General features: G+C 43.0%; 34 protein-coding genes and 6 pseudogenes. 33 read left to right on the top strand and 7 right to left on the bottom strand.

Annotated elements, in window-relative coordinates; all coding sequences use genetic code 11:
• From AC075J_RS15425 to AC075J_RS15415, 3 genes and pseudogenes are all read right to left on the bottom strand, one after another.
• Positions 1-685 (bottom strand): annotated as a pseudogene (locus AC075J_RS15425) (hypothetical protein); the annotation flags it as partial.
• Between the two features lie 75 nt (positions 686-760).
• Entirely contained in the window at positions 761-2,731 is a 1,971-nt protein-coding gene (locus tag AC075J_RS15420; protein WP_118569563.1) for an ABC transporter permease, read from the bottom strand.
• A gap of 14 nt (positions 2,732-2,745) precedes the next feature.
• Positions 2,746-3,495 (bottom strand): ABC transporter ATP-binding protein, encoded by a 750-nt coding sequence (locus AC075J_RS15415; RefSeq protein ID WP_118569562.1) that lies wholly within the window; start codon positions 3,493-3,495, stop codon positions 2,746-2,748.
• A 566-nt stretch (positions 3,496-4,061) separates the two neighbouring features.
• Here AC075J_RS15415 and AC075J_RS15410 point away from each other — a divergent pair.
• The 9 genes and pseudogenes from AC075J_RS15410 to tnpA form a co-directional block, all read left to right on the top strand.
• Positions 4,062-4,475 carry a sigma-70 family RNA polymerase sigma factor gene (locus AC075J_RS15410; protein WP_015540976.1) on the top strand — a complete coding sequence of 138 codons (414 nt, stop codon included), beginning with the start codon at positions 4,062-4,064 and terminating at the stop codon, positions 4,473-4,475.
• A 286-nt stretch (positions 4,476-4,761) separates the two neighbouring features.
• Positions 4,762-5,454, top strand: coding sequence for a response regulator transcription factor (locus AC075J_RS15405; RefSeq protein WP_118569896.1), 693 nt, complete (start codon positions 4,762-4,764; stop codon positions 5,452-5,454).
• Positions 5,451-6,482, top strand: a complete 1,032-nt coding sequence (locus AC075J_RS15400; protein ID WP_118569895.1) for a sensor histidine kinase — start codon at positions 5,451-5,453, stop codon at positions 6,480-6,482. Before AC075J_RS15405 ends, AC075J_RS15400 begins: the two co-directional genes overlap by 4 nt.
• A gap of 165 nt (positions 6,483-6,647) precedes the next feature.
• A complete protein-coding gene (locus AC075J_RS15395; RefSeq protein ID WP_055201191.1) occupies positions 6,648-8,681 on the top strand; it encodes an ABC transporter permease in 2,034 nt (677 codons plus the stop codon).
• Positions 8,682-8,810: 129 nt separating this feature from the next.
• Positions 8,811-9,071 (top strand): hypothetical protein, encoded by a 261-nt coding sequence (locus tag AC075J_RS15390; RefSeq protein WP_117943401.1) that lies wholly within the window; start codon positions 8,811-8,813, stop codon positions 9,069-9,071.
• A gap of 5 nt (positions 9,072-9,076) precedes the next feature.
• Positions 9,077-9,742, top strand: coding sequence for an ABC transporter ATP-binding protein (locus AC075J_RS15385; protein ID WP_118569894.1), 666 nt, complete (start codon positions 9,077-9,079; stop codon positions 9,740-9,742).
• A 14-nt stretch (positions 9,743-9,756) separates the two neighbouring features.
• Positions 9,757-12,135: an ABC transporter permease gene (locus AC075J_RS15380; RefSeq protein ID WP_118569893.1), complete on the top strand. Its 2,379-nt coding sequence runs from the start codon at positions 9,757-9,759 to the stop codon at positions 12,133-12,135.
• A 1,117-nt stretch (positions 12,136-13,252) separates the two neighbouring features.
• Positions 13,253-14,797, top strand: a complete 1,545-nt coding sequence (gene ltrA, locus AC075J_RS15375; RefSeq protein ID WP_412455990.1) for a group II intron reverse transcriptase/maturase — start codon at positions 13,253-13,255, stop codon at positions 14,795-14,797.
• 80 nt (positions 14,798-14,877) lie between these two features.
• Positions 14,878-15,297: pseudogene (gene tnpA, locus AC075J_RS15370) on the top strand (IS200/IS605 family transposase); the annotation flags it as partial.
• 492 nt (positions 15,298-15,789) lie between these two features.
• On the opposite strand, the pseudogene AC075J_RS15365 reads toward tnpA, so the two are convergent.
• Positions 15,790-16,146, bottom strand: a pseudogene (locus AC075J_RS15365) (helix-turn-helix domain-containing protein); the annotation flags it as partial.
• 464 nt (positions 16,147-16,610) lie between these two features.
• Between AC075J_RS15365 and AC075J_RS15360 the strand changes: the two are divergent.
• The 10 genes and pseudogenes from AC075J_RS15360 to AC075J_RS15315 all read left to right on the top strand — a co-directional run bounded on the left by AC075J_RS15360 (position 16,611) and on the right by AC075J_RS15315 (position 24,191).
• Complete coding sequence (locus tag AC075J_RS15360; protein ID WP_118569897.1) at positions 16,611-18,140, top strand: ABC-F family ATP-binding cassette domain-containing protein; 1,530 nt, start codon at positions 16,611-16,613, stop codon at positions 18,138-18,140.
• Positions 18,141-18,615: 475 nt separating this feature from the next.
• Positions 18,616-19,029: pseudogene (locus tag AC075J_RS15355) on the top strand (sigma-70 family RNA polymerase sigma factor).
• Positions 19,030-19,124: 95 nt separating this feature from the next.
• Positions 19,125-19,251: pseudogene (locus AC075J_RS15350) on the top strand (tyrosine-type recombinase/integrase); the annotation flags it as partial.
• Between the two features lie 52 nt (positions 19,252-19,303).
• The gene (locus AC075J_RS15345; protein ID WP_002596317.1) at positions 19,304-19,492 is read left to right on the top strand and encodes a helix-turn-helix domain-containing protein; all 189 of its coding nucleotides are present in this window, start codon (positions 19,304-19,306) and stop codon (positions 19,490-19,492) included.
• A complete protein-coding gene (locus AC075J_RS15340) occupies positions 19,485-20,177 on the top strand; it encodes a response regulator transcription factor (protein WP_069423988.1) in 693 nt (230 codons plus the stop codon). Before AC075J_RS15345 ends, AC075J_RS15340 begins: the two co-directional genes overlap by 8 nt.
• Before the next feature lie 5 nt (positions 20,178-20,182).
• A complete protein-coding gene (locus AC075J_RS15335) occupies positions 20,183-21,100 on the top strand; it encodes a sensor histidine kinase (RefSeq protein WP_118521801.1) in 918 nt (305 codons plus the stop codon).
• Between the two features lie 135 nt (positions 21,101-21,235).
• Positions 21,236-22,162, top strand: coding sequence for an ABC transporter ATP-binding protein (locus AC075J_RS15330; RefSeq protein WP_118569909.1), 927 nt, complete (start codon positions 21,236-21,238; stop codon positions 22,160-22,162).
• Entirely contained in the window at positions 22,155-22,940 is a 786-nt protein-coding gene (locus tag AC075J_RS15325) for an ABC transporter permease (protein WP_118569910.1), read from the top strand. Before AC075J_RS15330 ends, AC075J_RS15325 begins: the two co-directional genes overlap by 8 nt.
• Positions 22,941-22,942: 2 nt before the next feature.
• On the top strand, positions 22,943-23,722 hold the full coding sequence (locus tag AC075J_RS15320; RefSeq protein WP_002594767.1) for an ABC transporter permease: 780 nt from the start codon (positions 22,943-22,945) through the stop codon (positions 23,720-23,722).
• A 7-nt stretch (positions 23,723-23,729) separates the two neighbouring features.
• On the top strand, positions 23,730-24,191 hold the full coding sequence (locus tag AC075J_RS15315; RefSeq protein ID WP_055054358.1) for a membrane lipoprotein lipid attachment site-containing protein: 462 nt from the start codon (positions 23,730-23,732) through the stop codon (positions 24,189-24,191).
• Between the two features lie 358 nt (positions 24,192-24,549).
• Here AC075J_RS15315 and AC075J_RS15310 read toward each other — a convergent pair whose 3' ends face one another.
• Together AC075J_RS15310 and AC075J_RS15305 are read right to left on the bottom strand one after the other, a co-directional pair.
• Entirely contained in the window at positions 24,550-25,914 is a 1,365-nt protein-coding gene (locus AC075J_RS15310; RefSeq protein WP_118588201.1) for a sensor histidine kinase, read from the bottom strand.
• A 4-nt stretch (positions 25,915-25,918) separates the two neighbouring features.
• Positions 25,919-26,620, bottom strand: coding sequence for a response regulator transcription factor (locus AC075J_RS15305; RefSeq protein WP_025581231.1), 702 nt, complete (start codon positions 26,618-26,620; stop codon positions 25,919-25,921).
• 142 nt (positions 26,621-26,762) lie between these two features.
• Between AC075J_RS15305 and AC075J_RS15300 the strand changes: the two genes are divergently transcribed.
• The 14 genes and pseudogenes from AC075J_RS15300 (at position 26,763) to AC075J_RS15235 (ending at position 40,691) form a co-directional block, all read left to right on the top strand.
• Positions 26,763-27,527 carry an ABC transporter ATP-binding protein gene (locus AC075J_RS15300; RefSeq protein ID WP_118588203.1) on the top strand — a complete coding sequence of 255 codons (765 nt, stop codon included), beginning with the start codon at positions 26,763-26,765 and terminating at the stop codon, positions 27,525-27,527.
• A complete protein-coding gene (locus AC075J_RS15295) occupies positions 27,524-28,249 on the top strand; it encodes an ABC transporter permease (protein WP_118588205.1) in 726 nt (241 codons plus the stop codon). The genes AC075J_RS15300 and AC075J_RS15295 overlap by 4 nt, the downstream gene beginning before the upstream one ends.
• 16 nt (positions 28,250-28,265) lie before the next feature.
• On the top strand, positions 28,266-29,030 hold the full coding sequence (locus AC075J_RS15290) for an ABC transporter permease (RefSeq protein ID WP_025581228.1): 765 nt from the start codon (positions 28,266-28,268) through the stop codon (positions 29,028-29,030).
• Between the two features lie 4 nt (positions 29,031-29,034).
• Entirely contained in the window at positions 29,035-29,331 is a 297-nt protein-coding gene (locus AC075J_RS15285) for a hypothetical protein (RefSeq protein WP_118588207.1), read from the top strand.
• A 394-nt stretch (positions 29,332-29,725) separates the two neighbouring features.
• Positions 29,726-30,138: pseudogene (locus tag AC075J_RS15280) on the top strand (sigma-70 family RNA polymerase sigma factor).
• Between the two features lie 813 nt (positions 30,139-30,951).
• Entirely contained in the window at positions 30,952-32,337 is a 1,386-nt protein-coding gene (locus AC075J_RS15275) for a sodium-dependent transporter (protein WP_118588149.1), read from the top strand.
• 33 nt (positions 32,338-32,370) lie between these two features.
• The gene (locus AC075J_RS15270; RefSeq protein WP_044951901.1) at positions 32,371-32,556 is read left to right on the top strand and encodes a hypothetical protein; all 186 of its coding nucleotides are present in this window, start codon (positions 32,371-32,373) and stop codon (positions 32,554-32,556) included.
• A 36-nt stretch (positions 32,557-32,592) separates the two neighbouring features.
• On the top strand, positions 32,593-33,231 hold the full coding sequence (thiE, locus tag AC075J_RS15265) for a thiamine phosphate synthase (protein WP_118331154.1): 639 nt from the start codon (positions 32,593-32,595) through the stop codon (positions 33,229-33,231).
• Between the two features lie 22 nt (positions 33,232-33,253).
• Positions 33,254-34,063 carry a bifunctional hydroxymethylpyrimidine kinase/phosphomethylpyrimidine kinase gene (gene thiD, locus AC075J_RS15260; protein WP_008705936.1) on the top strand — a complete coding sequence of 270 codons (810 nt, stop codon included), beginning with the start codon at positions 33,254-33,256 and terminating at the stop codon, positions 34,061-34,063.
• An 8-nt stretch (positions 34,064-34,071) separates the two neighbouring features.
• Positions 34,072-34,938, top strand: a complete 867-nt coding sequence (locus AC075J_RS15255; protein ID WP_022380059.1) for a patatin-like phospholipase family protein — start codon at positions 34,072-34,074, stop codon at positions 34,936-34,938.
• Between the two features lie 393 nt (positions 34,939-35,331).
• Positions 35,332-36,687, top strand: coding sequence for an ABC transporter substrate-binding protein (locus AC075J_RS15250; RefSeq protein ID WP_476390478.1), 1,356 nt, complete (start codon positions 35,332-35,334; stop codon positions 36,685-36,687).
• 73 nt (positions 36,688-36,760) lie between these two features.
• Complete coding sequence (locus AC075J_RS15245; protein ID WP_008705933.1) at positions 36,761-37,672, top strand: carbohydrate ABC transporter permease; 912 nt, start codon at positions 36,761-36,763, stop codon at positions 37,670-37,672.
• A 2-nt stretch (positions 37,673-37,674) separates the two neighbouring features.
• Positions 37,675-38,511 carry a carbohydrate ABC transporter permease gene (locus tag AC075J_RS15240; protein ID WP_020993461.1) on the top strand — a complete coding sequence of 279 codons (837 nt, stop codon included), beginning with the start codon at positions 37,675-37,677 and terminating at the stop codon, positions 38,509-38,511.
• Positions 38,512-38,528: 17 nt separating this feature from the next.
• Positions 38,529-40,691 (top strand): hypothetical protein, encoded by a 2,163-nt coding sequence (locus AC075J_RS15235; RefSeq protein ID WP_476390477.1) that lies wholly within the window; start codon positions 38,529-38,531, stop codon positions 40,689-40,691.
• A 149-nt stretch (positions 40,692-40,840) separates the two neighbouring features.
• Here AC075J_RS15235 and AC075J_RS15230 read toward each other — a convergent pair whose 3' ends face one another.
• Entirely contained in the window at positions 40,841-42,313 is a 1,473-nt protein-coding gene (locus AC075J_RS15230) for an ISNCY family transposase (RefSeq protein ID WP_055200932.1), read from the bottom strand.
• Positions 42,314-42,445: the final 132 nt, after the last annotated feature.

Raw genomic sequence — 42,445 nt, 5'->3', positions numbered from 1 at the left:
CCATGCTTGCCATATATTCCGCTTCCCTGTGAAAAACGAAAAGGTATATTACAAATGGAATTACTACAAGAGCCAGTGGAAAAAGCAGACGTTTCCTTTGACTTTTCAGCACAAAGACAATTCGTTTTCTCTGTATGATACCAACGACAGCAAGAGCCAGTGTCGAGATAAAAAATTGCAGTTGGTAGGCTGTGAAAAAAGCCCTATCTGAAAAGAAGAAGCAAATAATTGCTGTTACGCAGGAAATTTTCAAAAAAACAAGCAGTGCTTTTTGCCCCCGATAGGCGGAACCCTGAAATAAAAATGTCTGTATGAAATATGCTGACTGATAAAAACAGACAGGCAACAACAGCATGGAAACCGCTTTGGATATTGGTTGAAAGTCAAACAGGTACAACAAGAATTGCCAGCCCAGCAACAATAACAATAGGGAAAAGTGGTTCAGAACCTTATTACATTTTACATTCTTATATGAGATATACGCCGCGTCAAAAAACAAGAGCGACAAAGATAGAAAATGAACAAGGTAATTGCTTTCTATATAATGTCCGTTGTACGCCATATAACTGAGATAAATAATCACGGCAAATTGGTTCAACGCACAAAAAATCTGTCTTGAGAAATATGTGTTTTTCGTATTTTCCACCTCCATTCCTTTTCTAATATTGTACTGTTCTTTCCCCATGAGTTCAAGATTGCTATTCTGAAATATTTTTGAATAAACCAACGGCTGACACCAATGAAAGTGCCAGCCGCCGCATTATTTCAAGGCAATTATATAGCAGGAGCGTTTCGTTAACTGGTAATAGATAACATAGATAATGGAGAAGATCGCCACCGCCAGAAGAATCGGTGCAACAACGGCGCTGTTCCGTCCGAGCAGATCGTCCATCAGTGCAGACTTATAACAAATCATCGCAAAAATGCTGTGCAGCAATCCTATGACATAGGGAATACCGTAATAAATCTGTATCTGCCGACGCACACATTTTTTAATCATTGTGTGACTATATCCCATTTTCAGCATGATTTCATAGTCCGGTTTGTCATAGGTTACGGACGAAATATTTTGAAAGTAAAGAATACTGCCCGTAGCAATTAAGAAAATAATCGTAGTAAAACAAATTAGCAAAAAAGTGGAACTTGCATCGCGGACAAAGGTACTTTCTCTTTGCCATGCGCTTGCCAGATAAATGTTGTCCGGCATAGACGCATTCAAAGCTGTGTAGGCAGTTTCATTAGAGCGCATTTTTTCACCATTAATACTGATAACCGTAACTCTATCTATGGTACTGTCACGCATTTTTTGATAAAGGTTATCCGACAAAATCAGAGTTCCAACACTGTTTGAAAAGCCAATAGGATTATCAATGCTTGTCTGTTTTACTGTTACATCGGTTATTCCTGTTCCAAAGTCCAGACGATACGAGGCTCCCATGTCAGAATGTTCATGGTCTGGATGGTATTTGATTAAAATGCAATCAGTATCTGATAATTCTGGAATATCCGTTTTCTTCCCCTGCTGGGAGAGCAAGGAGACATAGTCTGTCCGGCTGATACATTCAAATCCGGGAATACGCCCCTTATCTTCACTGATACTGTATTCTGTCGGCAGACGATCAGAAGTTGCTTTTACTTTCAAAATAATCGTTTCATAAACTTCGTATTCCTGTTCGTCGCAAGCCTCCTGTAAAGCCTGCAAAGAGATTTCCTTTTCCTGCTCATTTGTCACTCGGTATTCAATGGCAGAGGGGATAATGCGCCGGAAAGATTGGTATGGATACCACATAGAAAGAACCGTCGAGCCAAAGACCGCCAGCGTCTCCGCTGTCAGCAGGATCAGCAAAATCAGTGATTTCGCATTAGAACGGATGCGGTGCATAAACTTTGGCACTACAATAATGGTATTTTCATGGTAAAGTCTGCTTTTTTTCTGCCGGATTTTCTGACAGACATAGGGTAGGAATGAGTACATAAACAGAATCGTTCCTGCCACAACACAAAGAAGTGTCAGCATGGCAATAGGAGAAAATCCAATGGTATTCCATAATGACTGCTTTCCCCGCATAATGTCCAATGCAAGGCCGTATCCTGCGCTGAGAAATCCGACACCCAATATCGCTGTTATTGCATGGGGATGGATCGGTTTTTCCGTTTTCTTTTCCAGTCGCACCAAATCAAGCAGGGTAGATTTTCGGAGCAGCCTTGCGTTAGAAAGTGTAAGTGTAATCAGCACGACGATTACAAAGGAAAGGATTGCCTTTACTGCTGCCGGGTAAATTAAAGGGATTGCGCTTTGATCTACGGATATTCCCAAAAGGGTCACAATCCCGGCGATTACGATTTTGTGGAGAATACTGCCAGTCAGAATCCCAAGAATCATACCGCCAAAGCAGATCATTACATTTTCAAAGATCAGTAATTTCAATATAGTTGATTTTCGATACCCAAGTAGCGAATAAATCCCTAATTCTCTCATACGCCGCCGCATAAAAAAACTATTGGAATAGAACATATAAAAAATGACAAATACCATGATGAATACTGCTACTGTCCGGCACATGGTTTCCACTCTGCCATCCGAAGATATTTTTTCCATGATTATCTGGTTCATGGAAAATGAAGTAAAGCAGAAGTAAATCATCAAGACAAAAGAAACGGAAAAAAGGTACAGGAAATAAAACGAAAAGTTCCGTTTCAGATTTTTTAAGGCGATTGCGGATAATTTCATGTTGTCACCCCCCCTTAACGCTTTTCGTCCTGTCTGGCGGCTTCTTGCATGATTTCCTCATAGAATTCACGGCGTTCCCTGTTACACCGTTTCAATTCGGAAATGATATGCCCGTCCTTAAAGTACAAAATGCGATCTGTATAGCTTGCCGCATACGGGTCATGTGTTACCATTAAAATTGTTGTTCCTAAAGCCTGATTGACTTCTGAGAGGGCAAAGAGCAGTTCCGTTGCTGAACTGCTGTCCAATGCCCCGGTGGGTTCATCTGCAAAAATCAACGGCGGGCGTTTTACCATAGCACGAGCCGCCGCTACACGCTGTCGCTGACCGCCAGACAATTCACTGGGATATTTTTTCAGTTGTGAAGCAATTCTGAACAGTTCCGCAAGCTCCATCACTTTTTTATCAATCGTCTTTGCACTTTCATGGAGCAAAGTCAAGGGAACTGCAATATTTTCCTGCACAGTCAGACTGTCCAACAAAAAATACTCTTGAAAGATAAAGCCGAGATTATTCTTACGAAAATCGGCTGCCTGTGTTTGACTAAGCTCTTGAATTTTTTTCCCTCCCATGCGGATGCTGCCGCTTGTAGGAATATCAATAGTGGATAGCACATTCAAAAGCGTTGTTTTGCCGGAGCCGGAAGCTCCCATAATACCGAGAAATTCACCCTGCATTACTTCAAAAGAAACATGATCCAGTCCTGGTTTCGGCTGGTTTGGATAGATTTTGGTGATGTCTTTTACTTCTAATAGTGTACTCATTATTGATCGCTCCTTTCGATATACACAAGCAGTATATCGAACACAGTAAAAAAGTGCATGAGTAAATCACGCAGAAAACATGCATGATTTGTCGTTCCTTGATATGATATTCATAAAATAGAAAAAGTCATATCTGTCGGACAGCGACAAAAGAAAAAGCCGTCGCAGAGCAGACACATTTTCACGCGCCTATGAAACGGCGGTTTTGATTTTCAGAGCCGCCGTTTCTTTGCGTTTACACAAACCTATGACGACTTGCAGGGACACGGTAGCCGATTGGAGGTTATTTTGCCGTGTCTCGTTTGCTTTTTCAAAGCTCACATGATCTACATCAGTTAAAAAAAGCATTGCTCCTCCTCCGGGCAAGTATAACATTGCATCGGCATTATCGTTCCATGTAATTCAGTATAATAATGGCTGTTCTTGGCGCGCCAGTTTTCCCTCACGGAAATCTGGCGTTTTTTGTTGCCATTTTTTCGGAGATGACCCGGTTGTCTGCCGGTGTCGGTCTCCGCCTCCATTCGATTCACCCGTCAATCACCCGTGAATCGAAATGGAGGTACATAATGAAGAAAATTAACCTTCGGGAACTTTATCCTGATGTTTATACAACAGACTTTTTTGTAGATGTGACAGAGGAAGTAATGGAGACTATTCGGGCAGCTGAACGTGCGGAGGCTGCGTATGAGCGAAAGATGTATCGTTATAAAGCACAGTATTCTCTGGATTGCGAGAATGGCATTGAAAATGCGGTGCTGTTGAAGCCGCAGACACCGGAGATGGTTCTGGAGGAAAAACAGTTTCAGGAGCAGGTCTATGCCGCTGTGATGAAGCTGCCGGAGAAACAGGCAAAGAGGATTTATGCCCGATACTATCTGGGAATGACGGTAAATGAAATTGCCGAAGTAGAAGGTGTAGACCCAAGCCGTGTCCGAGACAGTATCCGGCGTGGTCTGAAGCAGCTGGCAAAGTATTTTTAGGGTAGAATAACAGAGGGCGCAAGGTCTCAAAGTGCTTCTGCATAAGACCTTGCGCCCTACCTATTGTAGTAGCCTTAGAGGTGTATTTTGTAAAGCTATCTTTGAGTGAAAAAAGCAGGAGTTTTTTTCTATTTAATTAGCTGTAAATATTGAATGCCATCCTTGTAGCACTAACTGGATCAAATTATAATATAGATGGAAAGTTTTTTGAAAAAATCCGTCCGCTGTAACATTTCGCGGACATTTGCCTGTTATACTATCTATAAAAAGCAAAGGAAGTGAGGATATGAAGCAGATTTTAATTGTCGAGGACGACAGTTTTTTGAATAAGATGTTAGACTATAACCTGACCGCAGACGGCTACGGCGTGACTTCTGTCCTAAATGCCAGAACCGCAGCCGACGCCATCCGCCAGCGGGAATTTGATTTAGTGCTGCTGGACATCAACCTGCCGGATGGAAATGGTTTTGAGCTGTGCAAGCTGATAAAGCCCCAGCGCCCGGACACCATCGTAATTTTCCTGACCGCCAACGATCAGGAGAGCGACCAGATACGGGGCTATGAGGTGGGCGCGGTGGACTACATCACAAAGCCCTTTGTGATCGGGGCCTTGCAGCGAAAAATCAAAGCCATGTTCGCCATGCTGGAACACCACAAACCGGCCAAGGACATTTACGACGACGGGCGGCTGTTTCTGGACTTCTCGGAGCAGACGGCCTCCTTAAACGGCAAGCCCCTGACCCTATCCCCGATGGAGTATAAAATGCTGAACCTGTTCCGTAAAAATCCCCGGCAAGTGCTGACCCGTGGGCAGCTTTTGGAAAAGCTGTGGGATATAGACGAGAGGTTTGTGGACGAACATACCCTGACAACTTCCATCAGCCGGATTCGCAGCAAGATTGAATCCGACGGCGGCGCACCCTACATCAAGACCGTTTACGGCATGGGCTATCAATGGACGGGAGGCGAGGCAAAATGAAGTTTCAAAACCTCTCGGTAAAGCGGCTGTTTGGCCGGGTGGCAATAGGGCTTGCCCTCTCCATGTCCGGGATCACCATAGCCCTGTTTTTTGTGACAAAACAGACGGCGGTGCTGCTGACGGGCGGGGTGCTGCTGCTGTGCGCCCTTGTGGGGATTTTTGTACTGACGCAGGCGTTTGGAAAGCGGCTGTCGCAGTTTACCGCTGACCTGTGCCAGACCTTAGACCACATGATCGCCGGGAATGAAGCGCCCCAGCGGCCAGAGGACAGCGAAACCCAGCTTGCCAGAATCGGACACCGGCTGGCAAGGCTTTACCAGATCATGCAGGAGAACCGCCGCCGGGTGGACGAGGAACGGCAGGAGTTACAGACCCTTGTATCGGATATTTCCCATCAGGTGAAAACGCCGGTAAGCAATCTGAAAATGGCGACGGACACCCTGCTGGAAAAGCCCATGACCGAGGCGGAGCGCACCGACTTTATCCGGGGAATCCGCAGCCAGACGGATAAGCTGGACTTTCTCTTTCAGGCCCTTGTGAAAACCTCACGGCTGGAAACGGGCGTGATCCAGTTGGATAAGAAACCGGGTCGCCTCTTTGATACCGTGGCGCAGGCCATGAGTGGGATTGTGTATGCAGCGGAGAAAAAGGAAATCGCTGTGTCCGTGGACTGCCCGGAGGATTTGACCGTTTTCCATGACAGCAAGTGGACATCCGAAGCCCTCTTTAACCTGCTGGACAATGCGGTGAAGTACACCCCGGCAGGCGGGAAAATCGCCGTGTCAGTGGTGCTGTGGGAAATGTATGTGGAGGTCAAAGTGACCGACACCGGCAAGGGCATTTCCGAAAGCAATCAGGCTGCCATCTTCCGGCGCTTCTATCGTGAGGAAGAAGTACACGAACAGCAGGGCGTGGGCATTGGCCTGTATCTGGCCCGCGAGATCGTAACGCGGCAAGGCGGCTATATCAAAGTGGTTTCGGAGCCGGGCAAGGGTTCAGAATTTTCCATTATGCTGCCGACAAAATAGAACGCGGCGGACGGCCATTTCCGGCTGCCCGCCGTAAATTTTTTTGAAATGTCCGAGCGTTGTAACATTTCACCTCGATTTTCAATGAAATTTTTTGGCCGCTGTAACATTTCGCGGACATTTAGGTTTTACAATACCCTTATCAAATATGGAGGTGATACAACTATGACATGGCCTTTTGAAAATGACACCAGCGCCATTACAAAGAAGCTGGCGCAAAGAAGCTTCAAAGCCAACAAATTACGAAATATTGTTGCTGTAATAGCAATCGTTTTAACATCAATGCTTTTTACTTCTGTAACGACTTTATGTGTTGGAGCGATCCAGTCTATACAGACAACTATTTTGCAAATTAGGGGAACCAGCCCGTCCACTGGTACATCTGTAAATTGGATTGCCATAATAGCAGCCCTGTTTTTTATTATGATTTTTGTAATAACGGGCTATTTGCTCATTCGCAATATTTTTGAGATTTCTGTTGTTCAAGAAATAAAGAAATATGGCTTATTAAGAACAATCGGAACAACGGAGAAGCAAATCAAGCGAATTGTTTATAAGCAAGCATTTTGGCTGTCTATAATTGGTATATCTATTGGGTTGATTTTAGGATATATAGTAGGAATACTTATGCTTCCGTGGATTCTTAATTTTATGAAAGGCGAGTATCACAATCTTTCTGTGAACTTGAGTTTTAATCCTATTATTTTTGTCGTTGCCGGGATATTTAGTGCGATTACTGTTTGGGTGAGCATAAAGAAACCATTCAAAATTGCAGCTACGATTTCGCCCATTGAGGCAACCAGATACTATGAAAAAGACAATTATCATAGTGCCAACAAGAATCGTCTTTCGTTTAAGAATAGAATAACAGAAATGGCATGGAGAAATTTAAGAAGAAATTCAAAGCGTACCATATTTATCGTCTTATCCATGATACTCTGCATTATTCTCCTAAACAGTGCAATCGCAATCGGAAATAGTGTTGATGTTAAAAAATATGTATCTTCTGTTACCTCATTTGATTTTGTTGTGGCAAGCCCAAACACATTTTCTAATGTGCAAGGTTTTCGATTTAAAGATGATTCTGTTAGTAATGAAATCATATCTGATATTGAAAATAATATTCCTGTGCTGAACGGAAGTCGAATTTATAAAAACACTTTGGATGATGTCAGTGTTACTTATGATTATGGTAGTTTGGTCACGGAAGTATTAGACGAATACACAGAAGATAATCACCTTATACGAAGTGGTATGGTTGATGGCAGAACTTATCCAGTAAAACTCGGTGTTGATTATCGACCTCTTTGCAATATTTACGGGGTAGAAAAATCAATACTTCCTAAATTGAATTTCATTGAGGGAGAAACAGATATACAGCAACTAACCTCATATTTGGAAAGTGGAAACTATGTTATAGAAATTTCAGCGATCAACCCAAATGAATCTCCTGAATTTCTTTGTCCGCTCAATCAGGAAGTTACCATTTACAAAGATGGATTGCCTTATAAAACGGTTTCGGTAATTGCGCGTGCAGTGGTTGATTTTTCATTGGTAGAATCTCCGGGTAAGAATGTTGGCTACACTGATGTTGGCGGCGATTGTCCTATTTTCTATATGAGTAATGAGATGTTTGTGGAATTGTATAACAATCCAGCCATAATGAGTTATGTGTTTGATGTGGAAAAAGAACACTTTTTGCCAGCGACCGAGTACATCAATTCTTTGCCTACCGTTGAATACGCATCGTCTGAAACATTGGCACAAACTATGAATGGATTAAAACAAACTATTTTTATCATAGGTGGCCTTATTGGGTTTCTATTAGGAAGTATCGGGCTTGTGAATTTTTCCAACATCATTATAACGGGCATTATAAACCGGCAACGGGAATTTGCTACATTAGAGAGCATCGGAATGACGAAAAAACAAATTAACAAATTGACCGTATTGGAGGGATTGTTTTACGCATTTCTGATTTGTGTAATGGGTTTACCTCTCTCTCTTATTGTTGCAAATACAATTCTTCCTACTTTCTTTAATCAACCTGACTTATGGCTGTTTACAATACAGCCTACGATTTTCCCGTTGATATTAGAGGGAATTGTTATTTGCGTTGTGGCGATTATAGTTCCTCATGTTTCGTTTCGCTATTTTAGAAAAACAAGTATTGTAGCTCGATTAAGGGTAGTTGAATAATAATTTTGAAATGTCCGAGCGTTGTAACATTTCACCCCGATTTTCGATGAAATTTTTTGGCCGCTGTAACATTTCGCGGACATTTGGGTTTTGCAATGACCTTATCAACAAAAGTGAGGAGGCGTTGCAATGGAACTGACCCCGACCATGATTTTGAATCTGGCGCTGCTGATCGTCCCGCCCGTTGCCCTTGTGCTGGCGTTCTGGCAAAGGCTGGCCCAGCACATCCGCTGGACGGTTGCCTTGACTGCCCTCTGTGATGTTCTCCTGTTTTGGGATGAACTGTTCTACTATGAGAGCTTCGGACTGTTCGCTGTGCTGATTCTGGTACAGTTGGCGGCCACCGGCGCAGCAGCGTTCCGCATTTACAACAAACAAAGAGAGGATTGAATTTTATGAGAATTTTACAGACTATCGACCTGAAAAAGTATTACGGTACAGAGCCGAATATCACCCGCGCCCTTGACGGCGTGAACTTCTCTGTAAATGACGGCGAATTTGTGGCCGTTGTGGGAACCTCCGGCAGCGGCAAGTCCACCCTGCTTCACATGATGGGCGGGCTGGACACCCCTACTTCCGGCAATGTGATTGTCCGGGACAAAGAACTGTCGAAAATGAACGACGAACAGCTTACCATCTTCCGCCGCCGCAACATCGGCTTTATCTTCCAGAACTATAACCTTGTTCCGATCCTGAATGTGTATGAGAACATCGTCCTGCCGGTGGAGCTGGACGGGGACACGGTGGATCAGAAGTTTTTGGACGAGATCGTTCACCTGCTGGGGCTGGAAAATAAACTGAAAAATATGCCGAACAATCTTTCCGGCGGCCAGCAGCAGCGTGTGGCTATCGCCCGCGCCTTGATTACCAAACCGGCTATTGTTCTGGCCGACGAGCCAACCGGCAACCTTGATAGCAAGACCAGCGCCGAGGTGCTGGGGCTTATCAAGCGCACCAGTGCAGAGTTCCGGCAAACTGTTGTGATGATTACCCACAACAACGACATTGCCCGCCTTGCAGATCGGATTGTCCGCATTGAGGACGGCAAGATTGTGGAGTAAGGAGGTGGCAGGCTATGACATGGCCTTTTGAGAATGATACCAGCGCCATTACAAAGAAGCTGGCAAAGAAAAGTTTGCAAAGCGAGAAGCGCCGGAATCTGATGGTGGTGATTGCCGTTGCACTGGCGGCGTTTCTAATCTGCTTTACGGGAATTGTGTCTACTTCCCTGACACAAATGCAACGCAATCAGGTTGTCGATACTTATGAGGCGGTCTGGCTGGGCGTGGAGGAAAACGACATTGAAACCCTGAAAGGACTGCCGGAGTTTGAGCGCGTAGGCGGCTACTATATGCTGGGTGAGGAACTTTCGGAACAGGGCTATCATGCGTCTTATGTGTATTGCGACGCGCAAATGATGGAGATTACCAAGGCGCAGATGGAGTTGTTAGAGGGGAGGGTTCCTGAAAAAGCAAATGAAGTTGTCGTAAGCGAATACTTTCTTTCCACCTATGGAAACAATGCCAAAATTGGGGACACTGTGACCTTAGATACAGAGAGTTTTCATGGTGATTATGTCGTTACCGGCATTATGGACAGCGTAAATGAAAAAGAAGCGAATACCTGCGCTATCATTCTTTCCAACGCTGCCCTGACAGAATGGAAAGGGTTTGACCCGACTGGCTATCGCGCCTATGTCCATTTCAAAAACAGCGACCAGTTGGGCGAAGAACTGATGACCTCTTATTGCAGGGAGATTGCGGAGGAATATCAGCTTCCTATGCCCAAAATGAACAGTAAGTATTTTGCCTATGCTTCTAAATCCTTTGATTTTGCACTGATGGCAGGTGTGATTGCCCTTGTTCTGATTGGCGGCTATATTGTGATCCAGAGTATCTTCCGTATCTCCATCAATGACAAAATCCAAAGCTACGGGCAGCTTCGGACGATTGGTGCAACGCCAAAGCAAATCAAGCGGATTGTAAAGCGGGAGGGGCGTAAACTCGGCAGTATCGGGATTTTGATTGGTACAGTGCTGGGTGTATGCGGCGGTTTTCTCCTGTTTTCTAAGGGTTTTAACGCTGTTTCCTATGTGGCAACGGTTATTTTGACACTCATAAGCAGTTGGATCATGGTATCTGTTTCCATCCGTAAGCCGGTAAAAATTGCGGCAGGGATTTCCCCGATTGAAGCCGTCCGTTTTACCCCGGCGCAAAAGGACATCCGCAGCCGGAAAAAGAATATCAAGCTCAATCCTGTTTCAATGGGAATTGCAAATTTTAAGCGTGACCGAAAAAAGACCGTTGCTATTGTAGCCTCATTGAGTTTGGGCGGAATTATCCTGCTTGTGGTATCCTCCATTGTTTTGCTGCGCTCACCAGAGGCACTTGCAAGACAGTTTTTCCCGGACGGCGACTATAAAATTTATTTGGATTCTGAAATGACAGAAGAAAAGGTTATGGCAGCGGGAAATCCATTGAATGAGGAATTGAAGCAGGAAATCTTATCTATTGATGGCGTTACAGATATAATTCCAAGCAGGCAATCTCTCCATGCAACTTATAAAACAAAGATTCATCAAGCTGGTGGTATGTGCGATATGCTGACCGACCAGAATTATGTGGCAGTTGAAGCGGCTTTGACAGAGGGAACCATGCCAACAGATTCCCGTAGTATTGTAATTGACTATAATGTGCTAAAGCAGAATGAGGATATGGGTGTTGGTTCAACGGTTGAGATTTCTTTGGGAGAAGAACAGCCATCCGTTTCTGTTACCATATCGGGGTTATACGCTCCTGCAAAGGTATATTCAGGACATGGCAGGATGCACTTAGATGGGGCAACTCTTTTTGCACCAGAAGCATTGTTCCACGAACTGCACCCGGAAATCACCTCTTTTGACTATTCATGGAGCATTGTAAATGACCCGCAAAAAGCGGACTATGTGGGAGCTGAATTGAAAAATATTGTTGCCAGCCATAGTAATATTGCCTTAGATGAAATCAATACAGTGATTGGATATGAAGAAATGACAAATTCTTTTGCGTTTGGCAGTATGGAGGTACTTTCATGGCTGGTATTTCTCTTTGGCGTTATCAACCTGATTAACATGACACTCTCTAACCAGATAGCCCGAAAGCAGGAAAACAGTATTTTGCGTTCCATAGGCCTAACACAAAAACAGCTATGTAAAATGAACATTTGTGAGGGGCTGTGCTATGCGCTCTTTGCAACATTGGTGACGCTGATCGTTGGGCTTCCGGCTTCCATCTTTGCTTGCAGAAAAATGAGTGTAGGTGCTTTTGCCGGAAATGTAGTGCCTTACAAATTCCCGGTTTTGGAAATGGGGCTGTTCATTCTGGTATTGTTCGGAATGGAGCTGATCTTGTCTGTTTGGACAATCCGCAGGCAGAAAAAACAATCCCTGATTGAACAAATGCGGGCAATAGAATAGCCGTATGGGATCGGCGGGGCGACGTGTGCTACCCCGCCTTTTTCGCCATTTCTCAAAGAAATTTTTGAAATGTCCGAGCGTTGTAACAATTCAGCCTGTTTTTCTGTCGAAATCAAAGGTACCTCGGACATTTGTGTAACATTTGTAGTTTATGCTTGTGGTAAATCAATAAGAAACATCTGTCTCCACAGCGGGGAAAAGAAAAAAACCGCTGACGGGCAGAGGATTTCGTGCGCTTTCCTGTATCACTGACGATACGGCGGTTTTGAGAAATCAGAGCCGCCGTTTCTTTTCGCCTATCCTAAACCAACGACGATCTAACACCGTGTAAATCCACGGCGGCATATAGGAGGATTGCCGCCGTGTCTATTTGTTAGGGCAAAGCCCTGTTTGCCATTGTGGAGTTTTTCGCTGATCCGAAAAACGGAGCTTTGGAAAACAAATAAACCACCTGCTATGCAGGTGAGTCAGCATTGCTTCAGCTTACAGAAAAAACCTCCGGTGGTATAATTAATGTAGGTTCGCCAACCGCACTAATATACACAGGAGGTATCCATATGGATAATAATAGTTTATCACATACAAAGTGGAATTGTAAGTATCATATTGGTGCGACCTGCGGTCGTTGCTTGAAGTGCGCGCATGCGCTATCACCTCCATTCGTGATATTCCTACCACGAAATGCCTAGTAAGTGATGAAAGGTGTGAAGCAGTGGGACAATGCGGGTAAATGGAAGTCACATCCACCCAACCGCTAGGAATTGATGCACACGGCTAACATATGTGAACCATTGTAAGGGTCGTGATACTTGAAATGGTGAAAGTGACTGATACACCATTACCAAAATGGTTAGAGGGCGCGGGCTGGCGGTTTCGATATGCGCTGAGCCGAATGGACGAAGCACCTCCGGCCTAAAAGATGGAGCCTAAATGCATCGCAATAATTCAAGCAATGGAACTGGGAAACCCTTTTGTGCTCCTTTCACAGGTAGGTTAATCGTAAGAAAAATACAATGCACAGGAGGAATGGATGCCAGAAGAAGCGAATGCTGCTGTGTAATGCAACAGATAGGGATTCAAACTTTGTCCCATCCGAAAGGAGGCAGACGTCTGGCGCGTGTCTAATCATATGAAAGACTGGGAATCTATGAATGCACAAAGTTCAATGACGCCACCTGCGAGGACAATGCAGACATATAGAAAACCGAAATGGAAAGAGATTAACTGGAAACAGGCAGAACTGTATGTTAATAGACTACAAGTACGGATTGTGAAGGCAGTACAGGCTGATAAGTGGAGACTTGTAAAGAGACTCCAAAAGTTAATCACAAATTCATTTTATGCAAAAGTCCTGGCAGTTAAGAGAGTGATAACAAACAAAGGTAAAAATACACCTGGAATTGATGGAGACATCTGGTCGACAGACGAAGACAAAATCCAGGCAGTTTACAACCTTACAACTTCTTCATACAAAGCAAAGCCATTGAAGAGAACTTATATCGAAAAGTATGGAAAAAAGGAAAAACGTCCACTAGGGATACCAACTATGACCGACAGAGCCATGCAGGGTTTACAACTGCTGGCTCTTGCCCCGATAGCAGAAACAACAGCAGACAAGGTTTCCTTTGGATTCCGGCAAAACAGATGTGCACAAGATGCAATGGAATATATGTTCAAACTCCTGTCAAGAAAAACTTCTCCGGAATGGATTTTGGAAGGTGACATTAAAGGATGCTTTGATAACATCAGTCATGACTGGATGTTGGAAAATATTCCAAGTGATAAAAGAATAATGAGGCAATTCTTGAGATGCGGCTATGTAGAGAATAAGAGATTATTCCCCACAACAGAAGGTAGCCCCCAGGGAGGGCTGATCAGTCCGACCTATGCAAATATGACATTGGATGGACTTGAAAGACTATTACTTGAAAGATACAGTACGAGCAGTACAGGGCACTATCACCCGAATTACAACAAGCATAAAGTACACCTATGCCGCTACGCTGATGATTTCATTATAACAGCAGACTGCAAGGAAGTTCTTGAAGATGTTAAACGAGTGGTTGAAGAGTTCATGAAAGAGCGGGGGTTGAAACTATCAGAAGAAAAAACGGCTACTACAAATATAAATGACGGCTTCGACTTTCTGGGATGGAATTTCAGGAAATTCAAAGGCAAACTTCTGATTCAACCGTCGACTAAATCTAAGAAGAAAATCACGAAAAAGCTTAGCCAGACAGTGAGGTATTATCGTGAGTCAAAACAAGAGCTTTTGATTGTAAAACTAAATCAGATAACAAAAGGATGGGCAGAATACCACCATTGCGTCTGCGCAAAAAGCACATTCGCTCTCATAGACCATAGACTCTGGGAGATGCTATGGAAATGGGCCAAACGAAGACATCCGCAGAAATGTAATAAATGGGTGAAGAACAGGTATTGGCATCCAAAATGTGGAAGACAATGGTCATTCAGAACAGACACGATTGTTCTCTATCAAATGATGGACATGCCGATAGTAAGGGTAAAATCACTGGATTTGAATAAAAATCCTTTTTTGAACAGAGATTACTTCATAAAGCGGAAAAAGGAGCATGAAATGAAGCGAAAATTAGCATATCAGAAGAGTACAGCCGCACGTAGTGAATACTATGTGTCATAGATGCGTGAGCGGAATGCGGTGAAAGTTGCACGTTCCGTTCTTAGGGGAGGGACGGCCAGTAATGTCCGTCTCTTACCCGACTTTTTGCACCAAAATATAGAAGAAAAGTAGCATATGGAAAAATTAAACAGGATATAGCAGATATTTTGAGTATGTTATGCAAAAGAAAAGGTGTAAAAATTGTTGAAGCAGAGATATGTCCAGATCATGTACACATGTTAGTAGAAATTCCGCCAAGCATAAGTGTATCGTATTTTGTAGGGTACTTAAAAGGAAAGAGTACATTAATGATATTCGAAAGACATGCAAATCTGAAGTACAAATATGGAAACAGACATTTCTGGTGTCGCGGATATTATGTAGATACGGTAGGGAAAAATGCAAAGAAAATACAGGAATATATAGCAAATCAGTTACAGGATGATCTGGAATATGATCAAATGACACTGAAAGAGTATATTGACCCGTTTACGGGTGAGCCAGTAAAACGTAACAAATAAAGATAAGCCCGAAAGGGCTTTGTAGGTAAATGATGTTGCGCTTGGCGAACCTATTTCGATGAGTCTTTAGACTTCAGTGCCGGTAATAGACCCTTATAGGGTCAAAGCAAACCACCGGCTAAGCCGGTGGTCGTGATTTTGCCTATTTTCACAGCATCCATGACCTGCACCAGCTAAAAAAAGCCTTGCCCTTCCTCCGGGAAGGTATGACTTCCTATCGGTATTATCGTTCCGCCTAAATCAGCAGAATGGTAGGTGTTTTTGTCGCGCCAGTTTCCCATTGCGGGGAGCTGGCGTTTTTTATTGTCGATGCCCGTGGAATGTTACCATATGCAGGTTAGTTGAAGTTTATAATTCATATATAAAAGACCAGCGCCACTCAAAGTTGCTGGTCTTTCCGAATAATGATTTATTGTTGATTCTTTTTTAATGAAGCAATCCATGCTTGGATTGCTTCCACCAGTACATACTGCTGACGCAAAACAGCCATACCTCTTGAACCTCTGTTTCTCTGGCTTTCTTGAGCCCTTCGGCTGTGGCCTCCATGACAACAAGCTCTTTCTCATTCATCGAGCTTAAAAGCACATCAATGTGCTTTCTGCAACTGTTCTCTCCACGCTGACCTTCTGTATAGAAAAACTGATCTACGGAAATGTCGAACAGAGTGACGAGTTTGAAAAACAGGTTGAAGCTGGGGCGCTGGCCTTTGTTCTCGATGTTCATAATGGTGCGGTCAGTCTTGCCGACCAGCTCCGCCACATAGGCTTGCGTCCAGCCCTTTTCCTCTCTGGCCTGTTTCAAAGCGAGCCCGAGCCCATGAAAGTCAAACCTTCTTTCATCTTGGTTCATTCTCATATCACTCTATATCATTGTACATTTCGGGTTGGATTATGAGAATGTAATATGATTTGATATTACATGATATATTATTTCATAAAATTGACAAAGAAGAATGTTTGTGCTATTCTATATAAAAATATATCTCCAAAGGGGAGCAAGATATGAACTTTCATTTAACAGATCAGCGTAAAAAGAAAATCAGCTCTGTACAATCCATTCCGATGAAACATTGTGCAGAGTATAGCGTATAAAAAGCGCATTTAGATTTCATCGGGAAGCCAAGGGAGTAGTGTACCCGTTTTAGGGTGTTGGCTTTCCGTGCAATTATAATGTGTACGAGGCTATGGGCAATGTTTTGTCCATAGCCTTTTGTTTTTGCGTTACTATGTCAAAGGCAGAAGGCAGATACCGTTGTGTATCTTTGCTTTCTGCCTTTTTCTTTTTTCAGAATACATAAGAAAGGGTTTTTGAAAATGAGTTTATTAGAAATTACAGGATTAACACATTCTTTTGGTGAAAACTTGCTTTACAAAAATGCAGGATTCACACTGAATAAAATGGAACACATCGGAATTGTGGGACAAAACGGAACCGGCAAAAGTACCCTGATTAAAATTTGTACAGAGCAGATCATACCTGATAGCGGACGGGTTATCTGGCAGCCAAATATTACGATTGGCTATTTGGATCAGTATGCAGAAATCGACCATACGCTTACCGTGAAAGAGTTTTTGAAATCAGCCTTTGCAAAGCTGTTTGAAATAGAAACACAAGTTATGCAGCTATATGAAAAGGCCGCCGATGGAGATATGAAAAATCTGGAACTTGCTGCCTACTATCAAGAGCAGCTTGAAACACATGACTTCTATTCCATTGATACTGCGATCGAGCGCGTTGCAAATGGGCTGGGGCTGCTTGCGATTGGTCTTGACCGCCCTATCATTGAAATGAGTGGCGGCCAGCGAGCAAAAGTGATTTTGGCAAAGCTACTGCTTGAAAAACCAGATGTATTGCTATTAGATGAGCCGACAAATTTTCTTGATAAAGATCATGTTGCATGGCTGGCGGAATACCTATCCTCTTTGGAAAATGCTTTTTTAGTTGTTTCCCATGATTTTGACTTTTTGGATAAAATCGCAAATCGTATCTGCGATATAGATAATGACACAATAACAAAGTATTATGGCACTTATTCTGAATTTCTGCGAAAAAAGACACTGTTGCGGGAAGATTACATTCGTCAATACTCAGCGCAACAAAAGGAGATCAAAAAAACAGAGGAGTTTATTAGGAAAAATATTGCTGGACGAAAAGCAAAAATGGCGAGAGGGCGACAAAAACAGCTTGATCGAATGGACAAAATGGAGGCTTTGGAACAGAAAGAGATTATTCCTCATTTTCATTTTCCTGTTTTACCGCTGACAAATACGGAGCATCTGCTGGTCAAACATCTGGCAGTTGGTTATCACTATCCAGTTCTATCAGATATTGATTTTAGCATAAAAGGCGGGCAAAAAGTTGTTATCACTGGCTTTAATGGAATTGGGAAATCTACTTTGCTCAAGACATTAATTGGACAAATCCCGTCCATGCAAGGTCATTTCAAATTTTCCGATCAAGTTACCCTTGGATATTTTGAGCAGGACTTAATATGGGACGAACCTGAACAGACACCAATTCAAATTGTTTCCAATGTCCATCCTGATATGGTCATAAAAGATGTTCGCAAACATTTAGCCCGGTGTGGAATTTCCAGTAAGCACGCAATGCAAGCGATTGGAACATTAAGTGGAGGTGAGCAGGCGAAAGTAAAAATGTGTTTGCTAACACTGATTCCCTGCAATTTTCTAATTATGGACGAACCCACAAATCATCTGGATGTTCAGGCAAAGGAAGCATTGAAATCAGCTCTTATGGATTTTGCGGGTACTGTATTGCTCGTATCACATGAAGAAGCATTTTATCGTGAGTGGGCACAGAGAGTTATTAGTGTCGAGAAATAGAAAATAGAATTAAGTATAGTATATGTGCCTACCCCCGACGGGGAAGGAAAAAAACCGTTGCCGGTTAGGTTGGTTTTGTGCGCTTATTCCACATGTTCTGCGGCGGTTTTGAGAAATCAAGACCGCCGCTTCATTGCGTTTAAGACACAAAAATGATTCTATACATTGAAATCTGGTACGGCGGTAACAGGAGGATGCCGCCATGTCAATTTTCGTCATTCACAATAGCCATGAGTTACACCAGCTAAAAAAAGCATTGCTCCTCCTCCGGGCAAGTATAACATTGCATCGGCATTATCGTTCCATGTAATTCAGTATAATAATGGCTGTTCTTGGCGCGCCAGTTTTCCCTCACGGAAATCTGGCGTTTTTTGTTGCCATTTTTTCGGAGATGACCCGGTTGTCTGCCGGTGTCGGTCTCCGCCTCCATTCGATTCACCCGTCAATCACCCGTGAATCGAAATGGAGGTACATAATGAAGAAAATTAACCTTCGGGAACTTTATCCTGATGTTTATACAACAGACTTTTTTGTAGATGTGACAGAGGAAGTAATGGAGACTATTCGGGCAGCTGAACGTGCGGAGGCTGCGTATGAGCGAAAGATGTATCGTTATAAAGCACAGTATTCTCTGGATTGCGAGAATGGCATTGAAAATGCGGTGCTGTTGAAGCCGCAGACACCGGAGATGGTTCTGGAGGAAAAACAGTTTTAGGAGCAGGTCTATGCCGCTGTGATGAAGCTGCCGGAGAAACAGGCAAAGCGAATTTATGCCCGATACTATCTGGGAATGACGGTAAATGAAATTGCCGAAGTAGAAGGTGTAGACCCAAGCCGTGTCCGAGACAGTATCCGCCGTGGATTAAAGCAGCTTGTAAAATATTTTTGATAAAATTTCATTTGATGCGCCTGTTTTTTGCCTTTTTTGTCAGTGTTAATAAGAAGGACAAGTTTTCCTCCTTCATCAGTACATATGGCACAGTTATGAAAAGAGGTGTCCTATATTATAGGACCAGAATCAAAGACGCGAATGGTAAGCTCGTAGCTATCTATCTACGCAAAAACACCTGAAGAACTATACAACAAAGAAACGCTTGCGTTGGAACAGATAAACTTGTATTGTTCGAGGCAAAGAACTATAATGTACTCTGTGGAGGTGCAGAATGGATTATATGACACTAAAAGAGGCCGCCGAAAAATGGGGCGTGACACCTCGTAGAGTAAATTACTATTGCGCTGCTGGGCGTATCCCCGGCGCTGTAAAGATGGCTGGTGTTTGGCTGATCCCAAAGAACGCAGAAAAGCCGATTGACGGAAGGACAAAACAAGGGAAGGGGTTGCATCATGAATAAAATCCTGATTATAGATGATGACAGAGAACTGTGCGCTTTGATTAAACGTAGCGTACAAGCAGAAAACATAGAAGCTGATTTTTGTAATACCGGAAAAGAGGGCTTACAAAAATTAAGAGAGCAGGAATATCAGCTTGTGGTGCTGGATGTGATGATGCCTGGTATGGATGGCTTTGAAACGCTGGAAGAAATCCGCAAAGAGAACAGTCTGCCGATTTTGATGTTCACATCTAAAAATGACAGCATTTCTAAAGTACGGGGCTTACGAGCCGGGGCGGACGATTATCTGACAAAACCGTTTGATATGGACGAACTGATTGCCCGTATTGCGTCCCTCATTCGCCGCTACACCCGTTTTAATCATCAAGCCGGAGCTGTGCAAAAACTGGATTTTGATGGATTGCAAATTGACCTTGAAAATCGTTCTGTTACGACGGAAAATGGCACTTTTGAACTTCCACCAAAGGAATTTGATTTGCTCCTGTACTGTGCAAAACATCAAGGGAAAATTTTGACCAAACAGCAGATTTATGAGGAAGTATGGGGCGAAGAATATTTCTATGATGACAGTAACATTATGGCGATTATCAGCCGACTTCGTAAAAAATTAGAAGTCAATCCTTCAAGCCCAAAGTATATACAAACGGTCAAAGGGATTGGCTACCGGTTTAATAAGGAGGTGTAGTCAGCATGGAAATTATCGTATTCTTGTCCATTGTGATTGCTGTTGGGGCTGTATTGACTTCCATCGTTCTCGTTCGGCGTGTAAAAAAACAAATAGCAGAAATGACCGATGTGCTGGTTGATGTGAAAAACGGAAATGGCAACCGGCGTATTCTATCTGCAACAAATGAACTGACAGCACCTCTTGCCTATGAAATTAATGAGATCGTTGTGGCCTATGAAAGCAGACTTTCAACTGTACGGCAGACAGAAGAAACCAACCGCCAGCTTATGACGAGCCTTTCCCATGACGTGCGAACGCCCCTTACTACTCTGCTTGGGTATCTTGACGCTGCACACAAAGGACTGGTCACAGGAAAAGACCGGGATGATTATATTGAAACCGCCCGTCGGAAAGCTCATGATCTGAAAGAATACATTGATGTACTTTTTGACTGGTTCAAGTTAAATTCCAACGAGTTTGCTTTGGAGATCCAGAGCGTTGAGGTCGCAGAGCTGACAAGAAATATTCTGATCGACTGGATACCGATTTTTGAGGATAAACAGGTTAATTATGACATTGATATTCCTGAACAGCCTGTCCGGGTAAGATTAGATATGGATAGCTATATGAGGATCATCAATAACCTTATTCAAAATGTAATCGCTCATAGCCATGCAGACAAAATTAAAATTTCCCTGTCGAAGAAGGAAAACAGTATGGAGCTGTTGCTGGCGGATAATGGAGTGGGAATTGAGAAGGAAGATTTGAAACACATTTTTGAACGGCTCTATAAGTGTGACAAAGGACGGTCTGAAAAAGGAAGCGGTCTTGGTCTTTCTATTGTCCATCAGCTTGTAGAAAAGATGGGTGGGAGTATAACAGTTGAAAGTTTGCCGGGAAAAGGAACTGAATTTATGTTGCTTTTTCCTTTGGAGAGTTAAGCGGGTTCCCGTCTTTATGGCGGGAGCCTTTGTCATTTTAGCCGAATTTCAAATTGCAAGGTTAATGCAAGGTTGCGGCAAGGTTAATGCAAGGTTGGCATGATAGAATACCTTACAGAACAGGAGGTTTTGAATATGGATACAAATTATATCATTGAAACAAAAAATCTGACAAAGCAATACGGCTCACAAAAGAGTGTGGCTGACTTAAATATCCATGTCAAGCGTGGGAGAATTTATGGTCTGTTGGGTAGAAACGGAGCCGGAAAAACCACAACTATGAAAATGCTGTTGGGCTTAACGAAGCCGACTTCCGGGGAGGTCAAAATCTGGGGAAAGTCTTTGCAAGGGAATGAAAAGAAGCTGTTGCCCCGTATCGGAAGCCTGATTGAGTCCCCCGGTTTTTATCCCAATCTGACCGGTACGGAGAACCTGCGTATCTTTGCTACCCTGCGTGGAGTACCAAACAATCATGCCATCAAAGACGCTCTGGATTTGGTCGGGCTACCTTACAAGGATAAAAAGCTGTTTTCGCAATACTCTCTTGGCATGAAGCAGCGGTTGGCGATTGCCCTTGCAGTCATGCACGATCCGGAGCTTTTGATTTTGGATGAGCCGATCAACGGTCTCGATCCCATCGGTATTGCAGAAGTGCGATCCTTTATCCGTGAGCTTTGCGACACAAGAGGAAAAACCATTTTAATCTCCAGTCACATTCTTTCGGAGATTTCCTTGCTGGCTGACGATATTGGAATTATTGACCACGGCGCATTGCTGGAAGAAGAAAGCCTTGCTGAGTTGGAGCAAAAAAGCAGTAAACATATCCGGTTTACGCTCTCTGATACTGCACAGGCGGCAAGAATTTTGGAACGCAATTTCCATGAAACCCATTTTTCCATACAAGACGACCACAATCTGCGTCTACACAATATGGAGCTACCCGTGGGGAAAATTGTAACTGCTTTTGTAGAAAACGGATTGGAGGTATCAGAAGCACATACCTGTGAAGAAAGTCTTGAAGATTACTTCAAGCGTGTGGCAGGGGGCGAAGGAATTGCTTAAACTAATCAAATGCGAATTTTTGAAATTGAAACGGAAGAAATTTATTCCGCTGATTATTTTGGCTGCGTTCCTGTTTCCAATCCCGCTGACTTATCTGATGACAACGCCCTCTATGATGGAGCGATATACGGATCGGGCAGATGCTTTCGATGGACTATTTAACATGGTGTTGGGATATGGTATCCAGTTTTTACTGCCCTGCATTATCGGAGTGATTGCCGCTATTCTGTTTTTTATGGAACGCGACAACGATACATTCAAAAATCTGCGTACAATTCCCGTAACCAGCACGCAAATGGTACTTGCAAAGATTATTGTCCTTTTTATCTTTGGAATTGTTTTTTGCGTGGCTTCTACCATTGCAACAATTCTTTGCGGAATTGGATCATTAGAAGTTTATGGAATTGGTTATAAGCTGTTTTTGGCGGTTGAAACGGGGATCTTCATTACGGCAGGAACACTCCCGTTGATTGTCCTTGTTGTCTTTTTCAGTAAGACCTATGTTTTTTCCATTTTGTTGTGTGTCTTTTACAGCGTTCTGAACATGAGTGCTACGGCATTGTTTGACACACTGCCTAAAACTATGTTATGGCTTCTGCCCACGCCACTGACTACATTTTGGAGTGCGGGAGATATGGCGGCTCATGGAATAAAAATGGACTTGGAGCAAATGACAGTGCTAATTCCCTCAACATTTCAAGTTGTATTCATTCTTGGGATTATGGCATTCGTTTCGTTCTTACTGATTGACAGACTATATAAGCGGAGGGGGGAATAAACATGGTTCGCATTGTAAAAACAGAATTTTATAAATTGAAAAGGTATCATATCCTTTGGGCGGGCGTTGCACTCATGCTCCTATCCGTCCTGCTGACCTTGTTTACCTCTATGGCGAATGATGGTTCCGTTTGGGATTTTGCCTATCTTACAGAACAGGTCATCAAAAACAATATGTCCATGATTTTTCCGATGTGTATCAGCCTAATTGCTGGATATATGATTTCTCGTGAGCAGACGGATGACACATTGAAAAATATTCTGACTGTGCCGATCTCTTTTAAGAAACTGTTGACCGGAAAATTGATTGTGTGCGGCGTATTGTCTATTATTTTTGGGCTGATATGCAGTCTGTTTACAATCATAGCAGAAATGATTGTGGGATTTCCCGGCTTTGAGATTTCCTTAGCTCTAAAAGCAGCCTTGCAGATTACTGCGGTTAATTTCTTTTTATATCTTGCGGTTCTGCCGATTATCGCTCTTACTTGTCGGAGGGCAGGCAGCTTTTTAGTCGGTGTAATCATTGCTTTTGTCTATGGATATGGAGGGATGTTTGCCGCGGGAAATATGACATTAGCAAACCTTTATCCGATTACCGCAAGTCTTGGAATGGTAGGCTACCGTAGCTATGATACCGCAGTCAACTGGAATATCGGAACCTGTTCTTGCAGTCTTGCGCTTGCTGTCGTTATTTCTGCCATCTTGATTTTGTGCATGAAAGAACGAGAAGCAACCCAAACAAAGAAAAAGGCCAAAAAGGTAGCTCCAAAGAAAGGCTGGTGATGATTTTATGAAGAAAATAGTTTTAGCATTAACATTCGTCCTTGTGGGAAGTTTTATGCTTGCTGGCTGTTCAAAAGATGAAATTCTCAATCATTACAATAACATTGTTCAGTCTGCGGGCTCCATAGAACTGACAGGGAAATCGTCACTGCAAGGGGAAAAAGAAAAAGGAAATGATGATTATACAGGGACTTATACGGCTGATTATGCGAACTTTTCAGGTACAGAGTATTTGTTCGGAGGAACTTCCATAAAGAGAGAAGCCGGTAAGGAGCTGTCCATTGATTGCACCTTGGAGATTACGGAAGGTACTGCAAAAGTATTTTGGATTTCTGGATCTGATGAAGCAGTCACGTTGATTGAAGCAACCGGAACTTATAGTGACACAATTACACTTCCTGATGGTGGAAATTATATCGGCATTGAATGTGAGAATTTCACTGGAAACATTGAATTAAATATTGAATAATACTCTGCCGGACGACGGCAAAAGAAAAAAAGCCGTCGTAGAGCAGACAATTTGACACGCCCATTTGAAACGGCGGCTTTGATTTTCAGAGCCGCCGTTTCTTTGCGTTTGCACAAACCTATGACGACTTGCAGGGACACGGTAGCCGATTGGAGGTTATTTTGCCGTGTCTCGTTTGCTTTTTCAAAGCTCACATGATCTACATCAGTTAAAAAAAGCATTGCTCCTCCTCCGGGCAAGTATAACATTGCATCGGCATTATCGTTCCATGTAATTCAGTATAATAATGGCTGTTCTTGGCGCGCCAGTTTTCCCTCACGGAAATCTGGCGTTTTCTTATAGATTTGTACTTGCCTGTTTATCCAATATACGGGAATATTAAAGCAGCTTCACACCCTTTCGGGAAAACATTAGTAAGTTTGAAATTGCCGTTATGAGCTATGGCGACTTGTTGGACAATCAGCAATCCAAGCCCATGTCTTAAATCAAGCCGTTCATCTGTGCTTTCCATATAATGCGGTTTTTCTTCCAGCTCTTGCAGCTTTTCAGCAGGCAGACCCATTCCGTTATCCGTAACCGCCAAGATAAGATGGTTTTGCGATGCTGTAAGAGAAATGCAGACTTCACAGCCCTGTGGGTTATGTTTCATGCTGTTCTGGACAAGGTTGTTTACGGCTCGCGAAATCAATCTGGCATCACATTCCAACACAGCATTTTCGGCGTCAGGAGTGATCTTAATTCCGATGTTGTAGCTATCGGAAATTCCTGTATTCAACAGGTCTGCTACATAGGATCGCAGTAGTTTGGATAAGCGAACCATCTCTTTATGAAGCGGCTGCATCTCATATTCCAACTGCGATACTAAATTCAAATCCTGCACGAGTTCTTTGATTTTGGCGCTTTGCTTTTGCACGATCACAGCCTGCTCTTTTACCCCCTCACTGGCTGTTTTGTCTGCGGCAATCCGGTCTGCATAGCCCATAATCATAGAAAGCGGAGTTCGGATGTCATGAGAGACCCCGCTGATCCAGTTGGCTCTGGCTTCGTTTTGCCTGCTTAATATCAGAGAGGCTTTATTTACGCTGTTCGCAATTTCGGATAACTCTCTATCAATATGGAGAGAAACGGGTTTGCCATCGGCCAATGTTTCAATGGCATCTACAATCGGTTCCGTGTTCTGGATGATCCTGCGTTTTGAAAAATAGTAGGCCAAAAACAGGCACAGCACATCCATGCCCAACATTCCTATCACATAGAGGGGAATTTTCTGAATAGTCTCCATGGAATAGTAGTTGCTGGTGAGCTTCATATAGCTATTCTTTGGATACCCTAGAACTAACAATCCATCCTCTGTACTCCAGACAAAAACAGGATAATCCTCCAGATAGCCTTTGGAAAATAAAGCTACCTCTTGAATGCTGTAATGTTGCGGCACTTCTTGTGGCACATCGAGCCGCCAGAAGCATTCGCCCGTTGACGTTAGATACATGGCCCAGATATTGTACTGGCGCAATTTCTGCTCTGCGTAATCGGGTAAACCTTCTGTGGTAGCCGCAGTAGAGGTCAGCTCAAGCATGGCGCGCGGGGACGCTTCTCCGTAATCCTCTGAAACTGTGTGATAGAAAGTCACGCCATACAGAACGACATTGACAATTACCAGGATCAAAAGAAATGCAGCGAAAGACGCCAAGTGCTTTGAAATATAGGTTCCAAAAGATTTCATGGCGTCACTTCCTTGTAATCAGTTTATAACCCAGCCCCTTGATCGTAATCAGGGAAACGGGTTTTGAGGGATCGGCTTCAATTTTTTCCCGAATCCGCCGTACATGGGCATTCAGGCTATTTTCATAGCCGAAAGGATTGTCGCCCCATAATGCTTCACAAAGAGCGTCAACCGTAACGATCTTTCCCTCGTTGCGGGCCAGCGTTTCCAGCAGGGTATGCTCTTTTGCGGTCAGGGGGATAATCTCGCCGCCCTTGTTGACCTCTGCCCGGCTAAAATCAATCGTACATCCATCCAGGAAAACCCGCGGGCTGTCCTCTTTATAAGTTCGGCGCAAAACCGCATAGACACGCAGTAATAGCTCCTGCGGCATAAACGGCTTTGAAATATAATCGTCTGCTCCAAGGCCAAGACCGGCCAACTTGTCTGCTGCTTCGTCTTTTGCGGTCAGAAAGATGATTGGCACATTTGTAAAAGTGCGGAGCTGCTTCATCAGGGAAAAGCCGTCCCCATCTGGCAGCATGACATCCAAAACCATCAAGTCGGGTTTTTCTTTTTCTGCCGTTATTATAGCCTCTTTTACCGTTGCGGCAGTAAGTACCGTTTCAAAACCAGCATCGCTTAAAATATCGGATACCATTTTCAGCAAATCTGGCTCATCGTCTACAAGCAAGAGCTTCTTCCGATGCAGAAAAGAGTTGTCCATAGCGTCACCTCCCGAAAGTATTATAACATAGGATTTCAAGTCTGCGGAGGGCATCCTCAAAAAGTAAGGTAAAAGTAAGGACGGGAGAATGTAGATATCAGGTTGAAGTTGTACCATAGAAGCATCGAAAGGAGATGTTTCTATGGACTATATCATTACAACGGAACATTTGACCAAGAAATATAAGAACTTCACTTCGGTCAATCATGTTTCGCTTCATATTCGCAAGGGCAGCATTTATGGTTTTCTTGGCCCGAACGGGGCAGGCAAATCCACTACCATGAAAATGCTGTTGGGGTTGACCGACCCCACAAAAGGCAGCTTTACCATTGATGGGAAACAGTTTCCGCAGGATCGGATTGCCATTCTCAAAGAGATCGGCTCTTTCATCGAAGCGCCATCTTTCTACGCAAATCTCACCGGGCGGGAAAATCTTGACATTATCCGCCGCATTTTGGGACTGTCGAAAGCTGATGTGGAAGATGCTCTGGAACTGGTAGGGCTGACCGAGTTTGGCGACCGGCTGGCAAAACAGTATTCGCTGGGAATGAAGCAACGCTTGGGCCTTGCCGGGGCGCTCTTGGGGCGTCCGCCGATTCTGATTCTGGACGAACCCACAAACGGTCTTGACCCGTCTGGTATCCACGAAATCCGCAATCTGGTAAAATCCTTGCCCAGCCTTTACGACTGCACGGTGCTGATCTCGTCCCATATGCTGTCTGAAATCGAATTGATTGCAGATGACATTGGGATTCTCAACCACGGGCGGCTGCTGTTTGAGGGAAGCATGAATGATCTGCGTCAATACGCCCTGCAATCCGGCTTCGCTGCGGACAATCTGGAAGATGTGTTTCTTTCTATGGTTGAGAAAGATAACATGGACAGAAAGCAGAGGGCAAAATTATGAAAACGCTGGCAATCGAACTTCGGAAAGGAAAGCGAACCGGCGTGATTCCCGTGCTGCTGGCCGTTGGTGTCTTGGGAGCCGCCTACGCATTTATCAATTTCATTGTGCGGAAAGACACACTCCTGAATTTGCCGCTGGCCCCGAGGGATGTCTTGTTGACCCAGCTCTACGGCATGATTATGGTGCTGAATCTGTTCGGTATCGTGGTTGCTGCCTGCATGATCTACAACATGGAATTTAAGGGAAGTGCCGTAAAGAAGATGTATATGCTTCCCGTCAGCGTCCCGGCCATGTATCTGTGCAAATTTCTGATTCTGACGGTCATGTTTTTGGTTGCAATCGTGCTGCAAAACCTGGCACTTGCACAGATTGGAATGACGGACTTGCCGGACGGAGCATTTGAGATGGGTACGCTGGTACGCTTTGCCGGATACTCTTTTCTCACATCCATGCCGGTACTGTCGTTTATGCTGTTGATTTCCGCGCGCTTTGAAAATATGTGGGTGCCGCTTGGAATTGGTGTTGCCGGTTTTCTGAGTGGTATGGCCCTTGCAAATTCGGGGCTGACGCTTTTGCTAGTGCATCCTTTTGTGATTATTCTGAAACCAGCAGTAGCCATGAGCGCCCAGCCTGATTCGACGGTTGCCCTTGTCGCTTTGGTGGAAACACTGTTGTTCCTTGCTGTGGGCTTGTGGCTGGCGAAGTACAGACGCTACGAGTAAGGAGGGATAATAAGAAATGAGTTTTTTGGATTTACTCAAAATCGAGTTTATGAAAGTAAAACGCTCCAAAATCGTACCCCTGATTTTCATTGCACCTTTATTGGTGGTGGTTTCCGGGGTTGCGAATTTGAGCAACTACTTTACACCGGAATACACCAATGCGTGGCCTGCCATGTTTATTCAAAGTGCGCTTGTTTACGCCTACTATCTACTTCCATTCAGCATGATCGTGGTTTGCGTGATGATCGCAGGACGAGAAACAGGAAATAACGGGATTCTGAAAATGCTGGCGCTGCCGGTCAGCCGCTGCGCATTATCCATTGCCAAATTCTGTGTGCTTACCTTTTATCTGTTTATGGAGATGGTGGTGTTTCTTGTCGTATTTGTAATCGCTGGGTTGATTGCGACACAGACAATGGAAGTAACAGAAACCCTGCCGATCCTGTATCTTCTGAAATGGTGCTTGGGGCTGTTTCTGACTATGCTGCCGTGCATTGCGGCTATGTGGGCCATCACTGTGCTGTTTGAAAAGCCGCTTCTTTCTGTGGGATTAAATCTGCTGCTTGTGATTCCCGGTGTATTGGTTGCGAATACGCCGCTGTGGATCGCCTACCCGTACTGTTACAGCGGTTATCTCGTTTCCTGCTCTCTTCATGACTTTACAGCAGAAACTTCCGACGCCGCTTTTTCGGTGTTTCCGTTCCTGCCGTGCGCGATTGTAGTGTTTGGCCTGTTTTTCGCGCTGGCTGTCACCCAATTTGGGAAAAAAGAAATGAGGTAAAACTATGGAAAAGAAAAAATTTCAATCAGTTAGTATCGCTGCGCTCATTGTGAGCATCCTACCGCTGGTGGCTCTTGCCCCATCGCTTCTGCACCTTTCGCTGTCGGATGGAGTCCGAACCGCTTGGGCCGGAGCCAATATCGTTTTTGTCCTGCTGGGTCTGATTCTTTCGGTGGTATGTGTGCGGAGCAGGGAAAGCCGCAGCATAATCAATATTGTATCAACTGCAATCAGCGTTTTTTGTCTGCTGCTGATGGTGGGAATTGTTGCGCTTGCCATGTTCCTTACTTTCGTTCAGTGAGGAAACGGTTATGCGTAGAGTTGGGAAATTTATTGGATGCTACCTGATCGCGGTTTCTTTGCGTTTACACAAACCTATGACGACTTGCAGGGACACGGTAGCCGATTGGAGGCTATTTTGCCGTGTCCCGTTTGCCTTTTCAAAGCTCACATGATCTACATCAGTTAAAAAAGCATTGCTCCTCCTCCGGGCAAGTATAACATTGCATCGGCATTATCGTTCCATGTAATTCAGTATAATAATGGCTGTTCTTGGCGCGCCAGTTTTCCATCACGGAAATCTGGCGTTTTTTGTTGCCATTTTTTCGGAGATGACCCGGTTGTCTGCCGGTGTCGGTCTCCGCCTCCATTCGATTCACCCGTCAATCACCCGTGAATCGAAATGGAGGTACATAATGAAGAAAATTAACCTTCGGGAACTTTATCCTGATGTTTATATAACAGACTTTTTTGTAGATGTGACAGAGGAAGTAATGGAGACTATTCGGGCAGCTGAACGTGCGGAGGCTGCGTATGAGCGAAAGATGTATCGTTATAAAGCACAGTATTCTCTGGATTGCGAGAATGGCATTGAAAATGCGGTGCTGTTGAAGCCGCAAACACCGGAGATGCTTCTGGAGGAAAACAGTTTCAGGAGCAGGTCTATGCCGCTGTGATGAAGCTGCCGGAGAAACAGGCAAAGAGGATTTATGCCCGATACTATCTGGGAATGACGGTAAATGAAATTGCCGAAGTAGAAGGTGTAGACCCAAGCCGTGTCCGAGACAGTATTCGCCGTGGACTAAAGCAGCTTGTAAAATATTTTTGATAAAATTTCATTTGATGCGCCTGTTTTTTGCCTTTTTTGTCAGTGTTAATAAGAAGGACAAGTTTTCCTCCTTCATCAGTACATTGACAATCGAATAGACAGCACAACAGGTACATAACTCATGTACGAGCGAATGTGAAACGCCGCGAAGATGGAGCAGTCAGGGAGGTGATGAAAGAACTGCTTCGGAGCGATCTGCGATTTCATAAAACGGATTGTGGCAGATTCATGCCAAAACACCTCGCGGAATAGTGATGTGTGAACAGTAACCAAAAGTTTGACTTGATTCGAAAAAGTATATTGAGTATATTGCAAACAAAAAATGCATATGATATAATGCCAGTAGGCAAAATGATAAGGTTAAATTCATTTATAACACAGCAAAAGCCCCAGAGTTGCGACCTCTGAGGCTTTTTTATTCCGTTTGGGCAGGGTGGCTTATTCCCCCAGGCTGGCTACCAGCTGCTATTTTCTATCCAACCATTTGCAAATGTAGTAGGCGATTACACTTGCCAAGATAGAAAGCATAAATGATAAGATAATATCCATTTACAACACACCCCCTTTCTGCACCTGTCTAGGGGTGGTAGCTCAACTATTATATCATAGAACAATGTGTACAGAAAGACTATACTTGAAATATATACTGGGATAGTGGTGTGTGAACAGTAACTATGTTACAATTAAGTCTGTAATTATTATTAGTCTTTGACATTCCCGCATCTTTTTGATACTATAGAATCAGTAAAAAACTAGCAGACCTCCCATGGGAGAAATCCTATGGGAGGTTTTTGTAACGAGGTGAGGTGTATAATGAAAAAAGAAAACAATTCTGCACATAACCATAACAGAGGAAGCTTTTCCGGAAGGATTGGTTATGTGCTGGCAGTTGCAGGTTCTGCAGTAGGACTGGGAAATATCTGGAGATTTCCGTATCTTGCAGCGAAATATGGAGGCGGAATTTTCCTGCTGATCTATATTCTTCTGACTGCATCATTTGGTTATGTACTGATCATGTCAGAAACAGCCCTTGGACGAATGACCAGAAAGAGTCCGGTAGGTGCATTTGAGCATTTTGGAAAAACGAAATCATTCAAAATCGGCGGATGGTTAAATGCAGTGATTCCAATGCTGATCGTTCCTTATTACAGTACGATTGGCGGATGGGTAATTAAGTATCTTGTGGAATATTTCAAAGGAAATGTCCAGGCAGTAGCGGAAGACGGATATTTTGGAAACTTTATTTCCGATTCCTGGCAGGTGGAACTCTGGTTTCTGGTATTTGCGGCGCTTGTATTCATCATCATTCTCGGTGGTGTACAGAACGGTGTAGAGAGAATGTCAAAGATCATGATGCCGGTTCTGGTAGTTCTGGCAGTCGTAGTTACAATCTATTCTGTCACACGTCCGGGTGCTGTTGAAGGTGTGAAATATTTCCTGATCCCGAATGTGAAAAATTTCTCCTGGATGACAGTAGTAGCAGCGATGGGACAGATGTTTTATTCTTTGTCCATTGCAATGGGAATCCTCTATACTTACGGTTCCTATGTCCGTAAAGATATGGATATTGAGAGATCTACCACACAGGTTGAGATTTTCGATACAGGTATCGCAATCCTTGCGGGACTGATGATTATTCCGGCGGTATTTGCATTCTCCGGTGGAAATCCTGAAACACTTCAGGCAGGACCATCTCTGATGTTTATCACATTGCCAAAAGTATTTGCAAGTATGGGATTTGGTACTGCAACAGGAATCGTATTCTTCATACTTGTATTACTTGCAGCTCTGACAAGTGCAGTTTCCCTGATGGAAACCAGTGTTTCCACATTCATGGACGAACTTCACTGGAGCCGTAAGAAATGCTGCGGTCTGATGGTTGTGATCATGATTGTACTTGGAACCGCATCTTCCATGGGATATGGACTTCTGGATTTTATTCGTATCTTTGGAATGAACTTCCTTGATTTCTTCGATTTTATGACAAACTCAGTAATGATGCCGTTGGCAGCACTTGCAACCTGTATTCTGATTCTTCGTGTTGTTGGTATTGATGGAATGGTAAAAGAAATTGAACAGTCTTCTCCGTTCCGCAGAAAGAAACTGTACAGAGTATTTATCAAATATTTTGCACCGATTTGCCTGATCATTATTTTGCTGAGTTCTATTGCAAACGTTTTGGGAATTATCAGTATGTAAAAAATATATGACTCTTTTTACAAAGAATGCAGCATGGATCAACTGCAAGACAAGAGAAGAAGCAACTGCACAGTTCACCAGGAAGAATGGCTGGCAGGCAAACATGGCAGGAAATCTGCCAATGAATGTGTGAAATGTGGTAAGTGGGAAGAAGTATGTCCGCAGCATATTAAGATCAGAGATGAGCTGGAGAAAGTTGCAGCAGAACTTTTGGGATAAATTGCTATAGATAAGAGTAGAAAAGAGGAGTGAAACATGAAGTTCGATAAAGAGAAAATGCGCTTATACGCAATAACGGACCGTCGCTGGCTTAATGGGCGGAGCCTTAAGGAAGTGGTAAAGGAGAGTCTGGATGGAGGCGTAACCTTTCTGCAGCTCAGAGATAAAAATTCAGATGATGAAACTTTCCTGCAGGAAGCAGCTGAACTTCAGGAATTATGCAGAGATTATAAGGTACCTCTGATCATAAATGACAATGTGGAAATTGCTTTGAAGATGAATGCAGATGGTGTTCATGTAGGGCAGAGTGATATGGAAGCAGGTGCTGTGCGTGAGAAACTTGGACCGGATAAAATCCTGGGAGTTTCGGCACGAACGGTAGAGCAGGCATTGCTTGCACAGGAGCGTGGTGCAGATTATCTGGGGGTGGGTGCAGTATTTGCAACCGGTTCAAAAGCAGATGCGGCAGAACTTCCCCATGAAACACTGAAGGCAATCTGTGAAGCGGTATCTATCCCTGTGGTGGCAATCGGAGGGATCACAGCAGAAAATATATCTCAGCTAAAGGGAACAGGGATTTGCGGTGTGGCAGTGATCAGTGCCATTTATGCTCAGAATAACATTAAAGAAGCAGCAGAAGAACTGAAAGAGGCAGTAGATAAGATTGTATTATAGAAGAAATGAGAGGAAGACAATTATGAGAACTGCACTGACGATCGCAGGAAGTGATTCCAGCGGAGGCGCCGGAATCCAGGCAGATATTAAGACAATGATCACAAATGGTGTATATGCAATGAGTGCCATTACCGCATTAACTGCACAGAATACAACCGGTGTACAGGCAATATTAAATGTAACACCGGAATTTCTGGGGCAGGAACTGGATTCTGTTTTTCAGGATATTTATCCGGATGCGGTAAAAATCGGAATGGTATCAGATAAAGATCTGATTCATGTAATAGCAGAGAAACTGAAACAATATAAAGCGGAAAACATTGTTGTGGATCCTGTTATGGTTGCAACAAGCGGTGCCAAGCTGATCAGTGATGATGCAGTGGAGATATTGAAGCAGGAACTGTTTCCACTGGCTGATGTGCTTACTCCGAATATTCCGGAGGCAGAGGTTCTGGTTGAAATGTCAGTGACCAATGCAGAGGAAATGATAGAGGCTGCCGGAAAGATTTCTGAGACATATCATTGTGCAGTACTTTGCAAAGGCGGACACAGCATTAATGATGCAAATGATCTGCTTTACTATGATGGAAAATATTGCTGGTTTGAAGGAAAGCGTATCGATAATCCAAACACACATGGAACAGGCTGTACGTTGAGCAGTGCCATTGCTTCCAATCTTGCAAAGGGATATGACCTGCAGACTGCTGTAAAACGTTCCAAACAGTATATTTCAGGAGCACTGGCGGCAATGCTTGACCTGGGAAAGGGAAGTGGCCCTATGGATCATGGATTTGCAATCCGAAATGAATATGTGAAAGAAAGTGAAAAGTGAGAATAGCTATGGAAGACAACAAAAAGAAAGGCCTCGGAATGGTTCTGGAAGGTGGAGGTATGCGGGGACTGTATACAGCCGGAGTTCTGGATGAGCTGATGGAGCAGGGGATTTATGCAGATTCTACAGTTGGCGTTTCCGCCGGTGCAATTTTTGGATGTAATTATAAGTCCCGCCAGATTGGACGAACCCTTCGTTATAATACCAGATTCTGCAAGGATAAACGATATATGGGATTGAAAAGCTGGATCACTACCGGCGATCTTTACAGCAAAGATTTTGCATATGGGGAGGTGCCCTGGAAGCTGGATGTTTTTGACACAGAGACATTTGCCAGATCACCCATGAAGTTTACGGTTGTATGTACAGATATTGAAACAGGAAAACCCTGCTATCAGGAATGCAGAATGGGAGACAGGCTGGATGTGGAATGGATGCGCGCATCAGCTTCCCTGCCACTGGCCGCCAGACCGGTAAAGCTGAATGGAAGAATGTATCTGGACGGAGGCATCTCAGATCCGATACCTGTAAACTGGATGCTTTCACAGGGGTATGAGAAAAATGTGGTAGTCTGTACCCGTCATCCGGGATACAGAAAAGAACATAATAAGCTGATGCCACTGCTCAGACTGAAGTTCAGGGAGTATCCGGAGCTTGTAAAGCTTCTGGATGAACGTCATATTCAGTATAATCGTATGCTGGATAAAATCGCATATCTGGAAAAAGAGGGCAGGATCCATGTTATCCGCCCGGACAGAGACATCAGTGCCAAACCGGTTGAGCGTGATCCCGCCCATTTAAAGGAGATTTATGAGGTGGGACGGAGAGTGATGAAAGCTGATATGGAGAAACTGAAGGCGTATTTGGCAGAGTAATGTTTAGTCTATCAGCAGGTAGCGAATCCGGTGATAGATTTCCATCTGATTGCAATTGACTTTGGGTGAGGAATTATGAACAGCAGCAAGTTATCAGTAAAGCTGTCAGATACAACGAAGTTAGTAAAAACAGACAGGAATAAAAATTGTATAAAACTGGTACATAAACCAATTAAAACAGTACTGATTTATCAGTTGCTGTTTTTTTTTCGCAAAATAATACTTTTGTTCTATTGCTGTAAACAGCAAATATATCAATGTGTTTTCCTAATCTAAATGCTATAATCCGAAAAAAGTCCCATAGAGAAAATGCTATTAAAGGCTATATAATAAAACCATCAAAAACAAGCGCGCTGATAAAAAACAGGAGGAAATTTTACGAAGAGAAGAGGAATGGCTTTAGGTCTGGCGGCATTAATGACCTGTACTGCTTTATTTACCACAACTGCGAAGGCAGAAAACAAGGGTAGTGACGAGAAAGAAACTATAAAATTCACTTACTGGGGAAGCGGAGACGAAAAAAAGGCTATTGAGGAATCTGTAGATAAATTCATGGAAGCAAACCCCAATATTGAAGTGGATCTGATGCATATTCCATCTGAGGATTTCCTGACAAAATTGAATGCTATGATTGCAGCCGGCGAAGCACCGGATGTAAGTTATTCAGCTTCATGGAAATGTCAGATGGGTGAGGATGGCCTGATTTATAATTTCTATGATCTTCTGGATGATATGGGACTTAGTAAAGATGATTATCTGTCTACCTGTTGGTGGAACTGGAGTCCTACAGAATCAGCAGGACCTGTTCAGGCCAATGTTACAACAAATCTGATGTACAATGTAGACTGCTTCGAAGAGGCAGGGGTAGATCTGCCGCCGACTAAGGTAGAGGAAGCCTGGTCATGGGATGAATTTGTAGAGATGGCACAAAAACTGACGCTGGATACAGAAGGAAGAAATGCAGCTGATCCGGATTTTGATGCAAATAATATTAAACAGTACGGTGTAATGTTTGGAACAGACTGGAATGTATATATGCCGTTTATTCTATCAGCAGGCGGCGGTTACTTAAATGAGAGTATGGACGGACTTGGATTAAATGATGAGAAGTCAGCTCAGATTTTACAGAATTTTGCAGATCTGATCAATGTGTACCATGTATCTCCTACAGCAGTACAGAAGAATGCAATGCCAAGTGCAGCAACAGCACTGGCTGCAAAACAGACAGCAATGTACATTGACGGAAGCTGGAACCATCTGGATCTTATGAATTCAGGATGCAACTGGGGCGTAGGTGTTCTCCCAATTGATGAAAACTATACTACTTTCTTTGATGGTGGTTCTTTGATTATATTCAAGAGTACAAAGCATCTGGAGGCTTCCGAAAAACTTTATCTGTGGCTTACAAATCCAGAAAGTTCAGAAAGAATCACAGAATTATACAGAACTTTATGGATGCCTGTACAGACAGAATATTATACTGATCCGGATAAGATTGATTTCTGGGCATCTGAAGAATTGCCTGCAAGACCAGAGGGCTTTCAGGACGCTATTGTAAAGGCAACTTATGATCATGCAGTAGTGGCAACCGAAATTAACGTAAAGAATTTTAATGAGATTAATACATTAGTGGGCTCTGCACTGGAACAGGTGTGGTCTGGAAAGAAAACGGCAGAAGAAGCAATGACAGAAGTAAAAAGCCAGACGGATTCTTTGGTAGAAGGAACCTATTCAGGAGAACGTTCTTAAAGTATTCAAGTGAAAGGCTGCTTTTGGCAGCCTTTCCTGATTGAAATAGCTATAATGCCAGAAAGGAATAAATATGCAGACGAAAATAAAGTATAAAATGACAAATCGCGAGAAAAGAGAAAATCGTTGGGGAATTTTATTCAGTCTTCCCTGTATTCTGGGATTTTTGATTTTTGCATTGCTTCCGATGGCAGTCAGTCTGGGATTGAGTTTTACAAATTTTAATTTTACAACAGGCGGACAGTTTATAGGAATCAGCAACTATAAAAATCTGTTCAGTGGAAGTGATCCGTATTTTTATAAATCATTACTTGTAACAGTAATTTATGTTGCGCTTTCTGTACCGACAGCTATCATATTTTCTTTTTTTATAGCAATGCTGTTAAATACAAATGTAAAAGGAAAAGGATTTTTCAGAACAATCTTTTATCTTCCGACTGTAGTTCCGATCGTAGCAATGGCAGCGATTTGGATGTGGATTTTCAATCCGGACATGGGATTGGCAAACAATATTTTAAAGGCAATGCATTTACCGGTAAGTACATGGCTTTCAGGTGAAAGTTCAGTTATTCCCACACTGGTTTTTATTAATCTGTGGACTACCGGATCAACAATGGTAATTTTCCTTGCCGGAATGCAGGATGTACCAAGACAGCTTCTGGAAGCAGTTGAGATTGATGGAGGCGGATTCTGGGCAAAGCTGCTTCATGTTACGATTCCTATGATGACTCCTACAATTTTTTATAATGTGGTAATGGGAATCATCAATGGATTCCAGATATTTACCCAGTCTTATGTTATGACACAGGGTGGACCAAACAATTCCAGTTTGTTCTATGTATACTATCTGTACAGAGAAGCATTTGAGTTTGGAAGAATGGGAAATGCCTGTGCAGTTGCCTGGGTATTGTTCCTGATCATTATGGTACTGACTGCAGTCATATTTAAGTTTTCCAACCGTTGGGTTTATTATGGAGGAGAATGAATATGAAGAATACAAAGAAAATTATTTCAAAAATTCTAATATACTTTGCGCTGATTTTAGGTGTTTTGTTTTGTCTGGTTCCTTTGTACTGGATGATCAGAAGTTCACTGATGAACACAGTGGAAGTGTTTATGATGCCGCCTCGCTGGATTCCTTCCAAATTTATGTGGGAAAACTATCAGGAAGTTTTTGATACACTTCCCTTTGGAAAATATTTCCTGAATTCATTTATTGTAACCGGAGGATGTGTAGTGGGAACAATGCTTACCAGTTCCATCTGTGCATATGGATTGGCAAGAATTAAATGGAGAGGCAGAAATGTGGTATTTGCCTGCATCATCAGCAGTATGATGCTTCCAGTTGCGGTTACTTTGATTCCTACATTTCTGATGTGGAGAACTATTGGAATAACAGACAGCTTTATTCCACTGATTGTTCCGGCATGGTTTGGAGGCGGTGCATTTTACATATTCCTGCTTCGTCAGTTTTATCTGGGAATCCCGAAGGATTTTGATGAGGCAGCATATCTGGACGGTGCTTCCCATATTCAGATTTTTACAAAAATTATCCTGCCAATTACAAAACCGGCCCTGGCTGTTGTAGGTATGTTTGCGTTTTTAAATTCCTGGAATGATTTCCTGAGTCCGCTTGTATATTTAAATTCTGAGAAAAAATATACAGTTGCACTGGGACTTCAGTTGTTTACTGGTTCTTACAGAGGTGAATGGAATTTAATGATGGCAGCAGCCTGCCTGGTGCTTGCACCTGTTGTGGTTGTATTTGCCATTGGTCAGAAGTATCTTGTTGAGGGTGTAACAATGTCTGGTGTGAAAGGCTAAGAATAGGAGGAAAAACAATGCATTTAAGAGGAAATGTGATTTATAATACATGGGAAAATTTCTGGAAAAAGGCATATAAGTCTTCTTATTTCAGAGCACAGTATGATGAAACTTCGGAGCGCACAGACTGGTCATTAAGTGAGAGACAGCTATTTACACAGTCAAATGGAAGAACACTTTTGGGCCAGGATACCATGGGCAGACTGCACTTTTTGTGCACTCCTCATGATAAAATTTATGCAGTACCATCCGGAGGAACAGATCTGGGAGGACAGTTTAAAGGATACATAGGTCAGTATTATCAGAATGATACAGCATTACTTCTTGGAAAAATGAAATATGATCTGGAGCTGGACAATGGTCTGATGATCTCAGGTGCAAATAAGCAGTCATGGACAACTTATTATGATGATTTTCTTCCGGTTACTGCTACAGAGCATCCGGAACTGGAAACCAGAATATTCTCTTTTGCGCCGATTCTGGAGAAAGAAGCAGTTCCGGCATCATCAATCCATCCGGTTCCGGGACCTGCAGGAGCATTCTACTGTATAGAAGTAAAAAATATTTCCGGATGCAAAATGAAAGGAAAACTTCGTCTGTCATTTGACCAGAAGTTTGTAAATCAGTTTGAGCATTATGGGAAATATTTCGATGATTATACAGTAACACCATATAAATCAGAATGGGATCAGAAATTGCTGGTATTATGGCACCCGGAAGCCTGTGCAGCAATTCAGCTTCTGGATTCCGTATGTGAAGGCCAGGGAGATAATCCTAGAATTTATGTACCATTTGAATTAAAAGCAAATGAAAGCAGAACATTTACAACAGTAATTGCTCTTACTCCAAAGAGAGAAGAGATTTATTCTGCCCTTGGAACACTGTATCAACATACACCGCTGGAATGGTTGAATGTTACTGATGATTTCTGGAAAGAAAGATTTGGAAAAATCACTACAGATATTCGGGAAAACCAGGAGGCTGGTGAGAAATACCGTGATATGCAGGTACGGTTTATTCTTGATAATTTTAACTGCCTTTCTTTCAGAGAAGATGGAAGTTTTCTGACCAACTGGCAGGGGGCACCGTCCCATAGTCTTTCGAGGCTCTGGGGAATTGATATTACTCCTGATGTGGTAAGTGTTATGTATGCAGTACCTGAGGTAGGAAAAAGTGCAATGTTTTATCTGGCAGAAAGAAACCGGCCACGTTATAGCCTGTATTCGGATCATAGTATGTTTTACTATATTTCTCTGCTTGTAATAGCAGGAAAATATCTGGAGCTGACAGGAGATGAGAAATTCTTCAGAGATCATCCGGAACTGGTTGCTGCTATTGATGAGATCTACGATGGAATGATGAAGCATAAACATAAAGAAAAAGCACTGATTTCTAGCAGATACGCCAGCGATCTTATTGTATTCCGCAAGTATGATTACGGTGCAAATGTACAGTGTTATTATGCGTTGAAATCTTACAGAAGAATTCTGAAACTTCTGGAACGGGATGCGACAGATGTGGACAGATTTATGGAACAGATGAAAGCAGACATGAAAGAACTGATGGAAGGTAGCGGACCATTCGGCAGACAGATTACAGGCGGAAACAACTTAGGTGAGAATGAGGAACGCTTCTATATCCAGGATGATCTGAATTATTATGGTGGTGAGGATACTGCTACAGTTATGGCACCTTTGTATGGGCTATATGAGTTCGATTATGAGCCATATGTAAATCTTCATAGATATGCACGTTCTATGTATATCACAAACTATGATCCGGAATTCCAGACAATGCGTGAATTACATTTTGGCATGAATCCATCTGCAACAGGCTGTACTTTAAAACTTGGCGGAAGTCTTACCAGACAGGAAATGCTTGATAACCTGAATCTCCTTTACGAACGTCTGGATGAAACAGGCTCACTTTTCTGGTGGCCAAGAGCAACAAATAAGAAAAGATGCCTGACTAGATGCAGCCAGGGACAGGGGGCATGGATTCAGCAGAGTATTGAGCAGTGGTTTGGTCTCAGGATGGATGGAACACAGAAAACGCTGGTCATCAAGCCACAGGGATTGCTTTCCGGTTATAAACTTCAGAAAACACATCTTGGAGCTTATGTTTTTGATATTGAATATAGAGAAGAAAAAGGAAAAACTGTTATTAATATTAAAAACTAGGTAATTGCGAAACTCGCGGTGCTCGTTCGTAACCTTGAACCAAAACAAGGAAGAATTCGCGAAGAGCACGACTTGTGGAATGAAAAATGGATAATCGCACATGTTAGGCGCACTTTAATAAGCTATGGACTTTATGAAAGTGGTAAGTCCTAAGCTATGAGTGGTTTTATGCTTCGAATATATTCGTGGTGATTGATCTTATCTGCGAGAACAACAGTAATAAGTTGTGTGATCCCGGCAAGAATCAGATCAGCATGCAGAGTCCTCTCATTTTGGGTTCGGCGTCCTGCAAGACAGAGATTGTCTTTGATGTGGTTGATATCTCTTTCGACAACAGTCCTGATTTTATAGGTATCATCCCATTTTTCGGTGCCGCGGATCGTTCCGGGATAAGCACGAAGATCCTTTTCCGGGTAGATGTAGACCATCCGCCCACATTTAGAAGAAGTACAAGGGTTGTCACAGAAACAATGACGATGGGATTTTTGAGTTGATTTATCATAAATCCATTTCATTCTTGGACAGACAAATTTATATCTTGTTACTCCACTGTGAAGTTTGGAAGTGCCTTCGTACTTCATTTGTAAAGAAGGATCATGGGGACAACACGGAATACCATCTTCATTGATGGAATAATCCAGATTTTCAAGTCCGGATCTTGCATTCAGCGGAATATAAGCTTTCGAGAAATGTTTGTCATTACCAAAAGTGTCACCGGTAAGAAGGCTCTTATAGAGTTGTGCGGTATCGAAAGCAGCATCACCCAGGAAGGTTTTTGGATTAATCAAAGGATGCTTGGAAAAGAAGTCCTTAAGTGTGGGGATTAAAAGCTTTGAATCATGAACACATTTATCTTCGTCAGGGGAATCGGATTTCTTTTCGACAACGATATCAGGATGTGAAGCCATAAAGTTTTTGTTATAAAAAGATATGTGGCGGATGATGCCCAATCCGTTAGTGACAATGCCGAACTTGAAGACATAGCAAAAATGCCCATTGATATAGAGCTGCTTAATCTCAGGATTAGCAGAAGCATGAGAAGGCATGGAACCATAGGCAGCTTTATAAGGATCATAGGATTTATCAAAGCCCTGAGCTTTCGCGTATGCCTTAAGCTGTTTGATGATCCTGTTAGCATACTTGGGATTATTTTCGGTAACAAATGCTTCTATGCCGGAAGAATCAAAGATGGTCATATCCGCTTTTGCAGAGTCAATCGCCTGACAGATAGGCTCGGTAACATCAACAAGGTTATCGAAAACAAGCTGGAGGTCATCTAAAAAATCCTGTTTGAATCGGGTGATTTTGGAAGCGTCTGGGACTTTAGTAAAACCACAGAATTCCCGAAGTGATTTTGAGTAAGCGAGAAAAGTCAGGAGAAGCTGATCCGTAGGGATAGAGAAAATACGTTGAATAATCAAAGCCCACAGAAAAGCTTGCAAAGGGTATTTACGGGTTCTGCCCGTCGATGCATAGAAATGATTTCTAAAAGAAATCGGAATTAACTCATCAATATCGATATGGGTTTCTAATAGAGAAAGAAAAGCAGGTTTGTCATTTTCAAATTTTTCATGGCAATCTGAAAAAATATCTGCCAAAGAAAGCTGTTTATATGGTATCATAAGTATCAGAATAACTCCTTTCTTGGATGTAGGTTTATAGTTTTTAGTCAACTCTATTATACCATATCCGGTGAGGAGTTATTTGTTTATAGGTAACAAAAAATGCCGTATTTATGCGGCTTGTGGCGTTTC

It is taken from the genome of Blautia sp. ZXY-1-C6 (genome assembly GCF_056339875.1).
This window is presented reverse-complemented; position numbering and strand designations above follow the sequence as displayed.

Bases quoted from the DNA above. Each gene is read 5' to 3' on its own strand.
- AC075J_RS15420 (WP_118569563.1), bottom strand. From the start codon at position 2,731: ATGAAATTATCCGCAATCGCCTTAAAAAATCTGAAACGGAACTTTTCG.
- AC075J_RS15415 (WP_118569562.1), bottom strand. From the start codon at position 3,495: ATGAGTACACTATTAGAAGTAAAAGACATCACCAAAATCTATCCAAAC.
- AC075J_RS15410 (WP_015540976.1), top strand. From the start codon at position 4,062: ATGAAGAAAATTAACCTTCGGGAACTTTATCCTGATGTTTATACAACA.
- AC075J_RS15405 (WP_118569896.1), top strand. From the start codon at position 4,762: ATGAAGCAGATTTTAATTGTCGAGGACGACAGTTTTTTGAATAAGATG.
- AC075J_RS15400 (WP_118569895.1), top strand. From the start codon at position 5,451: ATGAAGTTTCAAAACCTCTCGGTAAAGCGGCTGTTTGGCCGGGTGGCA.
- AC075J_RS15395 (WP_055201191.1), top strand. From the start codon at position 6,648: ATGACATGGCCTTTTGAAAATGACACCAGCGCCATTACAAAGAAGCTG.
- AC075J_RS15390 (WP_117943401.1), top strand. From the start codon at position 8,811: ATGGAACTGACCCCGACCATGATTTTGAATCTGGCGCTGCTGATCGTC.
- AC075J_RS15385 (WP_118569894.1), top strand. From the start codon at position 9,077: ATGAGAATTTTACAGACTATCGACCTGAAAAAGTATTACGGTACAGAG.
- AC075J_RS15380 (WP_118569893.1), top strand. From the start codon at position 9,757: ATGACATGGCCTTTTGAGAATGATACCAGCGCCATTACAAAGAAGCTG.
- AC075J_RS15360 (WP_118569897.1), top strand. From the start codon at position 16,611: ATGAGTTTATTAGAAATTACAGGATTAACACATTCTTTTGGTGAAAAC.
- AC075J_RS15345 (WP_002596317.1), top strand. From the start codon at position 19,304: ATGGATTATATGACACTAAAAGAGGCCGCCGAAAAATGGGGCGTGACA.
- AC075J_RS15340 (WP_069423988.1), top strand. From the start codon at position 19,485: ATGAATAAAATCCTGATTATAGATGATGACAGAGAACTGTGCGCTTTG.
- AC075J_RS15335 (WP_118521801.1), top strand. From the start codon at position 20,183: ATGGAAATTATCGTATTCTTGTCCATTGTGATTGCTGTTGGGGCTGTA.
- AC075J_RS15330 (WP_118569909.1), top strand. From the start codon at position 21,236: ATGGATACAAATTATATCATTGAAACAAAAAATCTGACAAAGCAATAC.
- AC075J_RS15320 (WP_002594767.1), top strand. From the start codon at position 22,943: ATGGTTCGCATTGTAAAAACAGAATTTTATAAATTGAAAAGGTATCAT.
- AC075J_RS15315 (WP_055054358.1), top strand. From the start codon at position 23,730: ATGAAGAAAATAGTTTTAGCATTAACATTCGTCCTTGTGGGAAGTTTT.
- AC075J_RS15310 (WP_118588201.1), bottom strand. From the start codon at position 25,914: ATGAAATCTTTTGGAACCTATATTTCAAAGCACTTGGCGTCTTTCGCT.
- AC075J_RS15305 (WP_025581231.1), bottom strand. From the start codon at position 26,620: ATGGACAACTCTTTTCTGCATCGGAAGAAGCTCTTGCTTGTAGACGAT.
- AC075J_RS15300 (WP_118588203.1), top strand. From the start codon at position 26,763: ATGGACTATATCATTACAACGGAACATTTGACCAAGAAATATAAGAAC.
- AC075J_RS15295 (WP_118588205.1), top strand. From the start codon at position 27,524: ATGAAAACGCTGGCAATCGAACTTCGGAAAGGAAAGCGAACCGGCGTG.
- AC075J_RS15290 (WP_025581228.1), top strand. From the start codon at position 28,266: ATGAGTTTTTTGGATTTACTCAAAATCGAGTTTATGAAAGTAAAACGC.
- AC075J_RS15285 (WP_118588207.1), top strand. From the start codon at position 29,035: ATGGAAAAGAAAAAATTTCAATCAGTTAGTATCGCTGCGCTCATTGTG.
- AC075J_RS15275 (WP_118588149.1), top strand. From the start codon at position 30,952: ATGAAAAAAGAAAACAATTCTGCACATAACCATAACAGAGGAAGCTTT.
- AC075J_RS15270 (WP_044951901.1), top strand. From the start codon at position 32,371: ATGGATCAACTGCAAGACAAGAGAAGAAGCAACTGCACAGTTCACCAG.
- thiE (WP_118331154.1), top strand. From the start codon at position 32,593: ATGAAGTTCGATAAAGAGAAAATGCGCTTATACGCAATAACGGACCGT.
- thiD (WP_008705936.1), top strand. From the start codon at position 33,254: ATGAGAACTGCACTGACGATCGCAGGAAGTGATTCCAGCGGAGGCGCC.
- AC075J_RS15255 (WP_022380059.1), top strand. From the start codon at position 34,072: ATGGAAGACAACAAAAAGAAAGGCCTCGGAATGGTTCTGGAAGGTGGA.
- AC075J_RS15250 (WP_476390478.1), top strand. From the start codon at position 35,332: ATGGCTTTAGGTCTGGCGGCATTAATGACCTGTACTGCTTTATTTACC.
- AC075J_RS15245 (WP_008705933.1), top strand. From the start codon at position 36,761: ATGCAGACGAAAATAAAGTATAAAATGACAAATCGCGAGAAAAGAGAA.
- AC075J_RS15240 (WP_020993461.1), top strand. From the start codon at position 37,675: ATGAAGAATACAAAGAAAATTATTTCAAAAATTCTAATATACTTTGCG.
- AC075J_RS15235 (WP_476390477.1), top strand. From the start codon at position 38,529: ATGCATTTAAGAGGAAATGTGATTTATAATACATGGGAAAATTTCTGG.
- AC075J_RS15230 (WP_055200932.1), bottom strand. From the start codon at position 42,313: ATGATACCATATAAACAGCTTTCTTTGGCAGATATTTTTTCAGATTGC.